This is a genomic window from Mannheimia haemolytica (assembly GCA_900638155.1).
In the GTDB taxonomy this organism is placed as follows: Bacteria; Pseudomonadota; Gammaproteobacteria; order Enterobacterales; family Pasteurellaceae; genus Mannheimia; species Mannheimia glucosida.
Window position 1 is genome coordinate 1,960,833 of record LR134495.1, and the last position, 57,671, is coordinate 2,018,503.

Consider the following 57,671-nt stretch of genomic DNA (forward strand, 5'->3'; position numbering starts at 1 on the left):
GAAGATAGACCTCTTGCTCCGGTTGAATCGCTAATTCATTAAAAGACCAAAGGCTGATCGTACTCCAAATTTGCTGATTTTCGACTTGAATTGCCAGATCAACCCGATCTAAATGCGTTTCTATTTTCCGAACATTGCCTTTTAACACATTACGAATTGAGCTTTGAGTCGGTTTTTGTAAGCTGATTGAAACCTCTTTGCTGGCAATAGTTACCCTTAGCTTCTCGCCTATTTGATGGCGGGGGAGTTGGTTCACCCATAATCGCTGTGCGTTCAAGCTCAAGCCAAGCATATTATAGTGGGGAAGTGTTTCTTCCACCGGTAATTCAAGCAGGCTAATTCGCTGATGATTTGGCTGCCAAGCGGAAAATGCCGAGCTGTGCCAAACCGCTGAAAGGGTATCAAATGCGGTTACTTTGCCGTTTTCCAACAGCACAAGATGATCTGCCAATCGAACTACTTCCTCTAAACTGTGGCTGACATACAGAATCGGTATTTCAAGCCGAGCGGATAATTTATCTAAATAGTCCAGTAGCTCTTGCTTACGAGGGAGATCGAGGGCAGATAATGGTTCGTCCATCAGCAAAATATTCGGTGAGCTTAATAACGCCCGCCCAATCGCCACACGTTGTTTTTCGCCACCGGAAAGGCTTGCCGGATAGCGATTAAGCAAAGGGGCAATGCCTAACAGTTCCACAATTTGCAAAAAATCCGCAGAATCCGACCGCTTGTAGCCATATTTTAAGTTTTTTTCCACCGAATAATGAGGGAAAAGGCGATGCTCTTGAAACACATAGCCAATGTTGCGTTTTTCAGGTGGTAAATTGATGCCGTTTTGGCTGTCAAACAGCACCTGACCGTTTAATTCGATAAAGCCGGCTTGAGCGGTTGAAAGCCCCGCAATTAAATTAATCAGGCTGGATTTACCGGCACCGGAACGCCCGAAAATAGCGGTGATTCCTTTATTCGGCAAATCGAGATTGACATTGAGCGTCAGATTGCCGAGTTGCTGAAGAAGTTTAAGTTTGAGCATAGCGTTTTTGCCTTTCTGCCAGCCATTCCGAACAGAACAGGGCAATGAGTGAAATCAGAATCGCCACCAAGCACAAACGGGCGGCAGCCATTTCGCCATCGGGGGTTTCAATAAAGGTGAAAAGGGCGGCAGGAATGGTTTGGGTTTGGTTGGGAATGTTGGAGACAAAAGTGATGGTTGCCCCAAACTCCCCCAAAGAGCGGGCAAAACCCAGCACGCCACCGGCAATAATGCCAGAAAAAGAGAGCGGTAAAGTGAGAGTGAAAAACACTTTTAACGGTGTTGCCCCAAGCGTTCTGGCGGCTTGCTCCAATTTAGGATCGACGGCTTCAAAAGCTAAACGGATAGAACGCACCATTAGCGGAAACGCCATCACCATCGAGGCAAGCACCGCCCCTTTCCACGAAAAACTCAAGCTGAAATGAAACCATTCCCACAAATATTGCCCGATTACCCCTCGTTTTGCCATCGAAATGAGCAATAAATAGCCAATGACAACCGGTGGTAACACCAGTGGGAGATGCACAATACCATTGAGCAGATTTTTGCCCCAAAACTGTTTGCGGGCAAGCAGCCATGCCACCCACACGGCAAGCGGTAATGCAAGCACTACGGCAATGGAGGCAACTTTTAGGCTGAGAAAAATCGCATTGAGTTCTTGTGGGGTGAAGTCAAACATAACCTATTAATATAAGCTCTCTCCCATTTATGGGAGAGAGTAAGTTTAATTTACAGGATAAAACCCAGCCGCCTCAAATTTCGCTTTTGCTTTCGGGGTTTTGAGGAAATCTAAAAATGTGACGGCATAGGCTTTTTCACTGACTACCGCAGCAGGGTAAATAATTTCGCCATAGCTTTCCGGCGGGAAAACAGCAACCACTTTGACTTTATTCGACACTTTGGCATCGGTGGAATAGACAATCCCAAGCGGAGATTCTCCTCGCTCGACAAAAGAAAGGGCATCTCGAACATTTTTTGCTCTTGCTAAACGAGGTTCAACGCTTTCCCATAATTGGTAATGGCTAAGGGCTTTTTTAGCGTATTTACCCGCAGGAACGTGGTCCGGGTCTCCCACTGATAAATAGCTGTTTGCTAATTCTTTGGCAAAATCGACCGCTTGTATGGCTTTCGGCTCAATATTACTCTCGGTTGGTGCGATTAGCACTAACTCGTTTCGGACTAAATTACGGCGATGCTTTACCTTCTCAGGTTGTTTTTCGGCAACATAATCCATCCACTTTTGGTCGGCGGAAATAAAAATATCTGCCGGTGCATCTTGCTCAATTTGCTTTGCCAATACAGATGATGAGGCGAAGGAGAACGTGATTTTATCCTCCGGATAGGCTTTTTCAAAATCCTGCTGAATATCTTGTAATACATTCGTCATTGAGGCGGCCGCAAACACGGTAATTTCTTGTGAAAAGGCTGTGCCTGATAACGTTAATGCCAATGTAAACGCTAGTTTTTTCAATGCTTTCATCATAATCTCGCAGTTAGTTAAGAACGAAGACCAACTCCTCGTTGAATTAAGGAATAGGCAATCATATACAAGCCGATACACAGTAAAGTAAGCACTGCAAAAGTATAGCCTAACGGCACATCGCTGATACCGAGAAAGCCATATCTTAAGCCGTTAATCATATACACGATCGGGTTGAATTTAGACACCGTTTGCCAAAATTCAGGCAGTAATGAAATGGAGTAAAATACACCACCCAAGTAAGTTAAGGGGGTAAGCACAAAGGTTGGAATCAGTCCCACATCATCAAAGGAACGGGCAAATACCGCATTAATCACGCCACCTAATGCAAAGGCGATAATTGTTAGCAGCAAAGTTAAAACGATAATGGCAACCGAGTGAATCTCAAACGAGACAAACACCATCGCCACGCACATCACCAAAGTAGCAGCTAAACCTGCACGCAAAATACTGCCGGTGACATAACCCCAAATAATATTATGGGTAGAGAGTGGCGAAATCAGCATCTCTTCAAAATCTCGGGTAAATTTACTCAAGAAAAACGAAGAGGCGGTATTCACATAAGAGGCGGTGATGGCGGTCATCATAATTAAGCCGGGTGCAATAAATTGGGTGTAGCCCACGCCATTCATTTCCCCGATTCGCCCACCAATCAGTGTGCCGAAGATTAAAAAATAGAGCGTGGTGGTAATCACCGGTGGCACTAAAGTTTGTCGCCAAATCCGCAAAATGCGGCGGCACTCTTTGTAAGCTAAGGTATAAAATCCGATTAAATTCATTTTACTGAGCCATATTGATAAATAGTTCTTCCAAACGGTTTGATTTGTTTCGCATACTTAGCACCTCAGCCCCTTGGGCGGAAATCTGCGAAAACAGATTGGTTAGCCCTTGCTGACGTTTTACATTCACTTCAAGGGTGTTTTCATCAAGCCATTTATGCGGGTAATTCTGAATCACAAGCGGTTGATTTTGCTCAGAATTTTGCAAATCTAACACAAACACTTCACTTTCTAATTTGGCAAGCAAGGCTTTCATTGAAGTGTTTTCAATCAATTCACCGTGTTGAATAATGCCAATGTGACGGCATAGGGTTTCCGCCTCTTCTAAATAGTGAGTGGTGAGAATAATGGTTGTGCCTTGATTATTCAGATCTCTTAAAAAATCCCAAAGTGAGCGGCGAAGTTCAATATCTACACCGGCAGTCGGTTCGTCTAAGATCAACAATTTCGGGTTGTGCATTAAGGCTCGGGCAATCATCACCCGACGTTTCATTCCACCTGAAAGCTCACGGGTGAGGTGGGTGCGTTTTTCCCATAGGTCGAGCAATTTGAGCCATTTTTCGGCACGTACTAAGGCTTCACTACGAGGAATACCGTAAAACCCGGCTTGTTGCACCAGCACATCAATCACTTTTTCAAACTGATTGAAATTAAACTCTTGTGGCACTAAGCCGATTTGATGCTTTAATTCAACTTTTTGGGTGTCTAAATCGTAGCCAAACACTTTTACGCTGCCGCTGGTTTTATTGACCAACGAGCTGATAATGCCAATGGTGGTAGATTTACCCGCCCCGTTATGCCCAAGCAGGGCATAGAAATCACCTTGTTCCACCACAAGGTTAATACCTTTAACGGCTTTTACACCTGTTGGGTAGGTTTTTACCAAATCAATTAATTCTAATGCTTTCATTTGTTTTACTCAGTTTCCGCCACCGCTCGAATAGTCGATTCATCAATTTGTGCATCAAAAGCGTTGCGAAGTAACATTAATTTTTCATCGTTAAGCAGAGCTGATTTTGCGGCTTCAGTTAATTGCTTGAAAATGGCTCGCCGAATTTCAAGCGGAGTTTGCTGTTCGCTATTATCACCAATGGTTAATTCGTATGAATAGCCTTTTTCGGCAAGCGCAGCTTCTAAATTTTTACGTGATTCCGGATTATCTAAGTGAGCCATATTCGGCTTTAACACCAATGCGAGGTGCTGTTCATTTTGTTCCGCTAAATAGCTATTTAAGGCGATCTGACGGGAAAATCCGCCTAAATTGAGGGAGTTGGCGATGTCACACCATTTATCCTGCTTACAAGATAAATGAATGGTTTTTGCCACTAATTCAGGGGTGCGTTCTTGTAAAATTGCTTGTTTAATATCAGATGGCTTGGCACTGTCTGCTTGATTTTCTAATTCAGGATTAAGCCACGTCCAGCGATAATCTTCATCTTTCACACTTTTAGGGGCGGATTCGGTTTTCTTTGAAACTTGCTGTACGGCTTTATGCTGATTTTCCGCCAAACTGATAAACCGCTCCTGCAATGAAGCGGTCTGATTTGCCGATTTTTTTGCAATAACTTGAGGGGCTTTTAGCTCAGGCTTTTTTTTTTCAGTTTGAGCTAAATTTGCCTGCTGTGCTTGTAGCTTTTTGCGGGCTTCGAGGGCTGCCATTGCCGGTGAAAGTGTAGTTGGAGCAGACGGCGAAATAGCCTTATCTACTGGCTTTGGCGGTTGAGCAACGGTTTCAACCGCTGCGGTAGTATTGGCAACAGTAACCGCTTTTTGCTGATTTTGCTCAAAATTTTCTCTTAGCTGGCTAATTTGATTTTGTGGTTTTGCTGTTGTAACCGCTGGAACTGAATGGTTTAGCTGGGTAACCCTTTCTACCACAACTGTTGCTATTTTTTCCGCCTGTTTAGGGTGGAAAGCCAACGCACGCAAAATAGCCATTTCAACACCGGCACGTTGCTCCGGTGCAAAAGGTAGCTCTTTTTTACTATTGAGGATTAATTGATAGAAAAATTGCACATCTTCCGGCGGAATCTGTTTTGCTAGAAAATGCACTAATGTTTCTTCGGTTGTAGGCGTTTTCACTAATTGCAACATGGCAATTTTGTGTAACACTTCTGCCACATCGCTTAATAATTGTTGCCAATCAACACCTTTCGCGGCAATTTGCTCAATGATCGTCATTGCTTTTTCGCCGTCGGCTTGGGCTATTGCTTGCACTAATTCTAGCGGTTGATTATCGTCAATCAACCCCAGCATTTGGCTGACTACCGCAAGCGTAATATTGGCATTGCTCATTGCAATGGCTTGATCGGTGAGGCTGAGAGAGTCTCGGATACTACCTTGTGCTGCTTTTGCTAACTTTTCTAGTGCCAGAGGCTCAAACGGAATGTCCTCCGCATTTAGGATAAATTCAAGATGACGGGCAATTTGCGATTGTTCTAATGCCCGCAGATGAAATTGCATACAGCGGGAGAGGATCGTAATCGGCAGTTTTTGCGGATCGGTGGTTGCCAGCAAGAATTTGACATATTCAGGCGGCTCTTCAAGGGTTTTCAGTAAGGCGTTGAAACTATGACGAGAGAGCATATGCACCTCGTCAATCAAATAAACCTTAAAACGTCCGACAGTGGGTTTGTATTGAACGTTATCAAGTAGCTCACGAGTGTCTTCCACTTTAGTACGAGAAGCAGCATCAATTTCAATGAGATCGATAAAATGCCCTTCTTCAATCGCTTTACAATTCGCACATTCTCCGCAAGGTTCAGCGGTGATCCCGTTTACACAGTTTAAGCCTTTGGCAAATAAACGGGCAATAGAGGTTTTCCCCACACCACGAGTGCCTGAAAACAGGTAAGCGTGGTGCAGTCGATCTTCTCTTAAACTGTTTTCAAGAGCAGATAAAACGTGTTGCTGACCAACCACTTCCGAGAAGCGTTGCGGTCTCCATTTACGGGCTAAAACTTGATAACTCATTGATTTTCTTTTTAATTGGGAAATGACAAGCGGTCATTTTCCGAAAAATTTTGCAAAATTCTAGCAAAAAATCACCGCTTGTAGGATTAATGCCCCTCAAAACTTACCAGAGTAAAAGAGCGAATCCCTTCTTTTTCTAAACGTTCTTTACCGCCTAACGCAGGTAGCCAAATTACAAAGGCAGCGTGTTCTACTTTACCACCTAAGCGACGAATTAATTTTGCAGTGGCATCAATAGTGCCGCCGGTTGCGAGTAAATCGTCGATGACCAATACATTATCATCAGCACTCACTGCATCTTTATGAATTTCCAGCGTATCTTCACCATATTCAAGGGTGTAAGATTGCGAAATCACTTCACGTGGTAATTTTTTCGGCTTGCGAACCAACACAAACGGCACGCCTAACGCTAATGCAACAGGGGCACCAAAAATAAACCCGCGAGATTCTGTGCCGACAATTTTAGTAATACCTTTGTCTTTAAATTCTGCAACGATGGCATCAATAGTGGCTTGGAATGCAGTTGGCACTTCTAAAAGTGAAGTGATATCACGGAAGATAATCCCTGCTTTCGGGTAATCAGGAATGGATTTGATAGAAGATTTAATTAAATCTAATTGGTTCATTGTTTGACCTATGTATAATAAAAAAATAACTGGAAAACTCTATAGAAAAACAGCAGAAATTTCAAGGAGAAATTGATAACCTTACGTTTGATAGTACAGCTTACTTTTCAGTTTCCTTTTCCCTATATTATCGATAAATATCTTCCCCGTTTCGTCTGGTTTTAAGCAAACGTAAAATCCAAACATACTGCTCGGGGTTTTTCTCCACAAAATATTCAATTACTCGGTTCATTTCTCGGGCGGATTGAATTGGGTCTCCTGAAAATTCAAGCGGTGGCAAAATTTCCATTTCATATTTTGCTTTTTCGGCATTATAAATCGAGAACATCGGGATCACTTCCGCATTCGCTACTCTTGCCATTTTATTTAAGCCGGGCAGAGTCGCTTTTTCGGTGGCAAAAAAGTCGGCATACACACTTAGCTCTTCGCCAAAATCTTCATCGGGCAGAAAATAACCGACATCACCTTTACGCACATCGGCTAAAAACGCCTTGATCCCATTTTGACGAGTATGCATTCGCCCACCTAAACGCTCACGGGTAATATTCCACAGCCAATCCACTAATGCGTTGCGGTGTGGGTTGTACATTGACGTCATCGGATAACCGAGCGAGAACATCGCCACCCCCGCCATATCAATCGACCAAGTATGTGGCACTAACATAATCACGTTTTTACCACTCTCTTTGGCTTTCACCACATTTTCAAAGCCGGTAAATTCACACCGTTTTTGTAAATAAGAGACCGGACGAATTGCCGTTTCGCCAATCGCCAACATCGTTTGTGCCACCGTGATAAACATTTTCTCTACCACCGCTTCACGCTTTTCCTCACTCCAATCAGGAAAGCAGTAACGCAAATTCACTTTAGCACGATGGTAACCTTTTTTATTTTTCTGCTTGAGATAGCGATACGCCATCTTGCCCACAAAAGCGGATAATTTATCCCTAATTCGCACCGGCACATAGGCTAAAATCACTAATCCTAAAACGCCTAACCACACGCCCCAATATTTCGGGTGTAGAAAAGACCATAGGAATTTGTGCGTATAGCCGTCTTGGGCGGTAATTCGTGTCATATTATCTTTTTACTCCATACGCCTCGCACGAGCCGTGCAAGGCTAGATAATCCAAGTCCCTTCGGGACTTTAGAGCCACAAAGTGGCTCGGTTAAATAACCCCATACGGCTCGTATGGGGTAAATCAAGCTATTTTTTATCAATAATATTCTTCACCGCCAATATCACCCCAAGCCCGATAAAAGCTCCCGGGGGTAAAATTGCCAGTAGCAAACCTGAATCAATATGCAATACATTAATGCGTAGGGCTTTTGCCCAATCACCGAAGAGTAGATCTAAGCCTGAAAACAGCGTGCCGTTGCCAATAATTTCACGCAACGCTCCTAGCACCACTAGGCTAAAGGTCATTCCCAGCCCCATTGAAAAGCCGTCAAACGCTGAGAATTTTACCTCATTTTTTGAGGCATAGGCTTCTGCTCGCCCAATGACAATACAGTTGGTTACAATCAGCGGAATAAAAATCCCGAGCGATTGGTAAACAGGGAACGCAAAAGCATTCATTAAAAGCTGTACTGCCGTTACCACCGTTGCAATTACCATCACATAAATCGGAATCCGAATATCGTGTGGGGTGATTTTCCGAAACAGGGAAACCGTGATATTGGTGCAAATTAGCACAAACATTGTTGCCAAACCTAACCCAAGTGCATTGGTTACACTATTTGACACCGCCAGTAGTGGGCAAAGCCCTAATAACTGCACCAAAGCACCATTGTTTTTCCACACGCCGTCAGCGAAAATTGTTTTCCAAACGCTGGATTGTTTCGGGGCAACGTCAATATTCGTCACAGGGATTTGCTGTTCTCTTTCCATTTCTCCCCCTATTTGCACGCTTTAAATTGATTAAACATTGTCGGGTTTTGAGCCAGCTCTGTCACCACCCATTTTGCACTTTGGCGGATATGATTGACCACCGCACGAGGCGTAATAGTTGCACCGGTAAATTGGTCGAACTTGCCGCCATCTTTTTTTACATTCCAATCCGATTCGTTTTCTAAACTAAAAAGTTGATTGGTAAAAGATAAGATCCAATCCGAAACTCGGGTCTCAATTTTATCACCTAGCCCCGGGGTTTCTTTATGCTCAAGGGTGCGAACACCTAAAATGTTGCCGTTCGGCTCAATCCCCATCAATAGCACAATATCGCCGGAATAGCCGTCTGGAGCCGTGCCTTGAACCAGGTAAGCGGTCAGATTTTCCGATTTTTTTGCAACATAAATACGGTTCAAATAAGGGGCATTTTCGAGCTGAACCAGTTTGCAAGTTGCCAACACATCATTATCAAAATGGCTTTTCGGCACAACCTCTTCCAATAATTTGCGTTGTTGCATTGCGGTCACATCATCAATCTTGCCTTTGGTAAGCAGGTACACACCGGTTGAAACGGAGGTGCAAAGCAGGGCAATAAAGCCCAAAATCAAGGCGTAATTTAAGGTAATTTTTGAGGTATTCATTATCTCTTATCCAATTTTGTGCCGTATAATCTCGGCTGCGTATAATGGTCGATTAACGGCACGCAAATATTTGCCAATAACACTGAAAATGCAATAGCATCAGGGTAATTGCCGTAGTAGCGGATTAGATAAACCAATAATCCCACTAAACCACCGAAAATAAGCTTTCCTCTTGGGGTAATGGAGGCTGTTACCGGGTCGGTCGCAATAAAAAATGCCCCAAACATCATCGCACCACTAAAGAAGTGGCTCACAAAATGCAAATGCGATTGTTGGCTAAACAGCTCGGTGAATCCGCTAAAAAAGGCAAAAGTAGCCAGCATTGCTGCCGGAATTTGCCAATGGATAATCCGTTTATAAATCAACACCAAACCGCCGAATAAGAACGCAAGGTTCAGTTGTAGCCAACCGGTAGCAAACAGCCCGTTGAAAATCGGCGTACTCATTACCGCGTCAAAACCTGATTTTGCAAGACTGCTTTTCATACTATCAAGCGGGGTAGCTTGCGCAATGCCATCAACACTATTAACTAGCTGATGAATACTAAAACCATCGCTAGTTACCCCGTAAAAAATCAACGAAATCGCATCACGAAATGTCGGTGGTTCACTTAATAACTCAATCGGCACTATCCACGCCGTCATTTGCACCGGGAAAGAAACCAACAACAACGCATAGCCAACCATTGCCGGGTTAAATAAATTCTGCCCCAAACCACCATAACTGTGTTTTGCCAATAATAACGCCACGATTACGCCAATCAGCATCAGCCAATAAGGAGCATAAGGCGGAATCGACATCGCCAAAATCAAGGCAGTTAAAATGCCCGACAAGTCTGCCAAATAGAAAGCGGTCGTTTTTTTGCGTAATTTTGCAATACCGATTTCAATCACAATCGCAAGGCTGATAGCGAGTAAAGTTTGAATCAGCACACCATAGCCGAAATAATAAAGTTGAACCCCAAAAGCAGGTAACATCATCGCAATCACCCACAACATAAAATTCGCAGTGAGATTGCTCGAATGAGTGTGGGGGGAACTTACCATTTTAAACATCTATAAAACCTTTCTAGTAAAAAATTGCAAAAAAATGACCGCTTGTTAAAGCTTCGGCAAATTCAAATTAAAGCGTATTGCCAGCAGGCGGATAATAATTACGGTGAACACGGTGGCAAGGTAAACCCAATCGCTTTCGAGCCCAACTGAGTTTGCAGCCACAAAAATCACACCGCCGATAAGGCTGGCGGTCACATACACCTCTTTTTGCAAAATGATCGGCACTTCGTTGCGTAAAATATCACGAATCAAACCACCAAAACAGCCGGTCACACCGCCCAGAGCCACGCAGATCAGTGGGTGCAAGCCGAAATCCAAGCCTTTTTGCACGCCAATCACGGTAAATACGCCAAGCCCGATTGCATCAAACACCAACAAGCCGGTTTGCCAACTTTTGCGGGAAATTTGGTTGCGGAAAATAGCGGTAATCACCACCGCAAAGGTAATCATCAGCACATAGATCGGTTGTTTCATCCAAAATACGGGCGTGGAACCAATCATCATATCCCGTAGCGTACCGCCCCCGACCCCGGTCACAAACGCTAAAATAAACATACCGAAAATGTCCATTTTGTGCTGGCGGGCAGCAATTGCCCCCGAAATCGCAAACACGATAGTGCCGATCAAGTCCTGAATAAACAGGAAAGACCACGGCAATGCCGGAATTAGCTCGCTAAACATTGTTGCTTTTCTCCTGCTGAGCGGTTTTTTTCTCTTTAGCTCTAGCGATGGCGGCTGCAACAGCGGCTTTGCGTGGGTCTTCGCTTTCCGTTTTCGGCGAATGGTTATTCACCCCTACGTTGTCATTGCCTGAATTTGCAAAATTTTCTGATTTTTCGACCGCTTGCTGTGCCTGTTTTTTGGCTTTGGCTCGGGCGAGAGCGGCTGCAACGGCAGCTTTGCGTGGGTCTTCCTGTTCGGTATTGCCCCCTGCATTATCTGAATTTGCAGAATTTTCTGTTTTTTCTACCGCTTGTGCCTGTTTTTTCGCTTTGGCTCGGGCGAGGGCGGCTGCAACGGCTGCTTTGCGTGGGTCTTCTGCTGTAGAATTGCTATTCGCCGCTACATTGTCTGAATTTGCAGAATTTTCTGCATTTTCGACCGCTTGTTCTGCCTGTTTGGCAAGCCGTCTGGCTCGGCGTTGTGCCATTAATTCACTATTATCCGGCTCTCCGTTAGCTTTTGCTTGGGTCGGCACGGTTTGAGGGGCTTGCTCTGTGTTTTGGTCTTCTGCTTTTTTCGCTTTCAGGCGTTCAAGGGCAGCTTTGACAGGGTCAACACCTCCGGCATTTGCCACTTCTGCACGGCGTTTCTCCGCCGCTTGGCTAATACGGGCTGTTCTAGCATCTCGTTCTTTTTGTAAACGGGCTTCTCTCGCCTCGAAACGGATTTTTGCCTCTTCAGCTTTGCGGGCTTTTTCCTCAATTTCCTCGATTTTTGCTTTTTCTTGGCGGAAATATTGGATTAACGGAATATAGCTTGGGCAGACGTAAGCACAAACGCCACACTCAATGCAGGCATCTAAATGGTATTCTTTGGATTTATCGTGATCTTCTGCACGGGCAAACCAATAAAGTTGCTGTGGCAATAACCCCACCGGGCAAGCATCGGAACAGCTCGAACAGCGGATACAACTACGCTCCGGTTCAGGTGGTGCATATTCAAAATGATCAGGGGCAATCAAGCAGTTCGCAGTTTTGGTAATCGGGGCTTGCAATGCCGGCAGAATAAAGCCCATCATCGGTCCGCCTAAAAACACCGGAAAGCGTTTATCGGCTTGATAATCTACCTGCTCCAGCAAGTGCTGAATTGGCGTGCCTAATCTTGCCCACACGTTCCCCTTGTTGCGAATTTTATCGCCTGTCAGCGTCACAACCCGTTCAATCAAAGGTTCATCATCAATAACTGCCCGTTTTACCGCAAACGCCGTGCCGACATTGTGCATCACAATGCCCATTTCAATGGTGCGTTTGCCAGCCGGAATCTCAAGTCCGGTCAACACTTGAATCAGCTGATCAGAAGCTCCGGAGGGATATTTAGTCGGGATCGCCCGCACAAACATATCGTTCGAGCCTTTTAAAGCGGTTTCTAAGGCTTGAATAGCGTGTGGTTTGTTATCTTCAATCGCAATCACCACTTCTTCCGGGCGAAGCACATAACGCAGAATGCGAATGCCTTCGATCAGATCTGCAGTGAAATCTTGCATTAGGCGATCATCACAGGTGATATAAGGCTCACACTCTGCCCCGTTAATCACCAGTAATTTACAGCGTTTATCCGCCAAGCTTAATTTGGTCGCAGTTGGGAACACCGCTCCGCCCAAGCCGGCAATGCCGTATTGGTAAACTTTTTGGATAATTTGATCGCTTGTTAGGCTTAAGAAATCTTCAATCGGCTGGCGTTCCACCCACTCATCTTTGCCATCGGTTTCAATGATCACCGTCATTTCCGGCAAACCGGAGGCGTGCGCAGAAACATAAGGCTCGATCCCAATTACCTGCCCTGAAGTCGGGCTATGCACCGGTAATTGGCGGAAGTGATCGCCTTTAGTAAGCGGTTGCCCTTTCAGCACCACATCGCCCACTTTGACTAATAATTCCCCTGCCCAGCCGGAATGTTGAACCAGTGGCACATAGAAAAATTTCGGTAAATTTAAGGTGCGAATCGGCTTGTTGTTCGATTGGGATTTGTTTTCCATCGGGTGAATACCACCCGGGAAATCCCATAATTTTCCGGTTTCTTTATTTTGGCGGATTCGCTCAATCACTAAATTAGGATTGCTCATTTTTGCCTCCGCCTGTGACTAATTTTTTCTGCAATTCCGTGGTATTCACAATCGGAATAATTAAATCTTGGTCGAATTTCCAGTTCCAAGATTGGGTTGTCGGTTTAATTGGTCGCATTTCAATGCAGTTGGTCGGGCAAGGGGCGACACAGAGTTCACAGCCGGTGCAAAGATCCGGAATAATGGTGTGCATTGCTTTATTCGTGCCGATAATCGCATCAACCGGGCAAGCCTGAATGCACTTAGTACAACCAATGCAGAGATCTTCAATCACAAAAGCCACTTTCACCTCAGGCTCTGCCATTCCTTCCATCGGCGGCACTTCTACTCCTAGAAGTTCAGCAAGATTAACCACCAAAGGTTGCCCACCCGGCACACATTTTGTGATGACATCGCCGTTCGCAATGGCTTCGGCATAAGGCTTACAGCCCGGGTAGCCACATTGACCGCATTGGCTTTGTGGTAAGAGAGCATCAATTTGCTCGACAATCGGGTCAGATTCAACTTTCAGTTTAATCGAGGAATAGCCCAAAACCGCCCCGAAAATCAGTGCGATCACAGCAATAGCGATAAGAATATAAGTGATAATTGGCAAATCAAGCATTAGAGTTTCACCAATCCTGTAAAGCCCATAAAGGCAAGCGACATCAAGCCTGCGGTAATCAGTGCAATTGATGCCCCTTGGAACGGACGAGGCACATCAGCAGCAGCCAAACGCTCACGCAGAGCCGCAAATAAAACTAACACCAGCGAGAAACCGGCAGCAGCTCCAAAACCATAAAGAACAGATTCCACCAAATTATTGGCTAAATTCACATTTAATAATGCCACCCCCAATACAGCACAGTTGGTGGTAATCAGCGGTAAATAGATCCCAAGCAAGCGATAAAGTGTCGGGCTGGTTTTATGCACGATCATTTCCGTTAATTGCACGATCACTGCAATCACTAAAATAAACACCAAGGTCCGCAAAAATTGGGCGTTTAACGGTTCAAGCAGATAGGTTTCCATCAAGTAAGCAGAGAGCGAGGCAACCGTCAGCACAAAGGTTGTCGCCAACCCCATACCAATGGCAGTTTCCACCTTTTTCGACACTCCCATAAACGGACAAAGCCCTAGAAATTTTACTAGAACAAAGTTGTTGATAAGAGCGGTACTGATGATTAACAGAATATAATCGACCATAAATTCCACAAAATTTAAACAACAAGCGGTCAAAAATCGCCAAAAATTTGCAAATTGTTCTGCAAAAACGACCGCTTGTCAGAATATAAAAATCCAAAATAGCGGTATATTATCCTCTGTTTTGGCGTTCTTCACAATAAAAAATCAAGGCGTCTCAACCAGAGCCAAAACCACCCTATATTTTGGCTGTAAATTCAAGTAAAATAAGGCGAATTTTTTTGTGAGGAATACAACCAATGTCAACTCAATTTGTATATACGATGCACCGTGTCGGCAAAGTCGTGCCGCCGAAGCGTCACATTCTGAAAGATATTTCCCTGAGCTTTTTCCCGGGGGCAAAAATCGGGGTTCTCGGCTTAAACGGGGCGGGTAAATCAACGCTTTTACGCATTATGGCAGGCGTAGATAAAGAGTTCGAGGGTGAGGCTCGTCCACAACCGGGCATTAAAATCGGCTATCTACCACAAGAACCGAAACTTGACCCACAGCAAACCGTGCGTGAAGCGGTGGAAGAGGCAGTAGCGGAAGTGAAAAATGCCTTAACCCAGCTTGATGAAGTCTATGCGATGTATGCCGATGAGAATGCCGATTTCGACAAATTAGCGGCAAAACAGGCAGAATTAGAGGCGATTATTCAAGCCCACGATGGTCATAACCTGCAAAACCAGTTAGAGCGTGCTGCCGATGCGTTACGTCTGCCGGATTGGGATGCAAAAATCGAGCATTTATCAGGGGGCGAACGCCGCCGTGTGGCACTTTGCCGTCTATTGCTGGAAAAACCGGATATGTTACTGTTAGACGAACCAACCAACCACTTAGATGCGGAATCTGTGGCGTGGTTGGAGCGTTTCCTCCACGACTACGAAGGCACTGTAGTGGCAATTACCCACGACCGTTACTTCTTAGACAACGTTGCCGGCTGGATCTTGGAACTTGACCGTGGTGAAGGTATTCCTTGGGAAGGCAACTACTCTTCTTGGTTGGAACAGAAAGAAAAACGCTTGGCACAAGAGCAAGCGGCGGAATCGGCTCGTCAAAAATCGATTGAGAAAGAGTTGGAATGGGTACGCCAAAATCCAAAAGGTCGCCAAGCGAAAAGTAAGGCTCGTATGGCACGCTTTGAAGAGCTTAACTCAGGCGAATATCAAAAACGTAACGAGACTAACGAACTCTTTATTCCACCGGGTCCACGCCTAGGTGATAAAGTGATCGAGGTGCAAAACCTGACTAAATCTTACGGCGATCGCACCTTAATTGATGACTTATCATTCAGCATTCCGAAAGGAGCGATTGTGGGGATTATCGGCCCGAACGGTGCGGGTAAATCTACTCTGTTCCGTATGCTTTCAGGGCAAGAACAGCCGGACAGCGGTTCGGTAACAATGGGCGAAACGGTGGTGCTTGCAAGTGTAGATCAGTTCCGTGATGCGATGGACGATAAAAAAACTGTGTGGGAAGAAGTCTCAAACGGGCAGGATATTCTCAACATCGGTAATTTTGAAATCCCAAGCCGTGCTTATGTAGGGCGTTTCAACTTCAAAGGCGTAGATCAGCAAAAACGTGTTGGCGAGCTTTCAGGTGGTGAACGTGGTCGTTTACACTTAGCCAAACTTTTACAACGTGGCGGTAACGTGCTGTTACTGGACGAGCCGACCAACGACTTAGACGTGGAAACCCTGCGTGCCTTGGAAAATGCGATCTTAGAATTCCCAGGCTGTGCAATGGTCATTTCGCACGACCGCTGGTTCTTAGACCGTATCGCCACCCATATTTTAGACTACGGCGATGAAGGCAAAGTGACGTTCTACGAGGGCAACTTCTCCGATTATGAAGAGTGGAAGAAGAAAACTTTCGGTGAAGCCGCTACCCAACCGCACAGAGTGAAATATAAACGAATTGCGAAGTAACAATGTAGGGGCGAAATATGTTTCGCCCCTAATCAAATGCAGAATTAAGGGATAAAAATATTTCACTCCTACAATTTTAAATTGAATATGACAGAAGAAAAAATTATCCGCCAAGTAGTGCTGGATACTGAAACCACAGGAATGAATATGGCAGGTGGCCCGCCACAGATTGGGCATAATATTATTGAGATCGGTGCGGTTGAAGTCATTAACCGCCGTTTAACCGGCAGAACTTATCACGTTTATATCAAGCCACCGCGTGAGGTGGATGAAGAGGCGATTGCAGTTCACGGCATCACCAATGAATTTTTGCAAGATAAACCTGTTTTTGCTGAAATTGCCGAGGAGTTTTTGGATTTCATCAAAGGTGCGGAATTAATTATTCATAATGCCCCCTTCGATGTGGCGTTTATGGATCAAGAATTTTCTTATCTGCCTAATCCACCGGCAAAAACCGCAGAAATGTGTACCGTAACCGATAGCCTGCAAATGGCACGAAGAATGTACCCCGGCAAACGGAATAATTTAGATGCACTTTGCGACAGGCTCGGCATTGATAATAGCAAGCGTGTGCTACATGGAGCTTTACTGGATGCGGAGATCTTAGCCGATGTATTCCTAATGATGACCGGCGGTCAGATTTCATTATTAGGCGAAGAAGAAACTGAAGTAGTAAGTGAAGTTGTTGATATTGAAGAAGAATTTTCTGCGATTGTGTTAAATGCCGATGAGGCAATTATTCTTAAAGCAAACGATGAAGAGGAAGAGTCGCATTTAGCACTTCTGAAACTGATTGAGAAAAAATCCAAAGGAAATTGCCTATGGACAAAAGCATTAACCGACACAGCAGAAATATCTCACTGATTCTAACCAATAAATAAAGCAAACAAAAAACCCAGCTTTCGCTGGGTTTTCTATTTCTACTGATTATTCAGCAACAACGTTTACTGCTACAGTTGCATTCACTTCAGGGTGTAAGTGAATTTTAACTTGGTGTTCGCCAGTCGTACGAAGTGGACCTTCACCTAAACGAACCTCAGATTTAGCAACTTCAACACCTGCTGCAGTTAATGCTTCAGCGATGTCTTTAGCTGATACAGAACCGAATAAACGACCATCATCACCTGCAGTTGCAGATACTGATACTGCTGCTAATGCTGCAATTTTCGCTGCACGTTCTTGTGCAGTTGCTAATGCTGCTGCAGCTTTTGCTTCTAATTCTGCACGACGTGCTTCAAAGTGAGCAATGTTTGCCGCAGTTGCCATAACCGCTTTACCTTGTGGGATTAAGAAGTTACGAGCAAAACCAGATTTAACGGTTACTTGGTCGCCCACAGAACCTAAGTGAGCAACTTTGTCTAATAAAATAACTTGCATTGTACTCTCTCCTGATTATTGGTGGTTATCAGTATATGGAAGTAACGCAAGGTAGCGAGCGCGTTTGATTGCACGAGCTAATTGACGTTGATACTTCGCACGAGTACCAGTAATACGGCTAGGAACAATCTTGCCGCTTTCAGAAATGTAGTTCTTTAATGTAGCGATATCTTTGTAATCGATTTCAACAACATTTTCCGCTGTGAAACGGCAGAACTTACGACGACGGAAATAACGTGCCATTTGGCTTCTCCTGATCTATAAATTCAATTTGTTCGGTGTGTAAGACTAACTGATTTAAACCGTTAAAGTCTTTGTGAGTATGGATAAAACCTTTAATTCTCACACTCTCACCGAGCTTAATTTGTTGGGTTAAATAACTAAATTGATTACCTGCCAAAACCACTTGGATTTTGCACCACGCTTGGCGTTCTAAATTCACTTCGGTTTGGATTGAACGATGTTCTAACCAAAAACTGTAATGAGGGACTCCAAGAGGGCTTAGGCTTTGTTTAACCAAGCTGGAAACCGTTCCGCTTAAGATTAAACAATTATCAATCGGCGAATTACTCGCCAGCTTCCTCTGATTCAACTTCAGCTACCGCTTCAGCAACTTTGCTTTCTTTCGCTTTCACCATTGGTGACGCTTCAGTTACTGCCGCTTTAGTGTGAACGATTAAGTTACGAAGAACTGCATCGTTATAACGGAAGTTAGTTTCTAACTCGTCGATTACACTTTGAGGTGCTTCTACATTCATTAACACATAGTGTGCTTTGTGAAGTTTGTTGATTGGGTATGCTAATTGACGACGACCCCAATCTTCTAAGCGATGAACTTGACCGCCAGCTTCTTTTACAGACGCTGTGTAACGCTCAATCATTGCTGGTACTTGTTCGCTTTGGTCCGGGTGAACCATAAAAACGATTTCGTAGTGACGCATTGACTATCCTTACGGGTTAGCAGCCTCCAACTTTAGCCAGTCACCAACTTGTGGAAGCAAGGATTAAAAAACGAATGTGACTGAACGGCAGGATTATACTGAAAAAAGCCTATTTTGCAAGCAACAATTTCGTATTTTGCAAAAAATCCGAGAAAAACGACCGCTTGTCAGCAGATAAACAAATCAAGTACAATACGCAAACGTTTGCTTTATCATTTTTGCAAGGAATCCCAATGAATATTTTAATTATCGGCAACGGTGGGCGTGAACACGCTCTTGCTTGGAAAGTTCGTCAATCGCCGCTCGCAGACAAAGTCTTTGTCGCCCCCGGCAATGCCGGCACAGCGATGGAAAACGGCATTGAAAATGTAGCTATTTCCGCCACTGACGTGCCTGCCTTAGTTACATTCGCTAAACAAAATAGCGTAGGTTTGACGATTGTCGGCCCTGAAGCACCGTTAGTAGTTGGCGTGGTTGATGCTTTTCGAGCCCACGGTTTAACCATTTTCGGCCCGACCCAAGCCGCTGCTCAATTAGAAGGTTCTAAAGCATTTACCAAAGATTTCTTGGCTCGCCATCAGATTCCAACCGCAGAATACCAAAACTTCACCGAAATTGAACCGGCACTTGCCTACTTAAAACAAAAAGGTGCACCGATTGTAATCAAAGCAGACGGTTTAGCCGCAGGCAAAGGCGTAATTGTTGCAATGACTTTACAAGAGGCGGAAGATGCAGTGCGTGATATGCTGTCAGGCAACGCCTTTGGTGAAGCCGGCAGCCGTGTGGTGATCGAGGAATTTTTAGACGGAGAAGAGGCCAGTTTTATTGTGATGGTGGACGGCAAAAATGTCGAACCAATGGCAACCTCACAAGACCACAAACGTGTTGGCGAGGGCGATAGCGGCTTAAATACCGGCGGAATGGGGGCTTACTCCCCTGCTCCGGTGGTAACAAAGGCAATCCACCAACGTGTAATGGACGAAATTATTTACCCGACCGTGCAAGGAATGGCAAGCGAAAATACCCCTTACACCGGTTTTCTCTATGCCGGCTTAATGATTATGCCAAACGGTCAGCCGAAAGTGATTGAATTTAACTGCCGTTTTGGAGACCCTGAAACTCAGCCGATTATGATGCGTTTGGAATCAGACCTCGTTGAATTGTGCTTAAAAGCGTGCGAAGGCAAATTGGATAGCGTGCAATCAAAATGGTGTGAACAAGCCGCATTAGGCATTGTTTTAGCTGCCGCAGGCTACCCGGGCGATTACCGTAAAGGCGATGAAATCATAGGCATTCCGACCTCTACCTCCAATCAAAAAGTTTTCTTAGCAGGGGTTGAGCAAAAAGAAGGAAAACTGCTCACCAACGGTGGACGTGTACTTTGTGCCACCGCACTTGGCAACAGTGTATTTGAAGCTCAACAACAAGCCTTACAACTTGCCGAACAAATTCAATGGCAAGGCAAATTCTATCGCCGAGATATTGGCTACCGAGCAGTGGCAAGAAAACAAGCGAAATAATTTATAAACTCTTAAAACAAGGAAAAATTTATTATGAGTACAACACTTAATGAAATTAATATCACTGAACTCGATGCAGGCCCCGAAATTAAATCACTATCATTAAACGATGCAGTAAACTCTTTTCTAAATGACTCTGCGTGCCCTATATGTGGAAAAAACTGTCAATATTGGCAAAGACTAAAAAGATCTTTAAATAGAAAAGAAAATCAAGGTAAGGGAGATAAAGTTCTTGTGAAGAATCCATCTCCAATTTCTATTGAGAAAAATTTAATTAACGCTTATAAAGAATACAGAAAATTTGAAGAGGATTTAAAGGACAAAATCCACTCTCAAGAAAGTATATATGATCTAAAACTAGCTAAAGAATTATTTCATTCTTATACAAATTTAGCTAGTCATTTAAGTTTAGAGCAAGATAAAAATCATTTTAATGATAAAGCATTATTAAAGAATTATCCTGATAGTTTAAAAAGTGCTTTAGTACTTGCCGAATGGACTAAAGAATATCATGGCAAATATGATAACTTTATTAATGACATCAAATCAGATAATTGGACAAGTGCAGCAATTAACTTTCATTTAGGTATGGAGAAAGTACCATTAAATGATCTTATTTATAAAGAAATATATAACTACTGGGATAAAACATCATTGAAAGATGAATCAGAGAGGATTATATCAGCCAGTATTGAATTCAGTAACTATTTTGCTAATAAGTACTCTGAAAACATTGAAGAAGGTATTAAAAATGCAGAAAAAGAATTTAAAAAGAATTATAATAAAAGTCTAAGATATGATGCTAAAAAAGCACAGCAGAGGGTGCAAAAATATGTCGAAAAAGTCAACCAAAAGAATCCTCAGGCACTAAAAGATCTCGATAACATATCCAACTTAAAAAAAATTAATGAGAATTTAAAAAAAGCAGCAAAATTTACTGGTATTATTAGCAGTATTAAGGATTATTACGATCTAGCAGAAGGGTTTAGAAATGGCATAAAGTCTAATGATTGGGAACCTTTTTTAAAGACATCTGCTCAGATAGGTGCTTCAGCTTTAATGAGTATGTTAGTAGCCTCAATGATAACAGGCCCAACGACAATTGGGAGTATTATTATTAGTGCTGCATTTATTTCTATAGGGGGATATATTATTTCACTAGCTTCCCGTTAGATAGTCTTTGTTATACTCAATAGCCTACTATACTACCTATAGGCTATTGAACTATCATACATCAGCTCTATTAACCAAAAAAACAAAAAAAAATATTGCAAATAAAAATAAAATTATTGAGATAGGTCCAGAGTACATAATTAACTCATACTTTTTTTTAAGTTTAATCCTAAGAGCCTGAGCTACAAAAGGATATAAAAATAAATTAACCAGCAAATATAATAGAGTTATAAAATAAATGAAAAATGTATTTGAATTCCAGGCCTCAAAGCTACGCAAATCAGAAAAAAGCACAGCACAGGATATTAATAAAAACAAAAATGGTATATTTAATAATAAAACATAACCCTTTAGAGTTAAATTAAATTTTTTTAACATCATATCACAAAGACAAACCTGTTGCCTACTCTTCTTACTCATATTAATCTTCACAAGATCGTTATTTTAACAAATACAGTAAAGGAAAAAAGTCATAATGTCAAACAAACAAAATACAGCTCACTATTTTTACTCCCCAAATATTAAAGAGTATGCCAGCCCCTCTGCTTTTGAGAAAATAGAGCGGCTTTTAAATACCGATAACGATTTGCAAAAAAATAATCAAATTCTACCGCTTGTTAAAGTGATTACTCAGCCAAATGCCGAGCAACAAGCGGTCGAAATTTCGCTGAATTTTACAAATGTAGCAAAGTGGCAAATTGTGCTTGAAAATGGTGAGGTTCGGAACGGTGAAATTAAGGCAGAGCAATCAGTTCTAACCCTGCCTGCCGATTTGCCTTTAGGCTATCATCAGCTTTCTATTTCAACTGAAAATGATGAAGAATCTTGCTCGCTGATTGTAACACCGCCGAAAGCTTTCCAGCCTAAGCCATTGGAAGAAAGGAAAAAGCTCTGGGGTGCATTTTTACAGCTTTATACTTTGCGTTCCGATAACAACTGGGGAATTGGCGATTTTGGCGATCTCAAACAATTCCTTGCCAACATTTCTGATTATGGTGCAGATTTTGTGGGCTTAAACCCTATTCACGCCCTTTTTCCGGCAGATCCTGATGCGGCAAGCCCTTACAGCCCGTCCTCTCGACTTTGGCAAAATATTATTTATATTGATGTTTGTGCAGTAGAAGCCTTTCAACAATCTGAACAGGCTCAACAATGGTTTAACAGTGAAGAAACTCAACGGCAGCTTGCTGAATTGCGAGCGAAAGATTATGTCGATTACAGCCAAGTAGCGCAACTGAAATTAAAGGCTCTGCAGTTTGCTTTTGAGCATTTTTCACAGCCATCTCAACAACAATCGCAAACCGAGTTCAATGCCTTTATTGAGCAAGCGGGCGAGCCATTAAAAATCCAAGCGACGTTTGATGCCTTGCACCAATGGATTTCATCTGAATTTGGCGAAAAAGGCGGCTGGACAAACTGGGCGGAGGAATACCAAAGTTACCATTCGCCTAAAGTAGCAGAATTTCAAACCTCACAGGCAACGCAGATACGTTTTTATATGTGGTTGCAATTTGTGGCAAACCAGCAATTAGCAGAATGCAACCAATTTGCTCAATCACTTTCAATGCCGATTGGTTTTTACCGCGATTTAGCCGTTGGTGTTACCCAAAGCGGAGCAGAAACGTGGGCGGATAAAGCCTTATTTGTGCAAGAGGCGTCAATCGGTGCACCACCTGATATGCTCGCCCCGAACGGACAAAGTTGGGGGCTTTCGCCAATGCACCCGCATATTCTACAAAGCCGAGGTTATCAGCCGTTTATTGATTTAGTGCGAGCCAATATGCAACATTGTGGAGCGTTACGCATCGATCATATTCTCGGCTTTGCCCGTATGTGGTGGGTGGCGAACGGTGAATCGGCAAAAGAAGGGATTTATGTCTGTTATCCGCTCGAAGATTTGCTTTCTATTTTGGCATTAGAAAGCCAACGTCACCAATGTTTAGTGATTGCAGAGGCACTTGGCATTGTGCCTGAAGGCATTTTGGACTCTCTCGAGCAAAAGGGCATTTTTGCCTACAATGTTTTTTATTTTGAAAAGGCAGAAAACGCGTTTAAACCGCTGGAAAATTATCCTTACCAAGCGATGACAACTCTAAGCACCCACGATTTACCGACCATTCAAGGCTATTGGAAAGGCTATGATTTTGAGCTAGGCGAAAAATTTGACACTTACCCAAGCAAAGCCGTATTAAGAAAGCTAAAAGAAGAGCGTTCGTACGACCGCTTGAATATTCGCAATGCGGTAGAAAAAGTGATGGAACTCGAGCCAAATGAAGTCGGGGTCACAATGAAATTTACCCACCAATTACAACGCTATGTGGCTCACACTCACAGTGCATTGTTCGGCACACAGCCCGAAGATTGGCTCAATATGTTAGAGCCGGTGAACATTCCGGGAACCAGTAGCGAATACCCTAACTGGAGAAGAAAATTATCCGCAACTACCGAACAGATTTTTGCAAATAAAGATATTCAACAGCTGCTAAAGGATATAAACAAAATTCGTAAAGGATAATAACAAGCGGTCATTTTTAGGTAAATTTTTACCAAAAAATGACCGCTTGTGAATTAAATCTCTTGCTGATGATTCCTGTGTAGTTTGATCCAGTTGTAATAACCATAAATGGAGTTACATAAATACATCACATACATCACCAACAGTGGCAAGCTGGTTTCGCCGTTTTGGAAGTACATTGCCGTCCATAAAGAAATGGTCATAATATTCACGATAATCCACAATGCCCATTGCTCACGGTAGCGAAGTACCATCAGAATTTGTGCCACGATCGAAATAACCACTGTTGCACCATCTAATATAGCTAACGCACTGCCTAAATATTTAAGCAATTCAATATAAAGAAATGTGCCGATAATAGTGGTAATGGCGACAATCACCCACTGTTTTGCGGTTAAAGCTTTAGCAATTACCTCTTCCACACCGGCATTATTTACCGTGTTTTCGCTGGTCATATTTTTACGCCAAAAATAGAAACCGATAAATTGCACCGGCACATATACAAGTAAATTCAGCATCATTTCACCATATAACTGAAACGTATAAGAGATATAAGCATAAAGCGAAACGGAAATTAAGCCGAATAGATAGTTACTGATTTTTCCTTTACCGACAAATACCACGCATAAAATACCTGTTATTGCCGCAATGGTTGCAATCCAAGTATCAGGTTGATAAATAAAAATACCGATTTGAATCGCTAAAAAAGCAATCAACCAACTTGCCTCAAAAGTGGTCCAACCACTAAAAAACTCTTGTTTTAACTTAGTTGAAAAAGATGAACAGCCCATATTTCCTCCATATAAAGTGAAGTATTCTTTTCAAATTCTAAGTTATTTAAATTAAGAAATCAAAATACAGAGTACCTTTTGATAAATATACGAAACATTTATTATATTAATAAACCTATATTTAATTGGCATTTAACTAAATCAGTGTTTTTTAAAACTAAAAAACATACAAAAAACCAAATAAAACTCTACATTCCACCTCAATATTAGTACAAAACATAAAATTATAAAATAATACATTTATATCAAAAAATTGCTATATTTATTCCTAAAAAGCCACTATTTACACCATAAAACCTCACCTATATAATTTTTTCAGCCTATCTGCATATATTAGCTAGGCAATACTCAAATCATTAAAATTATTAAAAATAAGAACAGGAGTAGTTCTATGAATAAAATTTATCGCATTGTTTGGAACCATGCAAAACGAACTTGGATTGTTGCTTCTGAATTATCAAGAAGTGCTAATAAATCTAATGCAACAAATACATCACTAACCACTAATATTATTAAACTTAGCACACTAAGTCTTGCGCTTTCTGCAGGTTTTGCAATTGCTGCAACCTATTCACCAACCTATGGGACCATACCAGATAATAACCCACAAACATCTATCGCAATTGGTGATGGATCTAAAGTTAACTCAACACTAGTAAGTACAATAACAGGCTTAGAAGGAAATAGCGGTAAAGTTTCTACCGCATTAGGGTATAACACAACCGCGACAGCCGATTTTTCAACTGCATTAGGAGGCTTTGCTAACGCTAGTTTTGCTTCAACAGCTGTTGGTGGACAAGCCACTGCCGATAAACGTTCCGTAGCAGTAGGGTACAATGCAACCGCAATGGGCTTACGTGAAGTTTTTATTGGCGATCATGCCGGATTAAATCACTCTAACAGCACAGAATACAATATTGGTATTGGTTATTCGGCTAGCTCTAATGTAACAGGAAACAATACGATTTCTATTGGTAATACTGCTGGAGACGGTACTAGTGGTAGCCACAATATTGCAATTGGTACTTATGCTAATGCAAAACTAGCAGGACCTACTACAAATGTAACCAGTGATAATAATATCGCTATCGGTAATTCCGCTCTTGCAAATGGTGTTAATAATTACAAAACTACAGCAGCAACAGGAGAAACGGTAATAGGAAAAGCAACTGCTGTAGGTAGTCATGCCAATGCAACCGGCATTGTTAGCTCCGCCTATGGTGCTGAAGCTAACGCAACAGCTATTCACTCCACAGCAATTGGTTATGAAGCAAAGACTTCAGGCCATGGTGCAACCTCATTAGGTTATTATGCAAATGCAACAGCAAATTTAACGACTGCTGTTGGTACTAGTGCAAGTGCAACCAACGATTATGCTTCTGCATTTGGCCGTGAAGCCAATGCAAGTGGAGGTTCAGCAACCGCTTTAGGCAATCGAGCTACTGCATCAGGCGCGGCTTCTGTTGCACTAGGGGTAAGCGCTAAAGCAACAAATCAACGCACAATTGCAATTGGAGAATCATCAAATGCTTCCGGCTTTAATGCAACCGCTATAGGTCGAAATGCCACTGCTGAACATACTGATTCGATAGCGCTAGGTAGCAACTCAGTTACAGCTATAGCCATACCAACTACAAATGCAACTGTAAATGGTATTACATATAGTGACTTTGCCGGAACAAATCCAATTGCTACAGTAAGTATTGGGGCGGAAGGCAAAGAGAGAACTATCACCAATGTTGCTGCAGGACGTATATCTTTAAGCTCTACAGATGCCATAAACGGTTCACAATTATATTTAACACAACAAGCTATAGGTAATGTTGCTGCAACAACCGCAAATATCTTAGGTGGTGGGGCAGCTGTTACTGAAAATGGAAATATCACTTTCCCAACCTACGCTTTAGTGAATGGCACACCAGATGCAGATAAAGAAGGCAAACAAGGGAAATACACTACTGTTTCTGCAGCACTAAGCGCATTAAACACAGCGGTGATCAGCCCGTTAACCTTTGCCGGTGATACAGGGACTAATTTTGAGCGCCATCTAGGTTCAACAGTCAAGTTCGAAGGCGGATCTACAGGCATATTAACCGAGAATAATATTGGTGTTGTAGCTGATGGCAATAGTACTTTAACCATAAAATTAGCAGAAAAAGTTAACTTAGGCGCTAATGGTTCATTAACAACAGGTGATACCGTTGTTAACAATACAGGTATCACCATCGCTAACGGCGTTGCAGACAAACCGGTAAGTCTTACTAAATCTGGCTTAGATAATGGCGGTAATAAAATCGCCAATGTTGCCGCAGGCGATGTAGATACTGATGCGGTCAATGTCAGTCAACTCAAACAAGCTATCAGCAAATTTGCAACTCATTATGTTAGTATTTCAGATGATGGCATTCAACGTGCTAACTATGATAATTCAGGCTCTAGCGGTGTTAATTCAATGGCTATCGGCGTTGCAACAAGTGCTAATGGTGAGCTGGCAACCGCATTAGGCTCTGAAGCAGAAGCAAACGGTGAACGTACAACTGCAGTTGGTCCTCGCGCAACAGCTGATGGTATGAATGCAACTTCTATAGGCTACAATGCGAATGCAAATGCAACAAATGCCCTAGCGGTTGGTTCTGCAGCCAATGCAAATGCTGATACCTCAACAGCTATTGGTACAGCTTCAACAGCGACAGCTACCCGTGCAACTGCATTAGGCTCTAAATCTGAAGCTACCGGTGAAAATTCAACCGCTGTAGGTTATGAAGCAAGTTCAATCGGTGCAGGTTCTCTTGCTGCAGGCTATAACGCAAATGCTTCGGGTACACAGTCAACCGCTTTAGGTAACTCTGCTAATGCAGGTGGAATATGGTCAACTTCTGTGGGTAGAAATGCCAATGCTACAGGTAGCTCTGCGATTGCTTTAGGTAATAGTGCAAATGCAGCCGGTGTAGCTTCTATTGCATTAGGTGTTTCATCACAAGCAACAACAACTGCTGCAGTGGCTCTTGGCCAAAATGCAAAAGCAACACACCAAGGTTCTGTTGCATTAGGTACTAACTCTGAAACAGTAGCCACAGTTGCAACAAAAAGTGCAACGCTAAATGGCAATACATACACATTTGCAGGTACTACGCCAAGCTCAACTGTAAGTATTGGTTCTGTAGGCAATGAACGTACTTTAACGAATGTTGCAGCTGGTCGTATTTCGGACTCATCAACGGATGCCATCAACGGTTCACAACTTTATGCTGCTTACACCGAAATTGATGGTTTAAATACGAAAGTGGATGAGTTAAGTAATGGCGCACTTACTTTTGTAGATGATGCTGGTACTGAAATTGTTCGTAAATTAGGTGCTTCTCTGAATGTTAAAGGTGGAGCCGATGCAACCATATTGACTGATAATAATATCGGTGTAGTGGCAACAGATGCTAACACATTAACAGTTAAATTAACGAAAGACATTGATTTAACTCCTGCCGGCTCCGTAGCTGTTGGTAATTCAAAACTAAATAACAACGGCTTAACCATTAATAATGGCCCAAGTGTCACAATGACAGGTGTCGATGCTGGCAAATTAAAAATAACTAATGTAGCTGATGGTGATATTTCACCTATCTCAGCAGATGCAGTTAATGGCAGCCAACTTTACGATACGGCAAATACTATTGCTACCGCTTTAGGTGGTAATTCAAGTGTAAATGCAAATGGTGCTGTTTCAGCCCCAAGCTATACTGTGGTTGATGGCGTTCCTACAAATGAGGTTAGTAAAACGGTCAATAATGTAGGCTCTGCAATTACTGCGTTAAATGATGCAGTAACCAGCCCACTAACATTTGCAGGTGATACCGGCACGCCATCTCAACGTAAATTAGGTTCTACTGTTACAGTAAAAGGTGGGATATCTAACGAATCACAACTAACTGATAATAATATCGGGGTTATTTCAAATGGTAATGGTTCATTAACGGTTAAATTAGCTAAAGATATTAAAGTTAATTCTGTCACAGCTCAAACAGTAACAGCTAACATTGCTGTAGCCGATACTGTTAAGACTGGTGATACAACCATTGATACTAATGGATTAACTATTGTAGGGGGACCGAGTATAACTAAAACAGGTATTAATGCAGCAGGAACAAAAGTGACTAACGTAAAAGCAGGAACTGAAGATACTGATGCAGTTAACTTTAGCCAATTAAAAGCAACAGAAAAAAATATCAATAATAAGATCAATAATATTGATTCAAAAGTAAACAAAGTTGATAAACGTTTACGCGCTGGTATTGCTGGTGCAACTGCAACCGCAGGTTTACCGCAAGCATATCTACCAGGTAAAAGTATGTTAGCAACGGCTGGAGGTACATACCGTAATGAAGCTGCAATCGCAGTAGGTTATTCTCGGATTTCAGATAACGGGAAGGTTATCTATAAATTAACTGGGAACAGCAATACCAGAGGCGACTTTGGTGGTAGTATTGGCATGGGTTATCAATGGTAATTTTCCAATAGAAAATTGATTTATTGCTGAATAAAAAAGGTTTACAGAGTTTCTGATCTGTAAACCTTTTTTCTATAATTATCTATCAATTATGGATTAAAAGGGAAGAAAATCGGAATTAATACTATCCCTAAAATCCAGTAGATTACATTTAGCGGTAAACCAATTTTAATGAAATCGGTAAATTTATAACCACCTGCACCATATACCATCGTGTTGGTTTGGTAACCCACGGGGGTCATAAAGCTGGTTGCAGCCGCAAACATTACGGCAATAATGAATGGGGAAGCATCTACCTCTAACATTTTAGCGGTAGAAACCGCAATAGGCGTAAGCAACACGGCAGTCCCTGCATTACTCATAAATTCGGTTAACACCATTGTCAGTAAATATAATACAGCTAACACCACTAAAGGCCCGAACTCCCCTACTTTACCAAGCGTGTTATCAACAATAAATTGCGCCGCCCCACTATTTGCCATCGCTTCACCTAATGGCAGTAATCCAGCTAAGACTAAGATGATTTTCCAGTCAATAGATTGATAGGCTTCTTCAGCCGTTAAACAACCGGCAACACACATCGCAACTGCACCAATCAAGGCGCTCACTGAAATTGAAATCCAGCCTAATGCTGCTGTTGCCACCACCGAAACCATTACCCCTAAAGCAAATTTGCTTTTCCACGACTCCTCAGTTTTGACTAAATCAGAGGATAACACAATAAAGTCTTTATCTTGGCGTAACGTATCCATATCCTCTTTTGGTAATGTGAGTAATAAAATATCCCCCATTTTAAAAGCAGTGGTGCGTAAACGCTCACGAATTACTTTACTTTGGCGTTGAATGCCTAACACCGTTGCATTTTTATTCCAACGCTGTTGTAAAATAGGAATAGTCCCTCCTATCCAACGAGAGATCGGAGAAATCATCACTTCAGCCACCATCAAGTCTTCATCCAGATTATCTTCATCATTCTCACGGCGTCCATACACAACGTGGTGCAATCCATATTTTTCTCGCACTTTTGCTAAATTTTCCGATTCACCCCGCAACAATAAAATATCGTGTTTTTGTAATACTTGATGACTCGGTGTCGATAATCTTTCCCCATCACGCAGAACACCGATAGTAAATAGATTAAATTCTTCATTTAATCCTGATTCAAAGGTACTTTTGCCAATTAATACAGAGTCTTTATTTACTTTAAGTTCAGAAACATATTTTCCAAACCCCTCACCATCTTCAAGTTGCAAATGTGATTCGGGTAATAAGAAACGGCTGGTCACTAATAAATAGGCAACCCCAACCACTAAAAAAATAATCCCCAAGGGGGCAAATTCAAACATACCAAAACCGGAATGCCCTTGCTTTTGAGCGATTGCATTAACTAATAAATTAGTGGAGGTACCGATCAGTGTACAAACACCTGCCATTTGAGAAGAAAATGATAATGGAATAAGGGCTTTGGAAGGAGCCATTTTTATATTCTGTGCTGCGGCAATCACAATCGGAATTAATACTGCAACCACTGCCGTATTATTCACAAAAGGAGAAACAGCAGCATTTACGCCACAGAGTACAAGCAAGAATAACCAAGGGGATTTTACCTTAGCAAGTAAACTGCCTACGCTATCTAAAGCCCCACTATTTTGTAAACCAGCAGCTAATACAAACATTGCGGTTACGGTTACAGTAGCTGAGTTTGAAAATCCACTTAGGGCGGATTTGGTATCAACTTGCCCCAATAATACTAATGAACACAGTACCAAAATAGCGACAGCATCCATTCGCATTTTTTCAGTTGCAAATAAAAATACGGCAATCCCAGTAACTGCCAATGTTGCAACAATATCCCAAGACATAAATACTCCTTTTTCGAAAGAAAATAGCTGCATTAGCAGAACCAATGCAGCCCAAAAGATGGTGTTTAGCCACGATATTTTTGATGTTGTTTTACCGCTTTACGAATTTGGCGGATATTGGTTCGGCGGCGGTTTGCCCCTACTTCCACTTTCGTTTCGGTTTCAGGCGGTAACCCTACCAGCTCACGCAAGTAATTAACTTGTTCTAAGCCCATTTCTTCCCAGCCGCCACGCGGTAAAGCTTTATCTAATTTGATATTGCCGTAACGGATACGAATCAAACGGCTGACTTCTACCCCTTGAGATTCCCACAAGCGGCGAACCTCACGGTTACGCCCTTCGGTTAAAGTTACATCAAACCATTGGTTCAAGCCTGTGCCACCCACAACCTTAATTTGTTTAAAGTTTGCCGGCCCGTCTTCCAACTGAACCCCTTTGCGTAAGCGTTGTAACATCGCATCGTCAATGTTGCCGAACACACGCACCGAATATTCACGTTCGACTTCACGGCTTGGGTGCATTAAACGGTTGGCTAATTCACCATCGGTAGTGAACAATAATAAGCCTGAGGTGTTAATATCTAACCGCCCGACTGCAATCCAACGTGCACCACTTAAACGAGGTAAGCGGTCAAATACGGTGGCACGTCCTTCCGGATCGGAACGGGTGCAAAGCTCCCCTTCCGGTTTGTAATACATCAATACACGGCAGATCTCTTTTTGTGCCGGCATTAAATTAACCAAATGCCCGTCAATGCGAATTTTAGTCGATGAGCTCACTTGCACACGATCACCAAGGGTAGCTATTTTACCGTCCACGCTCACACGTCCGGCAGCGATAATCTCTTCTAATTCACGGCGAGAACCTTGCCCTGCTCGTGCTAAGATTTTTTGTAGCTTTTCGCCGACTACTTTGGCTTTTTTCTCTTGAGATGCCACTCCACTAGCGGTCGTTTTTTCCACTTTTTTTGCAATTCTCTGCGTTAATGGCTTAGAAGTTGGACGCGATAGCTTTTCTGAGGTTTTGCCAAATTTGCGTTCAGATTTTTGCTCTTCTTTTTTAAATGAGGGACGGCTTTCACCACGTTTATCTGAACGGAAAGTCGCAGTTGATTTTTTTTGAAAAGTTGTCATAAAGTTCCTTTTGTCGCTTTCACAAGCGTCTGAGTATTTTGCTCTCTCCCCTTGTGGGAGAGAGACCGAAAAAGACTTCGTTCAGAAGGATTTTTCAGAGAGGGGAAAGTTTCATTTGCAACATTTTTACAAAAAATAACCGCTTCCCTTCTCCCTGCTTTTTTTCTGAACGAAGAAAAATCTGTCCCTCTTCCACAAGGGGAGAGGGTAACTATATTAATTAAACGGTGTTGGATCGCCCGATCCTTCTCGAATAATAACCGGCACGTCATCGGTTAAGTCAACTACCGTTGTAGGCTGCTGCCCTAAATAACCACCGTGGATAATTAAATCCACCCGATTTTGCAAATGATCCCGAATTTCATCAGGGTCTGACTCGGTCATTTCCGTCTCCGGCAACATTAAAGAGCAGGAAAGAATCGGCTCACCTAAGGCAGAAATTAACGCCAAGGCAATCGCATTATCCGGCACACGAATCCCCACTGTTTTACGTTTTGTCATCAGCCTGCGAGGAAGTTCCTTGGTTGCCGGCAGAATAAAAGTATAAGGATTCGGGGTATTATTCTTAATTAAGCGATAGGCTTGATTATTGACCAACGCGTAGATAGAAAGCTCGGATAAATCACTACAAACTAAGGTAAAATTGTGATTTTCCGGCAATTTACGAATTGCTACAATTCTATCCATTGCGTGCTTATCGCCCATTGCACAACCGAGAGCATAGCCTGAATCGGTAGGGTAAACAATTACGCCACCGTTTCGAATAATCTCTACCGCTTGGTTAATTAAGCGTTGCTGTGGGTTATCGGGGTGGATATAAAAAAATTGTGTCATAGTCTCAAGCCTTCGACTTTCTAAAAATTGGGCTAATTATACACCAAGTTCGCCCAAGCTCGCATAATTATCTGGAATATATAATTATCTAGAATAATTGCTTGACTTCTTTTTAATGTACTAGTTTAATAGTACGAAAAATTGAATAGGAATTTGCTATGCCTCAATTAACGATTACTCAAACAGAACTACCCTATTTTGCCGATACAACTCGTGTTTATTACGCATTATGCGGCGAATGCCCACATACGCTATTATTAGACTCAGCGGAAATTCAAAGTAAAAACAGTGTAAAAAGTTTGCTGTTTGCAAAATCGGCAGTGCATATTTTCTGTGAAGATCAAACCGTGACTTTCCACGCTTTAACCCCAAACGGGGATGCGGTTTTACCTTTGATTGCAAACGCATTGAGCCTGTTAAACCCTGCTCCGACTTGCAAATTTTTAGACAAAAACGACCGCTTGCAAGCGATTTTCCCAGCCATCAGCAACCAGTTAGATGAAGACAGCAAGCTCAAAACCACCACCGTGTTTGACGGGCTAAGAACGGTGAGCCAACTGTTTGCCGATTCCGCATCGCCTATCTATTTGGGCGGATTATTTAGCTACGATTTGGTGGCAAATTTTATTCCAATGGAAAATATCAGCCTGCAAGATGATGGCTTAAGCTGCCCGGATTACAGTTTCTATTTAGCAGAGCAACTGGTTACAATCGATCACCAAACAGAAACTGCGGTGCTAAACACTTTCTGTTTTGAGCAGAATGAGCAAGCAAGTTTGAACCAACAAGCGGTCGAATTTACGCAAAAACTTGCAAATCTCTCACATATTGAGCTACCTCTAGCAAGCCAAACCGCAACAAGTGAGGCGACCGCCAACATTGAAGATGAGGATTTCAAAGCGATTATCCGCAAGCTCAAACACCATATTAATATCGGTGATGTGTTCCAAATTGTGCCGTCTCGCCGTTTCAGCTTGCCTTGCCCGAACACTCTTGCCAGCTATAAACAGCTCAAAATCAATAATCCAAGCCCGTATATGTTCTATATGCAGGGGGAAAATTTCACTCTGTTTGGGGCGTCGCCTGAAAGTGCGTTGAAATATTCGCAAGCCAACCGCCAGTTGGAAATCTACCCGATTGCCGGCTCTCGCCCTCGTGGCTTTGATGAACAAGGCAATATCGATCCTGAATTGGATTCCCGTTTGGAATTAGAACTGCGTTTAGACCAAAAAGAGCTTGCCGAACATTTAATGTTGGTCGATCTTGCCCGTAATGATGTGGCTCGTGTGAGCGAATCCGGCACTCGCCGTGTGGTCGATTTAATGCAAATTGACCGCTATTCGCAAATTATGCATTTGGTTTCCCGTGTGATCGGCACACTTCGAGCCGATCTTGACGCTCTGCACGCTTATCAAGCCTGTATGAATATGGGTACATTAACAGGTGCACCGAAAATTAAAGCAATGCAGCTGATCTACCAAGTCGAGCAACAAAAACGCCATAGCTACGGCGGTGCAGTGGGCTATTTAACCTCAGACGGCAATTTAGATACCTGTATCGTGATCCGCTCCGCCTTTGTGCAAAACGGCATTGCCTATGTGCAAGCCGGTTGTGGTGAGGTGCTGGATTCCGACCCACAATTAGAGGCTGATGAAACACGCCATAAAGCACGGGCGGTGTTAAAAGCGATTGGGCAGGTGAATGCAAAAGCATAAGGACAAACTATGGCAAATATTCTTTTTATTGATAATTTCGACTCTTTTACCTATAACTTGGTCGATCAATTTCGTGAATTAGGGCATCAGGTAACGATTTTCCGCAATGATTATCCGCTTGAGGATTTTTTAGCCAAAGCTGAAACCACCGAAAATTGTTTGGTTGCCCTTTCCCCCGGCCCGGGTAATCCGGCTGAAGCTGGGAATATGCTGGAAATTATTCGTCGTCTGAAAAACAAAATACCGATGATTGGCATTTGTTTAGGACATCAAGCTCTAATTGAGGCCTTTGGCGGCAAAGTAGTGCATACCGGCGCGGTGTTACACGGCAAAGTTTCTCGTATTGAACACGATAATCAAGCAATGTTTGCAGGCATTAACAATCCAATGCCTGTTGCCCGTTACCACTCATTAATGGGCGATGAATTACCGGCAGAATTTATCGTCAATGCAAAATTTGAACATATTGTGATGGCAATTCGCCACAAAACCTTACCGATTTGCGGTTTCCAGTTCCACCCGGAATCCATTTTAACCGTGCAAGGCACAAAATTACTTAAACAGTCGGTGGAATGGTTATTAGGAGCAAAAAATGATTAGTGTATATGGATTAAAACAAACCTTAGCAGACCGCAGAGCCCTCATTGCAGACGTGATTTTTGACTGTATGCAAATGAGCCTTGGCGTGCCGAAACAACGCCACGCCTTGCGTTTTGACTTATTGGATGCGGAAAATTTCTATCCCCCAATTAACCGTAGCCAAGATTTTATTGTGATTGAAATTAACCTGATGCAAGGGCGGAGCGAACAGCTCAAAAAACGCTTAATTAAAGGGCTGTTTAGTGCCTTACACACCAAAGTCGGCATTGTACCGATGGACGTTGAAATCACCATTAAAGAACAGCCAGAGCATTGCTGGGGCTTTCGTGGAATGACCGGCAACGAGGCAACCGATTTGGAATATCAGGTACATCGCTAATTAAAAAGGAAGAGACTATGCAAGCACTATTCGATAAATTATTTGCAAACCAAGCCCTAACCCAAACGGAATCTCACCGTTTTTTTAGTGAAGTGATAAAAGGCAATATGTCGAATGAACAACTGGCTGCCGCCCTGATTGCCCTAAAACTGCGTGGCGAAACGGTGGCAGAAATTGCAGGAGCAGCCAACGCTGCACTAGAAAATGCCAATCCGTTCCCAACGCCTGATTACCCTTTTGCGGATATTGTCGGCACAGGTGGCGATGGGCATAATACCATCAACATTTCTACCACAAGTGCGATAGTTGCCGCCACAATGGGCTATAAAATTGCCAAACACGGCAACCGCAGTGTATCAAGCAAAACCGGCTCGAGCGATGTATTAACCCATCTAGGCATTAATGTCGCCGTTTCGCCTGAAACCGCACGCCAAGCCCTCGATGTCACTGGCATTTGCTTTTTGTTTGCCCCCACTTACCACAGCGGATTCAAATATGCCGCTCCGGTTCGCCAAGCGCTAAAAACCCGCACGATTTTCAATATTTTAGGGCCTTTAGTAAACCCGGCTCACGCTAAACGCCAATTACTCGGTGTGTATTCTCCTGAGTTAGTGAAAGTCTATGCCGAAACCGTAAAAGCCTTAGGTTACGAACACACTATTGTGGTACACGGAGCCGGCTTAGATGAAGTTGCGGTTCACGGCGAAACGCAGGTTGCGGAAATCAAAAACGGGCAGATTGAATACTACACCTTAACGCCGGAAGATTTCGGCATTGAACGCCATTCGTTAGAAGATCTCAAAGGCGGTGAACCTGCAGAAAATGCCGAAAAAGTAACCTCTATTTTACAAGGAAAAGGTAAACTGGCTCATATTGATGCGGTGGCAGCAAATGTCGCATTATTAATGAAAACCTTTGGAGAAGATGATTTAAAAGCCAATGTGCAAAAAGTAAAAGAAACGCTTGAGAGTGGAAAAGCGTTAGAAACTTTGCGAAAATTATCGACTTACTAATCATATCGTAGTGGCGGGTTTTAACCCGCCTTATTTTATATTTGTTTAAAGGCTATTAAGTGAAAAAAAGCATTTACGACACCCCGATTTTCTTTGAGCGTTACCAACAACTTCGTCAAAATCCAATCAGTATGAATGAAGTGGTGGAAAAGCCGACAATGTTCTCTCTGCTACCAGACTTAAACGGCAAAAAAGTGTTGGATTTAGGTTGTGGCACAGGGGTTCATTTAGCCCATTATTTAACGCTCGGTGCAGAAAAAGTGGTCGGGTTGGATTTATCTGAATTAATGTTGCAGCAAGCGGAAACCACACTCTCTATTAATTGGCAAAAAGACGAAAAATTCTCACTCTACTGCTTGCCGATGGAACGTTTAGATGAAATTCAAGAGAGCGATTTTGATGTTGTGACCAGCTCTTTTGCCTTTCACTATATTGAGGATTTTGCCTCACTCCTTGCAAAAATTTCGCAAAAAATGACTGCTTGTGGCACGCTGATTTTCTCGCAAGAACACCCGATTGTCACATGTTACCGAGAAGGCTATCGTTGGGAGAAAAACCAAGAAAAACAACAAGTTGCTTACCGCTTGAACTATTATCGGGAAGAGGGCGAACGGGACAGAAGTTGGTTTCAACAACCCTTTAAAACCTACCACCGCACAATAGCAACCATTGTGAATAACCTCATTCAAGGCGGATTTGAGGTTGTGCAAATGGAAGAACCAATGCTGGCAGACCAACCCCAGTGGCACAATGAATTTAAAGATTTACAGCACCGCCCGCCGTTGCTGTTTATCAAGGCGATCAAGCAGAAATAAAGTGGTTATTTTACAACCAATCAAACGCTATTTTGCAAAAACTATTTGCTCAATGTTAAGGAAACCACTATTATTTTAACACCAGTACGGAGCGGTAGTTCAGCTGGTTAGAATACCTGCCTGTCACGCAGGGGGTCGCGGGTTCGAGTCCCGTCCGTTCCGCCAACAAATTTAAGCCTCTGAGAAATCAGAGGCTTTTTTGCTTTTAAAAATACTATTCTAGCCCCCTCTTTAGAAAAGAGGGGCTGGGGGAGATTTGATACGATGTCCAAATTTCGTATGAGCGTAAAATAATTTCTGCCAAATCTCCCCTAACCCCTCTTTGCTAAAGAGGGGAAATTAAGAGTATTTATTAACATTACTTCCAAATTAACTGCTTAATTTGCCCCAACCCATTTAACCTTGTGCTGGTTAAATTTTGTGAAATTTTTAGCTCATCAAAAATCGTTTTTAAGTCAAAGGCTTTCAGCTCTTCTGACGTTTTTTCGGTTAAAGCTACGCTCACTACAAATAAAATCCCCTGCATTAAACGGGCATCGCTATATGCCACTACTTTTCGTGGCTCAGCTTGAAATTCAAACCATAAACGGCTTTCACAGCCCTCAATTTCCGCTATTTGTGCCAACTCTTGCTCACTTGGTTTTGGTAACAAGCGACTTAGCTGAATTAACAAGCGGTATCTTTCTTCCCACGATTTACAACGTTCAAATTTTTGGTAAATTTCTGTTAATGTCATAATTTCCTCATCATTTGCAAAAGATTTTAACAATCTGACCGCTTGTTGTTAATGATTTTCTGAAAATTTGCTAGAATAGCGAGATTTTGTATTACGACAGAGGAAAACAAAATGGCATTAGTCCCAATGGTGGTGGAACAGACCTCAAAAGGCGAACGTTCTTACGACATTTATTCACGTTTATTAAAAGAGCGTATTATTTTTTTAAACGGTCAGGTGGAAGACAATATGGCAAACCTGATTGTGGCACAACTTCTGTTTTTAGAAGCCGAAGATCCGGAAAAAGACATCTATTTATACATTAACTCACCGGGCGGTGTAGTAACGGCAGGCTTGGCAATTTACGATACAATGAATTTCATCAAGCCGGATGTAGCAACCCTTTGCACCGGGCAAGCAGCTTCAATGGGTGCATTTTTGCTTTCAGCCGGGGCAAAAGGCAAGCGTTTTGCACTCCCGCACGCACGCATTATGATTCACCAGCCTTTAGGTGGAGCGAGAGGTCAAGCAACCGATATTCAAATTCAAGCGGAAGAAATTTTACGCTTGAAAGCTACCCTTACCCGCCGTATGGCAGAACACAGCGGTCAGAGCTATGAAAAAGTGTTAGCCGATACCGAGCGTGATAATTTTATGTCTGCGGAAGAAGCCGCTGAGTATGGCTTAATCGACAAAGTATTAACTTCTCGCAGTGAGGTGGCGTAATGGCATTTGAAAAAGAACCCCACTGTAGTTTTTGCGGTAAAAAACGAACCGAAGTCGATCAATTAGTCGAAGGCACGGAAGGCTATATTTGTAATGAATGTATCGAGGAATCCTACGCCTTATTACACGGTGAGGAAGAGCCGTTAATTGATGAAAACCAAGATGATGAAGGCAGCTTTTTCACCAATGTACCGACACCACACGAATTACACGCTCATTTAGACGATTATGTCATCGGTCAGAAACACGCTAAAAAAGTGCTTTCGGTCGCCGTTTACAATCATTACAAACGCTTAAGAAGTGCATTGTCAAACCATCAAGCCACTAACGGTGTAGAGCTAGGCAAAAGTAACATTTTATTAATCGGGCCGACCGGTAGCGGTAAAACCTTGTTGGCGGAAACCCTTGCCCGCCGTTTAAACGTGCCTTTTGCAGTGGCTGATGCTACTACCCTTACCCAAGCAGGCTATGTGGGAGAAGATGTCGAAAATGTGATTCAAAAATTATTGATGAAATGCGATTTTGAAGCAGAACAAGCGGAACGAGGCATTGTTTTTATTGATGAAATCGACAAAATCACCCGTAAATCGGAAAGTGCCTCCATTACCCGTGATGTATCGGGTGAAGGCGTTCAACAGGCATTATTGAAACTATTAGAAGGCACGGTGGCGAACATTAACCCACAAGGCGGTCGCAAACACCCGAAAGGCGAAACCATTCCGGTGGACACCTCTAAAATTCTCTTTATTTGCGGCGGTGCTTTTGCCGGTTTAGATAAAATCGTGGAAGCCCGTACCAACACTCAAGGTGGTATCGGTTTTGCTGCAGCATTGAAAAAAGATAAAGATCGCCAAGATTTAACCGAGCTATTCAAACAAGTTGAACCGGAAGATTTAGTCAAATTCGGCTTAATTCCTGAATTAATCGGGCGTTTACCGGTAGTGACTCCGCTGCAAGAGTTGGACGAAGAAGCTCTGATTCAAATCTTAACCGAGCCGAAAAATGCAATCATCAAGCAATATCAAGCCTTATTCGAAATGGAAGGCGTTGAATTGCACTTCACCAAAGACGCATTAATTTCAATTGCCCAAAAAGCGATTAGCCGCAAAACCGGGGCACGCGGGTTACGTTCTATTGTCGAAAACTTACTCCTTGACACAATGTACGATCTCCCAACCCTCAATGCGAAAAAAGTGACCATCGGCAAAGGTTGTGTTGAAAACGGCGATAAGCCGAAGGTGGAGTGACCCACCTCATTATTTATTAAAAGGTGCGTAAAAAAACGCACCTTTTTGATAACTTAGTGAATTTATCGCTCAAATTAATGAGCGATAAAATGAGCGATAAAATGGGCGATAAAATGAAAATCTGGCAAACAAAATCCCTTATCACTTGGCTGCTTTCGCCGCTTTCGTTGCTATTTTGGCTGATTAGTCAAGCTCGCAAGCGGTTGTATTCTCTGAATATTTTGCAATCGTACCGCTCGCCTGTGCCTGTGTTGGTAGTCGGTAATATTTCAGTTGGGGGCAACGGAAAAACGCCAGTGGTGGTTTGGCTGGTAGAGCAATTGCAACAGCGTGGCGTGAAAGTAGGTGTGATTTCCCGAGGCTATGGCGGTAAAGCGAAAACTTTTCCACAATTAGTCACTCAAACCAGCTCGGCGGAAATGGTCGGCGATGAACCTGTGTTGATTGTTCAGCGAACCAATGTGCCTTTGGCTATTTCGCCAAACCGCCAACAAAGCATTGAATTACTATTAAGTCAGTTTGAGCCGGACATCATCATCACCGATGATGGCTTGCAACACTATGCCCTACAGCGAGATATGGAATGGGTGGTGGTTGATGGCGTAAGACGTTTCGGTAACGGCTTTGTGCTGCCGGCAGGCGGATTGCGTGAATTACCAAGCCGTTTAGATTCTGTACAAGCGGTTATTTGCAACGGCGGCACACCGCAAGCTAACGAGCATTTAATGACGCTTGAACCGTCTGATGCAATTAATTTAGTCACCAATCAACGCAAGCCATTAAGCGAATTTACCCAACCCTGTGTGGCGATTGCCGGTATCGGTCACCCACCACGCTTTTTTACGATGTTAGAAAAATTAGGCATTCCGCTTGCCAAAACTCAAGGCTTTGCCGATCATCAAGCCTTTGATAAGGCTCAGCTGGCTCAATTTGCTGATAGCCAAACGCCGTTATTAATGACCGAGAAAGATGCGGTAAAATGCCACGATTTTGCACAGCCAAATTGGTGGTATGTACCGGTTTCTGCAACATTTTCAGAAAAATCGACCGCTTGTTTATTAGCCCCGATTCTACAAAAACTAGGAAAAGAAGATGAACGAAACACTACTCAATAACCTCGTCTGCCCTGTCTCTAATGAAAAATTAGAATGGGACAAAGAGAACAACCGATTAATTAACCCTAAGCTCAAAATTGCTTATCCGATTAAAAACGGCATTCCAGAATTACTGCCGGAAGCCGGAGTGGCATTATAAACTGAATAAATATTAGCAAGCCTGATTAAATCGGGTAAAATAGCAACAATAACCTTGGTTCGTATTAATTTTATAGAGGAACATAAAATGGCAATTTTAGTTACAGGTGGTGCAGGCTACATCGGTTCACATACATTAGTTGAATTATTAAACGAAAATCGTGAAATCGTGGTGTTAGATAATCTTTCTAATTCCTCTGAAGTATCACTTGAGCGTGTGAAGCAGATCACCGGCAAAAGCGTAAAATTCTACCAAGGCGATATTTTAGATCGTGATATTTTACGCAAGATTTTTGCAGAAAATCAGATTGAATCAGTAATTCACTTTGCCGGCTTAAAAGCGGTAGGCGAAAGTGTCAGAGAGCCGCTACGTTACTATCAAAACAATGTAACCGGCTCGATTGTGTTAGTAGAAGAGATGCTAAAAGCCAATGTGAATACTATTGTGTTTAGTTCATCGGCGACCGTTTATGGTGATCCGCAGATTATCCCGATTGTGGAATCTTGCCCTGTCGGTGGTACAACCAACCCTTACGGCACATCTAAATATATGGTTGAACGTATTCTTGAAGATACCGTTAAAGCCTTCCCACAATTAAGTGCGGTGGTATTGCGTTACTTCAACCCGGTGGGGGCTCACGAAAGCGGTTTAATTGGTGAAGATCCGAACGGTATCCCAAATAACTTAATGCCGTTTATCAGCCAAGTGGCAGTAGGCAAATTGCCTCAATTATCAGTGTTTGGTGGCGATTATAATACTCACGATGGCACAGGCGTGCGTGATTATATCCACGTGGTAGATTTAGCTATCGGACACTTAAAAGCCTTAGACAAGCACCAAAATGATGCCGGTTTCCACGTTTACAATTTAGGCACAGGGACAGGTTATTCGGTGTTAGATATGGTAAAAGCCTTTGAAGTCGCAAACGGTATTACCATTCCATACAAAGTGGTAGATCGCCGCCCGGGCGATATTGCCGTTTGCTACTCCGCTCCACAAAAAGCGTTAGAGCAACTTGGTTGGAAAACTGAGCGTGGGCTAGAACAAATGATGAAAGACACTTGGAATTGGCAAAAAAATAACCCGAACGGTTATAAAGGCTAAAGCATAAAGGGAGATAGCATCTCCCTTTATCATTTGAATCTTTTTTAGGTAACGCTAATGAAAAAATCTATTCTGTTAATCTTAAGCTTGTTCTCCGCTTCACTGTTTGCTGATGTTCAGCTTTCCCCACTCCCACTTACCCAAATTGGTAAAGTAAGCCAATTTGACCTTTCAGAACAAGGCGAATTAGTGGTGATTAACCAGCAAAAACAATTATGGAGTGTCACGCAACAAGCTCAAAAACTGGCAGATGGTGTATCCACCGAGATTGAACCTAAAGCTCAATACCAACGAATTGCGTTAGCAGATCAAAACGGGCATTTTATGCTGTGGACGGCTGATAAAATCTATACCTCCAACATTCCCCTTGCCCCGAAAGCTACAATGACCGCCCTTAATTTTGCCACCATTGCCGTAACCAAACAAAACGGACAATTTAAGTTAGCCAGAATTGAAACGCAAGGAAGCCAAGCCACTATCACGGCCACCGCAGAAACCGAGGTGTTACCTGATGCTCACCCTCTGCAAATTGATTTTGATGCCGAAACGTCTAAACAAGGGCATATTGCTGTATTGGCAAAGCCTGATGATACTACCTATCAACACGGTGTGTTAGGCGATGATGTAGAAGCAGGCGAAATTCAATTCCTAGAACGCCATACGATGAAACCCTTAGCAGAAAAACTTACCCAACAAGGGCGAATTTTTGAGGCAAATCGTTTGGCAACTTTAACGGAAAATGGAAAAACCAAACTTATTTCTGTTATCTCTGGCGATGGTAATGGAGCCAGCACTGTTGTGATTGGCGTTAAAGACAGAAAATTATCAATAGAAGCCGAAAGTGAGCCACTGCCGACTAACCGTTGGCAATCGCCATTTAGCTTTAACCAAAAGCTCTATGCAATCCAAATGCCCCATTTAAAAGGCAATTTGGTTGAATACAGCCTCAAAGGAAACCTTTTAACCGAACGTTTTATCACCTCCGGCTTAAGCAACCACCGCTATGGCGATTATGAAACCAATTTAGCCGCTGCAACAGACCATTTTGCGATTATACCGAAAGCCGGCTACCAACAAGTTGTTGTGCTGGATAAAACAGGTCAAATTAGCGAATTACCAACTACTCTACCGGCTGAAATCAAGCAAACTAAAGCCTATGCTAACAAAGCCTATTTATTATTAAAAAATGGGGAAATTTGGGTGGCTGAAGAGAAATAAAACTATAAGGCGGTACAGCTCATTTAGCTATACCGCCTTAATGTTCGATTATGCAGTCGTTAAATCAGGTCTTACCCCTAAAGTGTGGCACATTGCATAAGTGAGTTCACTGCGATTTAAGGTATAGAAGTGGAAATCATTCACCCCTTCACGAGAAAGCACTTTCACCATATCCATTGCAATACTTGCTGCAACTAAGTTTCTGGTGGTTTGATCATCATCTAACCCTTCGTACATTTTGCCCATCCAAGTCGGGATCTTAACATTAGTCACTGCTGCCATCTTTTGCAGCTGCTTAAAGTTTGTTACCGGCAAAATACCCGGCACAATTTCACAATCAATGCCAATCGAAACACAACGGTCACGAAAACGTAAATAGCTCTCTACATCAAAAAAGAATTGCGTAATAACGTGGTTTGCACCCGCATCGATTTTACGTTTCAAGTTAAGTAAATCTGCCTGTGCTGATTTTGCTTCAGGGTGAACTTCAGGGTAGGCAGCCACAGAAATATCAAAATCTGCTACCGATTTTAATAAAGCCACTAAATCTGAGGCGTAAAATAGTGCTTTATCATAACCTTTCGGTATATCGCCACGCAAAGCAACAATTCGGCGAATACCACTATCCCAATAATCTTTGGCAATTACCTTTAATTCTTCCGGTGTTGCATCAATGCCTGTTAAGTGCGGAGCTGATATGATTCCTGTTTTTTCTTGGATCGATTTCACAATACTGTGTGTACGATCTCGCTCACCAGAATTTGCCCCATAAGTTACCGAAACAAATTTCGGTTTTAACGGACTTAGGCGATCAATAGAATCCCACAGTATTGTTTCCATTTTTTCATTCTTAGGCGGGAAAAACTCAAAAGAGACATTAATTTTTCGATCAATATCAGCAATATGCTGATTAAGGGCATCAATTTGGGTTGCATAATTCATAGATAAATTCCTGTTTTTATAATTTAGAAGATTGCTTAAATTCTAACAAACAAAGCTAAAAAAACAACAAAATTAAGGCATTCTATTATGTTAATCCTTCAAATAAATATTAAAAATTTTCATATTTTCGCCTATTATATATTTATTTTATTATTGTATAATTCCTCTAAAAAATAATTCCTAAGGAGATAATAATGAAAAAAAATCTAATTACTACCGCCATTTCTATTGCACTAGCAAGTACAGCTTTTGCACAAAATGAGATGACTCAGCTTGACTCCGTAACAGTCTATTCCGCCTATGCAACCCCGATCAACCAAGACAAAACCGCTTCCAGCGTGACGGTTCTTACTGAAAAAGATTTTTCCGAACGCAATGCCACTTATGTGAGTGATGTGTTAAAGACCGTACCGGGCGTGGCGATTGGGCAACAAGGTGGGCGTGGTACTCTTACTAGCTTATTTTTACGAGGGGCAGAATCTCGCCATACTGCGGTTGTGATTGACGGTGTAAAAGTCAATCCGATTAATATTGGAAATTTCGATTTTGGTGGCTTACCGATTAGCAATATCGAACGTATCGAAATGTTGCGTGGCGAGCAATCCGCCCTTTGGGGAAGCAGTGCTATGGGCGGTGTAGTTTATATCACCACCAAAAGGGGTTTATACAAAGAGAAACCATTCAATGCGGAGGTCGATCTTGGTTTAGGCTCAAATAATACCCGTGATGCCAGCACAACACTTTCCGGATTTCACAACGGTTTCTACTATGCCTTACACGGTGATAGCCATCGTACCAAGGGTATTTCTGCACTGAGCAAAAACACTTTCAGCTATACCACAGAAACAGGCTCAGAAGTGAAAACCGGTGGTGCAAGCGAACGAGATGGCTTTCATCGTGATAACGGATCTTTACGTTTAGGCTATGACGTAGGTAACAAAGGTGTTGAAGTTCTTGCAGCTCAATCTTCCCAAACCGTTCATATTGATGGTTATAATTCAGACATTAGCGGTGAATATTCCCGTACTCGCAATCAAACTTTTAAATTAGGCGGTTATTGGGGAAATGAACAAGAGCTGCTGAAACACCAAGCAAATATCAGCCAATTCAATAGTAAAGCAACGCATTTCGGTTCAAATGCTCGCTACAGCAACGAAAAACAACTTAATGCGAATTATCAATTAGATGTAAACTTTGACCGTGATGGCGAAGTGACACAAGCGGTCAGTTTACTGACAGATTATGCAAAAACACGCTATACCTCTGATAAATATTTGCGTGAAAAAACCTTATCCGAAAAAAGTGCGGCACTAGAATATCGCTTATTTACCGAACAAGATCACAGTTTCTCTATTAGTGGTCGTTATACCGATAATTCACAGTTTAAAGATGCTGTCACTGGGCGTATTTCTGGAGCTTACCGTTTATCACCAAATTTCCGCTTACACGCAAGCCTTGGTAAAGCCATTAAAAATCCAAGCATCACCGATTTATATGGTTGGGACGCAAGCTATGTTGGCAACCCAAATCTCAAAGCAGAAAAAAGCCGTGGTGGCGATCTTGGCTTGCTAATTGAAAGTACGGATAAAAAACACAGCTTGGATGTAACCTACTTTGCTCGAGTAGTAAACGATTTGTTCAGTTCCAAAGGCAATAATTGCCAAATGGTCAGCTCTCCTTGGGGAGATTATCTGCAATGTGCAAATTACCAATCTATCAACTTGGAAGATAAATCTCGTATCAAAGGGGTAGAATTGGCATATCAAGGTAAATGGAGTGAAAAACTCACCAGCTTTGCAAACTACACCTTTACTCGAACCAAAGATAGCGCACAAAAAGAGCTGCTACGCCGACCAAAACACGTTGCAAATGCAGGATTGAACTACCAGATCACTGAGTCATTCGGTTCATCTGCCTCACTCTCTTATGTGGGGAAACGCGTTGATAGCTCATTCCCATCTCGAGTAAAAATGCCTTCATATACCTTGGTGAATTTAGGGGTTAATTATCAGCTCAATAAACAGTTAAACGTTTATGTTAATTTAAATAATCTGTTTAATAAAAAATACGAAAATGTATTGGGCTACGGACAAGATGGGCGCAACATTTACGTTGGCTTAAAAGGTTCATTCTAATCGTAGGGTGCGTTTGCAAACGCACCTTTACCACTTTATTTGATCGTATGGTGCGTTGGCAAACGCACCCTACATTTATGTATAAGATCCTATTTTTATTCTCACTCGTTATTTCTCAAACCGCACAAGCCGAACAATTCGTTTCGCTCAATTTGTGTAGCGACCGCCTGTTGCTGGAACTTGCCGAACCGCATCAAATTCGGGCGATGTCGCCCTATTCCCAAAAGCCGTTGATGATGTTAGATAAACTGAACACGGACAAGCCCACCGTTGAAGCTGAACTCACTGCACTGTTGCCCTATGCAGACAGCACCATTTTGCTGAATGAAACTTTCTACCCACAACTCACTGCACGTCTGAAACAGCTTGGCTTTAAGTTAGTCGCATTAAACGACAGCCCACAAACGCCCGAACAGCTTTTCGCCCTGATTTTACAACTGGGCGAGCTAACCCAAAATCAAGCCAAAGCGGAAAAGCTGGTGGAACGTCTGCGTTTGCAAAAAATTCCGCCAAAACAACCGCTTGCTGAAACTTTAATTCTAAGCGAAACGGGTATGATCGAACCGCATTTTCCGCAATATCAAACGTTGTTGGATCTTCTCGGTCTATCGCCATTAAAAAGCGACCTCACGCCACAGAATTTCTCGCTGGAAAAACTACTGTTAGCCCAACCCAAACAGTTATTGTTCCTCACCGATAACCAAAGCTACAACAACCAAGCCGAACTGCTCAAACACCCTGCATTACAAAAAATATGGCAAAAAATGAGCCAAAATCCACCGCTTGTCCTGTCGATGAAATACACCTATTGTTTCGACCACGGGGTTTGGCAGGGGGTGAAATTGGTAGAGCAACAATTAAGGCACACGGCTACGCCTTAACGACCGACAATTCCAAATTTAGTGCGCTAATAATTTTGCGGATCGTCTCAAAACGGGGCTTACTGCTGGAAAGGCTTTGATACAAACTTTCACGCCCGATCCCTGCTTTTTTCGCTAACTCATTCATTCCTTTCGCTCGTGCCACGGTATTCAATGCTTGAATAAACTCCTCGTCCGTGCCGTCTTTCAATGTTTCCGCCAAATAAAGGGCGATTAGCTCGTCATTGGTGAGGTATTCGGCGGCATCAAAAGGTTGAATGCCAAATTTTTCACGAGTGGCTTGTGGAATCGGGTCATCGTATAATTCGTTCATTCTTTTTCTCCTGTTCTGCCATATGCTGTTTAATTTCTGCCCATAGCATTTTAGCTTTATCAATATCAGCTTGTTGTGTTCCTTTATGTCCGCCATTTAGTAGTATATAAATAATGCTACCTTTTTGCGCATAGTAAAGGCGATAACCTTTGCTGACGTTTAGCCTCATTTCGGAAATTCCTTCTGCGATATATTTGGTATCGCCAAAATTTCCGCTTTCGGCACGTTCAATACGTCTTGCAATGGTCACCACAGCAAGTGGATCTTTTAAATTTTCAAGCCATTGGTCGAAAATTTCAGTGCGTTCAATATGGTACATTCTACCTCCAATCTGTAATGTTTTAAATACAAAACTTAGGCTGATTGAAGGAATATAGCAAAGCCTGTCGTGGGTTACATTCGGCAAACGCTAGTTTTTCGATGGTGATCGCAAAAATAGCGTTTTCAGCTTGACTTTGGCGCTATGGTATAATCTGCACGTTTGATGAGAGAAAAAAGAATGAAGAAATTAAACATTGTGCTTGGAAGTTTGTTGTTGCTGATTGTTACCAGCGCAGCCTTTTACCAACTGAGCGATTTTGCCTTGCTAAAAAATGCCGAAGGCGTGCTAAGCGATCTGCGCTGGCTGGTGCTGGGTGAAATTCGACTGCCCCGTATCGGCTTGGCGGTGCTGACGGGCGCCAGCCTTGCGCTTGCCGGCAATGCGATGCAGGGCGTGTTTCAAAATCCGCTTGCCAGCCCCGGTTTGCTTGGGAGCAGTTCGGGGGCAACGGCGGTGAGCGTGTTTCTGCTCTACTATTTTTCAGCCCCGATGGGCTGGCTACTGTTTGGCGGGGTGGCAGGGGCGTTGGGGGCGTTTTTGCTGGTGTGGCTGATTAGCTTTCGCTACGGCACAACAATGATGATTTTAAGTGGCGTGGCGGTAAACGTGTTGCTCGGGGCGGGGGTGACTTTACTGCTTTCCAATGCCGAAAGCCCGTGGGCGTTGGCGGAACTCTACCGCTGGTTACAAGGCTCATTAGTCTGGGCAACCGCAGAGGCAGTATATTGGGCGTTACCCTTGATCTTGCTCGGCATTGTCTGCCTCTATCGGGAACGGCGTTATCTCGACCTGCTCACCTTCGGCGAAGAGACCGCTGCAACAATGGGCATCAACCTGCAACGCAGTTTTTTTACCGTTAGCGTTGGCGTGGCGTTGTTGGTCGGGGCAACTATTCCACAAACCGGCACTATCGGCTTTATCGGCTTGATCGCTCCTCATCTTGCCCGTATTTGGCTGAAAAAACCGCCGTCTCAGCTTTACCTCACCTCCGCGTTAATTGGGGCGTTGTTACTGCTGATTGCAGATCTGGCGGTGCAATATGTGCCGTTTTTTGCCCGAATTTACATCGGCACGCTGACGGCGATTTTGGGCGTACCTTTTCTGATTTGGATTTTACTCACCCAGCAACGGAGATTGGCACAATGATAAAAATTGAAAACCTCACCCTTGCCCACGGTATTCAACGCCTCTCTTGCCATCTGCCAAAAGGCAAATTGATCGGCATTATGGGCGCAAACGGGGCAGGGAAATCCTCGTTGCTCAAAGCGATTGCCGGTATTTTGCGCCCGACAAGCGGTGAAATTTGGCTGGAAAATTGCAAACTGCACGCCCTTTCCGCCGTTGAACGGAGCCGACAATTTGCCTACCTCGCCCAACAGCTCAACGTGGCGTGGCAACTTTCGGTGTATGATGTGATTGCACTCGGCTTGACCGCACCGCTTCCGCCTGAACAAGAGCGTCAAAAGGTGCGTTCGGTTGCCGAACAGTTGGCGATTTCTCACCTGTTGGATAACACTTATCAACAGCTTTCCGGCGGTGAACAGACCCGAGTGCAACTCGCCCGTTGCTTGATGAAACAAGCCCCGATCTTGCTTGCCGATGAACCGATTGCCGCCCTCGACCCCTACTACCAAATCGACATTATGCAGCAGCTCAAAGCCCTCACGCCAGCGCAGACCTGCGTGGTAGTCATTCATCACTTGCCCCTTGCCTACCGGTTTTGTGATGAAATCATTCTGCTTAAAAACGGCAATTTACTCGCCAGTGGCAACACACAAGCGGTCTTAAATGCCGAAAATATTGCAACAGCGTTTGGGGTAAAAGCTGAAATGGATTGGGGGAAAAGGGAAATGTGGGGGATTGAGAAATTGGAAGTATAGTTCCAGTTTTGGTGATTTATTGTTAAATTGGAAGTGTACTTCCAATTTTAGGGAAATTTACTTGGCAGAGATTCTTTCAGTTTCATTAAAATTAAATCCCATTCCGACACAACATTTACCTCAACAGATTGTTTAACCGATTTTGAGTGAGGTGGAGAGGGAGTTGGTTGTAGTAAATGGATAGAGGGGAACAAGCGGTCAGTTTTGCGGGGAAATTTGCAAAGTTTTGGGAGTAGAGAATTTGTTTATCATTAAATTGACATTTACAAACAGCTTTATCTAAACTTGTAATCAGGCTCAAACTGGAATAGAACTTTTGGAGACAAAAATGAATACTCAATTAAATAGTCTAGAGCAATACTTTGAACAAGCTTGTGGACAACATCCACAACTACAATATCTTCGGTCACAATGGGGCTTTGATAAAGAGCTAATTAGTAAAGCTCTCCAAAATGTAGGACATATTTTCCCACACTATAGTCGTCATGATGTATCACACTCAAAGCAGATTATTATCAATATTGAACGATTATTAGGAGATAAAATTCAATATTTGACAGCCACAGATATGTGGCTGATACTTGAGGCAGCATATTCACATGATATAGGAATGGTCATCACTCAAAAACAAATTGAAGATATGAATTCCACTGCATTCAATGATTTTGTTCAGAAATTAGCGTTAGATGAAAAAAATGAATTATCTTCTTTTGCAAAAAAATGGGTAAAAGATGAAGCAGTTTTACCACAAAAAGCAAAAGCACATGACTTTTTTCATCAATATATCCAGCTATTAGCAGAATGGTATCGTCGTAAACACCCTATAAATTCAGCAAATATTGTTATAAATCCACGGGAAGAAATAGGATTAGACTCCTCAAGAAATGAGCTTATTCCAAAACGTTTGTTTAATATTTTATCTAAAATTTGTAAAGCTCACGGAGATAGCTTTGAGCAAATGATAAAGGAGCTTCCTAAAGCAGAGGCTGGATTAGGAACGGAAGATTGCCACCCATTATATGTTGCATGTCTGCTTAGAATGGGGGATTTACTTGATATTGATGATAACCGATTCTGCCCAGTTATGATGGCAATGTGCAGTCATAATTTACCTTCATTAAGCCAAGCCCATAGAGATAAACATCTTTCAGTTCAACACTTCCGTTTAGATTCGGAACGAATTGAAGTTGAATGTGCCTGCCCAAATCCAGAATCCTATGAAGCAGCATTTGATTGGTTCGAATGGTTGAAAATCGAATACCATAATCAGACTCAGCATTGGGATCAAATTGTACCTAGCAAACAACTCGGTAGACTCCCAACCTTGATGAATCCAAAGGTAACTATTCAACAACCATATATTATTATTGATGAAGGAAAAAAACCATTTTTTCAGATCAATAAAGAAAGTATGCTACATCTTATAAGAGGAACTGGGTTATATAGTTCCCGATTTGATAGTATACGTGAGATTTTACAAAATGCCGTTGATTCTACATTATACCGAATCTGGATTGATCATAAAAATAGATACGATTTTTATGAGTTGTCTCCTATTGATAAAAGATATTTAGAACTGGTAAATAAATATAAAGTAGATGTTTCTTTTGAACCCGAAGATATAAATGGTGATATATGGGTTTTAAATGTTAGAGATAATGGAATTGGAATAAGTTTAAATGACCTTCGGTATATGCTAAATGTTGGTAGCACAAAGTATAATGATGAAAAGCAGAAAAGACTAAGTGAAATGCCAATGTGGTTTAGACCTTCTGGGGCTTTTGGTATCGGTTTACAAAGTGCATTCTTACTTGCAGATGAGTTTTATATTACTAGTTATTCTATTATAGATAAAAAATATTTGAAAATTCATTTTCATAAACATAAAGGGGTTACTATTGAAGAACTTAATCATAGTGATGATATTCATTATGGCTGTAATTTTAATGTTAAGATTAAGGTCGAAAAGAACCCTCAAAGATATACTTACTCTCTTGAAAATGATATGTGGAAAGAGATTGCTAATGGGTTAAAAGAATATGATATAACTAGCTCTGGTTTTAGATTAGATTTCATAGAAGTTAACACAATTATTGGAAAAATAATGGAGTTTAATATTAATTCCCCAGTAAAAGTTAATGTAAAAAAGTATGGATTAAACATTACACACAATAAAGATGATTTCTATTTTTATGAAAATATAATCTTATCTAATTTATCATTTGGAGATTTTAACGGAAGAGTAAACTCTTTTTTTAGAGGGCAGAGATTTTCTGATTTATCATTATCTGTTCCAGGACTACATTGTAATGTAGATGTTTACTCGGAAACTTCAGATAAATTCCTTACTTATAATCGTGAAAAAATCTTACCAGAGGTAAGAGAGGTTATACGTGAAAAGGTATATAATGTTATTTGCAAATATATATCTGACAAAATTGACTGTATCCCTGAGCCCGAGAAGCCATTTGCAGCGTTAAGTTATTTTTTATTATCTAAAAAAGCAGAAAATAAATTTTCTGAACTTATTGGAAGAATAAAAATTAATAAATCATCTACTCTGGAAAAACTTATAAATGATATAGTTGTTCATAAGAAAAAAATAGTTTTTATTGATCGAGATTATGACAAAAAATTTCAAAATAAACAAACAATTAAGAATGCTACTAAAAAATTCATATTAAGTTACCTTTTATGGTATATCACAAAAAAGGATATGTTTTATAGTATTCATAAAGAAATACATAAGAAAGATTCTTATGGTAATCATGTTGAAAAATTTATATATACATTTGAAGATGATGATGCTTTTCCAATATCTAATGATTACTTTTTAACTATTATTAGAAATAAGATTTCACATAATGATAGAGGTTGCAGGCTATTTTTTCCAGCATGGGGGAAATTTAGAGAGCTATCTATAAGAGATGATAGATTTTCTTATGGTGATTTTTTTCATTATATTTCATATTCTACAGATTATATGATATTACCAATAGATTTCAGGTTTGAGATGAATGAACAAAGATTCTTTGATGATTCTGAAAATCTAGTCACTTGGATATATAACAACAAGAAACAGGAAAATGTTAGTTTCGAAAAAATAAAGGAGTTACTTCAGGAGTTAATTATAGAACTGAAGGAAATATTATCTATTAGTGCCTATAAGTAATAAAATAAATGGCGGGTTAAAACCCGCCACTACATTAAATATTTTCAGCCTGCGACTTCACATCCTGTTTCATCGCCACACTTAACCACTTCCTAGCCGTAACCTCGTCCCAGCCTTTGCGTTTGGCGTAATCCAACACTTGGTCTTCGTCAATTTTCCCTAACGTGAAGTAGTTGCTAGCAGGGTGGGTGAAGTACCAGCCGCAGACGGAGGCAGCAGGCCACATCGCATAGCTTTCGGTGAGTTTCATACCGATCCGTTGCTCGACTTCGAGTAAATCCCAGATGATCTGTTTTTCGGTATGCTCAGGGCAGCTTGGGTAGCCCGGGGCTGGGCGGATTCCTCGGTAGTTTTCACGGATCAAGCGGTCATTATCGAAGGTTTCTTCGCTATATCCCCATACTTTGGTACGCAGTTCAAAATGTAGGTATTCCGCCATTGCCTCTGCCAAACGGTCGCCAACGGCTTGGAGCAGAATGGCGTTGTAGTCATCGCCTGCTGCTTTGTAGCCTTCGACTAAATCGTGTTCTTCAATGCCGGCACAAACGGCGAACATACCAAACCAGTCTTGCTGTCCGCTTTCTCGGTCGGCGATGAAGTCGCTTAAACAGAGGTTGTACGGGCTTTTGCTGTTTTTGCCTCGTTCGGATTGTTGGCGGAGGTGGTAGGATTTGCCGATACAAGCGGTGCGATCTTCATTTAAAATTGCAATATCATCGCCCTCACGCACTGCAGGGAAAATGCCCATAATCCCACTTGGGTTGAGCTTGCCGTTTTGCTCAAATTCGTCCAGTACCCGTTGGGCATCGTTATAGACACGGCGTGCCTCTTCACCGCCTTCCGGATAATCAAAGGCATCAGGATAACCGCCCATCAAGCCCCAGAGCATAAAGAATGGCGACCAGTCGATAAATTTGCGCAGGGTGGCAATCGGCACATTTTTGTATTCGATAATGCCGGTCTGTTTTGGCGTTGGCGGCACATAATCCGCCCATTCGCCACTAAATCCGTCAAAACGATTGGCTCGAGCCTCCTCAATGGATAAACCGTTGCGAAGTGGCTTGCGAACGGCAAATTTACGCTGAATTTCTTCGTATTCGGCTTTGGTTTTTTCCCAAAATTCCGCTTTTGCCTCAGGGTTCATCAAGGTCGCACAGACGGTGACGCAACGTGAAGCGTTAGCAGTATAGACTACGGGATAGTCATATTTCGGATAGAGTTTGATCGCCGTATGCTCTTTTGAGGTGGTTGCTCCGCCAATCAGTACAGGAATATCGAGCTTCAAGCGGTTCATTTCACCTAAAAAATACTCCATTTCGTCCAGCGATGGGGTAATTAGTCCGCTTAACCCAATGAGATCGGCTTTTTCTCGAATAGCGGTTTCGATAATGACATCGGCAGGCACCATCACACCTAAGTCGATCACTTCAAAGTTGTTACATTGCAACACCACGCTAACGATGTTTTTGCCGATGTCGTGTACATCACCTTTCACGGTGGCGATCACCATTTTGCCGTTGCTCGATCCTTTCTGCTTGGTGGCGTTGATGTACGGCTCTAAATAGGCAACGGACTGTTTCATTACCCGAGCCGATTTCACCACTTGCGGCAGGAACATTTTACCGTCCCCGAACAGGTCGCCCACCACGTCCATCCCCGCCATGAGCGGCCCTTCAATCACTTCCAGCGGCGAGGCAAATTGCTGGCGAGCCTCTTCGGTATCTTCAATAATGTAGGTGGTAATGCCTTTTACGAGGGCGTGTTTTAAACGCTCTGCCACAGGTAAGTTTCGCCATTCGGCGGCACTTTCATCGGCACTTTCTACTTTTACGCCTCGATATTTTTCGGAAATTTCCAACAGGCGGTCAGTGGCGTCATTACGGCGGTTCAGCACCGCATCTTCAATCGCCTCTCGCAGTTCAGGGTCGAGGTCATCATAAATCGCCAACTGCCCTGCGTTCACGATCCCCATATCCATTCCGGCTTTGATCGCATAGTAGAGGAACACCGCGTGAATAGCTTCCCGCACCACATTGTTGCCACGGAAAGAGAAGGAGACATTCGACACCCCGCCGGAAATTTTGGCGTGTGGCAAGTCTCGTTTAATCCGCTCACAGGCTTGGATAAAATCCACGCCGTAGTTATTGTGTTCTTCAATACCGGTGGCAATCGCAAAAATGTTCGGGTCGAAAATAATATCTTCTGGTGGGAAATCGAGCTGATCGACCAAAATCCGATAGGCTCGGGTACAGATTTCTACCTTGCGTTCTTCGGTATCCGCTTGCCCGACTTCATCAAACGCCATCACCACCACCGCAGCCCCATATCGGCGGCAGAGTTTGGCTTGGTGAATAAATTTCTCTTCGCCCTCTTTCAAGGAAATTGAGTTCACAATCGGCTTGCCTTGTACGGTTTGCAAGCCCGCCTCAATCACCTCCCATTTCGAGGAGTCAATCATAATCGGCACTTTTGCCGCCTCAGGTTCGGTAGCAAGAATGTTGAGGAAACGGGTCATACATTTTTTGGAATCGAGCAACGCCTCGTCCATATTCACGTCAATCACCTGCGCCCCGTTTTCCACTTGGCTGATGGCAATTTCAATCGCTTCCGCAAATTTTTCTTCTTTAATCAGCTTCTTAAATTTTGCCGAACCGGTGACGTTATTGCGTTCGCCCACATTCACAAACAGCGAATTATCGTCAATCGTCAGCGGTTCTAAGCCCGACAAACGCATAGCGGTTGGAATTTCAGGTAATTTACGGGGAGCAACGCCTTTGGTTGCTTCGGCAAAGGCTTGGATATGCTCCGGCGTGGTGCCACAACAGCCGCCGACAATGTTCAGCCAGCCGAGTTCCGCCCACTCTTTGATGTACGTTGCCATCTCTTCCGCCCCTAAATCGTACCCACCAAAGGCGTTTGGCAAGCCGGCATTCGGGTGAACCGAAACAAAAGTCTCGCTGATTTTCGACATCATCTCCACATAAGGGCGGAGTTCCTTCGGCCCGAGCGCACAGTTCAAGCCGAACGTCAGCGGTTTGGCGTGGCGGAGCGAGTTATAAAACGCCTCAGTGGTCTGCCCCGATAGCGTTCGCCCTGAGGCATCGGTAATCGTGCCGGAGATCATAATCGGCAACTTCACGCCCAGCTCATCAAATACCGTTTCAATCGCAAACACGGCAGCTTTGGCGTTCAGGGTATCGAAAATGGTCTCGATCATAATCAGATCCGCTCCACCTTCAATCAAACCACGGGTTGCCTCGGCATAGGCTTCCACCAGTTGTATAAAGGTAATATTACGGAAACCGGGGTCGTTTACATCAGGGGAAATCGAACAAGTACGGTTGGTCGGCCCCAGAATACCGGCAACAAAACGAGGTTTTTCAGGGGTGGAGAATTTATCGGCGGCAAGACGGGCAAGTTTTGCCCCCACAAGATTCAGCTCATAAGCAATACTTTCAAGTTCATAATCTGCTTGAGCAATGGTCGTCGCACTAAAGGTATTAGTTTCGATAATATCCGCACCGGCGGCTAAATATTTCTCGTGAATAGCAGAAATCAGGAGTGGCTGGGTGAGTGTGAGTAGGTCGTTATTGCCTTTAAGATCGATGGTACTGTTTTTAAAACGTTCACCTCGGAAATCAGGTTCGGTTAGTTTATATTTTTGGATCATCGTTCCCATCGCACCGTCTAAGATAAGAATGCGTTCGGTAAGGGCATTTTGAAGTAATTCGGTTCTATGCTGCGTGTTCATACTCTGCTTCCAGTTTTTTAGTTTGATTAAAAGGAATAATAGAAATATGTCGCAAGGCTGTCAAACCTTATCTGTGAAGAAATTGAAAGGGTTAGAGTCGCCTTTAAAATTATGCTATATTGGCTCAGTTCTCCCCTTTTTATTTTGTAAAATTTAGGAAAAATATGACCGCTTGTCACGCCCCCAAACACTCTATCTGGCAGCAGATTTTTACTAAAAATATGCTGCTTTGTTTTTACACCGGTTTTTGTTCCGGCTTGCCGTTGTTTGTGTTAATTCAGCTAATGCCGGCTTGGCTAACCAGTGCCAATTTAGACATTAAAACTATTGCTGCCTTTACCCTGACCTCGTTGCCCTACACGTGGAAATTCCTGTGGGCTGCATTGTTGGATCGCTACTTCCCCCCTTTTTTAGGCAGACGCAGAAGCTGGATTTTTATTTCACAAATCGGGCTATTGGTGATTTTAGCCGGCTTCGGCTTGTTCGA

The 57,671-nt window shown here is 42.7% G+C and carries 51 protein-coding genes and 1 tRNA gene (2 of these 52 cut by a window edge); 24 read left to right on the forward strand and 28 right to left on the reverse strand.

The features are described 5' to 3' along the window. From modC to rsxA, 15 genes are all read right to left on the reverse strand, one after another. Window positions 1-1,033 carry the 5' portion of a molybdenum ABC transporter ATP-binding protein ModC gene (gene modC, locus EL242_RS09615; RefSeq protein WP_006249094.1) on the reverse strand. The gene continues 23 nt to the left of window position 1, outside the view, so only the first 1,033 of its 1,056 coding nucleotides appear in the window; it begins with the start codon at window positions 1,031-1,033; its stop codon lies beyond the left edge, outside the window. After that, a complete protein-coding gene (gene modB, locus EL242_RS09620; RefSeq protein WP_126302409.1) occupies window positions 1,020-1,712 on the reverse strand; it encodes a molybdate ABC transporter permease subunit in 693 nt (230 codons plus the stop codon). The genes modC and modB overlap by 14 nt, the downstream gene beginning before the upstream one ends. Before the next feature lie 45 nt (window positions 1,713-1,757). Then, the gene (gene modA, locus EL242_RS09625) at window positions 1,758-2,513 is read right to left on the reverse strand and encodes a molybdate ABC transporter substrate-binding protein (RefSeq protein WP_126302749.1); all 756 of its coding nucleotides are present in this window, start codon (window positions 2,511-2,513) and stop codon (window positions 1,758-1,760) included. A gap of 17 nt (window positions 2,514-2,530) precedes the next feature. Beyond that, window positions 2,531-3,292: an ABC transporter permease gene (locus tag EL242_RS09630; RefSeq protein ID WP_126302410.1), complete on the reverse strand. Its 762-nt coding sequence runs from the start codon at window positions 3,290-3,292 to the stop codon at window positions 2,531-2,533. A 1-nt stretch (window position 3,293) separates the two neighbouring features. Then, window positions 3,294-4,202 carry an ABC transporter ATP-binding protein gene (locus tag EL242_RS09635; RefSeq protein ID WP_006249090.1) on the reverse strand — a complete coding sequence of 303 codons (909 nt, stop codon included), beginning with the start codon at window positions 4,200-4,202 and terminating at the stop codon, window positions 3,294-3,296. A 5-nt stretch (window positions 4,203-4,207) separates the two neighbouring features. After that, a complete protein-coding gene (gene dnaX, locus EL242_RS09640) occupies window positions 4,208-6,265 on the reverse strand; it encodes a DNA polymerase III subunit gamma/tau (RefSeq protein WP_126302411.1) in 2,058 nt (685 codons plus the stop codon). Between the two features lie 86 nt (window positions 6,266-6,351). Continuing rightward, a complete protein-coding gene (gene apt / locus EL242_RS09645) occupies window positions 6,352-6,891 on the reverse strand; it encodes an adenine phosphoribosyltransferase (protein WP_021280312.1) in 540 nt (179 codons plus the stop codon). Between the two features lie 127 nt (window positions 6,892-7,018). Next, window positions 7,019-7,969 carry a lauroyl-Kdo(2)-lipid IV(A) myristoyltransferase gene (lpxM, locus tag EL242_RS09650; protein WP_126302412.1) on the reverse strand — a complete coding sequence of 317 codons (951 nt, stop codon included), beginning with the start codon at window positions 7,967-7,969 and terminating at the stop codon, window positions 7,019-7,021. 129 nt (window positions 7,970-8,098) lie between these two features. Next, complete coding sequence (locus EL242_RS09655) at window positions 8,099-8,782, reverse strand: electron transport complex subunit E (RefSeq protein ID WP_126302413.1); 684 nt, start codon at window positions 8,780-8,782, stop codon at window positions 8,099-8,101. Window positions 8,783-8,790: 8 nt separating this feature from the next. Beyond that, window positions 8,791-9,423, reverse strand: a complete 633-nt coding sequence (gene rsxG, locus EL242_RS09660) for an electron transport complex subunit RsxG (RefSeq protein ID WP_126302414.1) — start codon at window positions 9,421-9,423, stop codon at window positions 8,791-8,793. After that, a complete protein-coding gene (gene rsxD / locus EL242_RS09665) occupies window positions 9,423-10,478 on the reverse strand; it encodes an electron transport complex subunit RsxD (RefSeq protein WP_126302415.1) in 1,056 nt (351 codons plus the stop codon). Before rsxD ends, rsxG begins: the two co-directional genes overlap by 1 nt. Window positions 10,479-10,523: 45 nt before the next feature. Continuing rightward, window positions 10,524-11,159, reverse strand: a complete 636-nt coding sequence (locus EL242_RS09670) for a trimeric intracellular cation channel family protein (protein ID WP_126302416.1) — start codon at window positions 11,157-11,159, stop codon at window positions 10,524-10,526. After that, window positions 11,152-13,263 (reverse strand): electron transport complex subunit RsxC, encoded by a 2,112-nt coding sequence (gene rsxC, locus EL242_RS09675; protein WP_126302417.1) that lies wholly within the window; start codon window positions 13,261-13,263, stop codon window positions 11,152-11,154. Before rsxC ends, EL242_RS09670 begins: the two co-directional genes overlap by 8 nt. Beyond that, window positions 13,250-13,867: an electron transport complex subunit RsxB gene (rsxB, locus tag EL242_RS09680; protein WP_126302418.1), complete on the reverse strand. Its 618-nt coding sequence runs from the start codon at window positions 13,865-13,867 to the stop codon at window positions 13,250-13,252. The genes rsxC and rsxB overlap by 14 nt, the downstream gene beginning before the upstream one ends. Next, window positions 13,867-14,448 carry an electron transport complex subunit RsxA gene (gene rsxA, locus EL242_RS09685; protein ID WP_126302419.1) on the reverse strand — a complete coding sequence of 194 codons (582 nt, stop codon included), beginning with the start codon at window positions 14,446-14,448 and terminating at the stop codon, window positions 13,867-13,869. The genes rsxB and rsxA overlap by 1 nt, the downstream gene beginning before the upstream one ends. Window positions 14,449-14,684: 236 nt before the next feature. Here rsxA and ettA point away from each other — a divergent pair, with 236 nt between their 5' ends. Next, complete coding sequence (gene ettA / locus EL242_RS09690) at window positions 14,685-16,355, forward strand: energy-dependent translational throttle protein EttA (protein ID WP_126302420.1); 1,671 nt, start codon at window positions 14,685-14,687, stop codon at window positions 16,353-16,355. Between the two features lie 87 nt (window positions 16,356-16,442). Continuing rightward, window positions 16,443-17,219, forward strand: a complete 777-nt coding sequence (gene dnaQ, locus EL242_RS09695) for a DNA polymerase III subunit epsilon (protein ID WP_126302421.1) — start codon at window positions 16,443-16,445, stop codon at window positions 17,217-17,219. 63 nt (window positions 17,220-17,282) lie between these two features. Here the strand turns inward: dnaQ and rplI are convergent, their stop codons facing one another. Genes rplI through rpsF form a run of 4 tightly spaced genes read right to left on the reverse strand, consistent with a single transcriptional unit; the run spans window position 17,283 to window position 18,673 of the window. Then, complete coding sequence (gene rplI, locus EL242_RS09700) at window positions 17,283-17,732, reverse strand: 50S ribosomal protein L9 (protein WP_126302422.1); 450 nt, start codon at window positions 17,730-17,732, stop codon at window positions 17,283-17,285. 15 nt (window positions 17,733-17,747) lie between these two features. Then, entirely contained in the window at window positions 17,748-17,975 is a 228-nt protein-coding gene (gene rpsR / locus EL242_RS09705) for a 30S ribosomal protein S18 (protein ID WP_005598105.1), read from the reverse strand. After that, window positions 17,950-18,324: a primosomal replication protein N gene (gene priB / locus EL242_RS09710; RefSeq protein ID WP_126302423.1), complete on the reverse strand. Its 375-nt coding sequence runs from the start codon at window positions 18,322-18,324 to the stop codon at window positions 17,950-17,952. Before priB ends, rpsR begins: the two co-directional genes overlap by 26 nt. Further along, the gene (gene rpsF / locus EL242_RS09715) at window positions 18,299-18,673 is read right to left on the reverse strand and encodes a 30S ribosomal protein S6 (protein WP_005598107.1); all 375 of its coding nucleotides are present in this window, start codon (window positions 18,671-18,673) and stop codon (window positions 18,299-18,301) included. Before rpsF ends, priB begins: the two co-directional genes overlap by 26 nt. Before the next feature lie 233 nt (window positions 18,674-18,906). Here rpsF and purD point away from each other — a divergent pair, with 233 nt between their 5' ends. The 3 genes from purD (at window position 18,907) to malQ (ending at window position 23,881) form a co-directional block, all read left to right on the forward strand. Continuing rightward, entirely contained in the window at window positions 18,907-20,193 is a 1,287-nt protein-coding gene (gene purD / locus EL242_RS09720; protein ID WP_006249069.1) for a phosphoribosylamine--glycine ligase, read from the forward strand. 33 nt (window positions 20,194-20,226) lie between these two features. Next, on the forward strand, window positions 20,227-21,366 hold the full coding sequence (locus EL242_RS09725; protein ID WP_006251901.1) for a hypothetical protein: 1,140 nt from the start codon (window positions 20,227-20,229) through the stop codon (window positions 21,364-21,366). 475 nt (window positions 21,367-21,841) lie between these two features. Further along, entirely contained in the window at window positions 21,842-23,881 is a 2,040-nt protein-coding gene (gene malQ, locus EL242_RS09730) for a 4-alpha-glucanotransferase (RefSeq protein WP_126302424.1), read from the forward strand. Between the two features lie 53 nt (window positions 23,882-23,934). On the opposite strand, the gene pnuC is transcribed toward malQ, so the two are convergent. Further along, window positions 23,935-24,672, reverse strand: a complete 738-nt coding sequence (pnuC, locus tag EL242_RS09735; protein WP_126302425.1) for a nicotinamide riboside transporter PnuC — start codon at window positions 24,670-24,672, stop codon at window positions 23,935-23,937. Window positions 24,673-25,063: 391 nt separating this feature from the next. Here pnuC and EL242_RS09740 point away from each other — a divergent pair, with 391 nt between their 5' ends. After that, entirely contained in the window at window positions 25,064-29,173 is a 4,110-nt protein-coding gene (locus EL242_RS09740; protein WP_126302426.1) for a YadA-like family protein, read from the forward strand. A gap of 89 nt (window positions 29,174-29,262) precedes the next feature. On the opposite strand, the gene EL242_RS09745 is transcribed toward EL242_RS09740, so the two are convergent. The 3 genes from EL242_RS09745 to EL242_RS09755 all read right to left on the reverse strand — a co-directional run bounded on the left by EL242_RS09745 (window position 29,263) and on the right by EL242_RS09755 (window position 33,002). Continuing rightward, window positions 29,263-31,035 carry an SLC13 family permease gene (locus EL242_RS09745; protein ID WP_126302427.1) on the reverse strand — a complete coding sequence of 591 codons (1,773 nt, stop codon included), beginning with the start codon at window positions 31,033-31,035 and terminating at the stop codon, window positions 29,263-29,265. Between the two features lie 65 nt (window positions 31,036-31,100). Beyond that, complete coding sequence (gene rluB / locus EL242_RS09750; protein WP_126302428.1) at window positions 31,101-32,168, reverse strand: 23S rRNA pseudouridine(2605) synthase RluB; 1,068 nt, start codon at window positions 32,166-32,168, stop codon at window positions 31,101-31,103. Between the two features lie 216 nt (window positions 32,169-32,384). Continuing rightward, window positions 32,385-33,002, reverse strand: coding sequence for an L-threonylcarbamoyladenylate synthase (locus EL242_RS09755; RefSeq protein WP_006251892.1), 618 nt, complete (start codon window positions 33,000-33,002; stop codon window positions 32,385-32,387). A gap of 158 nt (window positions 33,003-33,160) precedes the next feature. Here EL242_RS09755 and EL242_RS09760 point away from each other — a divergent pair, with 158 nt between their 5' ends. From EL242_RS09760 to EL242_RS09785, 6 genes are all read left to right on the forward strand, one after another. Beyond that, the gene (locus EL242_RS09760) at window positions 33,161-34,717 is read left to right on the forward strand and encodes an anthranilate synthase component 1 (RefSeq protein ID WP_126302429.1); all 1,557 of its coding nucleotides are present in this window, start codon (window positions 33,161-33,163) and stop codon (window positions 34,715-34,717) included. Window positions 34,718-34,726: 9 nt separating this feature from the next. Continuing rightward, on the forward strand, window positions 34,727-35,317 hold the full coding sequence (locus EL242_RS09765) for an aminodeoxychorismate/anthranilate synthase component II (protein ID WP_126302430.1): 591 nt from the start codon (window positions 34,727-34,729) through the stop codon (window positions 35,315-35,317). After that, window positions 35,310-35,696 (forward strand): tautomerase family protein, encoded by a 387-nt coding sequence (locus tag EL242_RS09770; protein WP_006251889.1) that lies wholly within the window; start codon window positions 35,310-35,312, stop codon window positions 35,694-35,696. Before EL242_RS09765 ends, EL242_RS09770 begins: the two co-directional genes overlap by 8 nt. Window positions 35,697-35,713: 17 nt before the next feature. Continuing rightward, a complete protein-coding gene (gene trpD / locus EL242_RS09775; RefSeq protein WP_126302431.1) occupies window positions 35,714-36,709 on the forward strand; it encodes an anthranilate phosphoribosyltransferase in 996 nt (331 codons plus the stop codon). Between the two features lie 59 nt (window positions 36,710-36,768). Beyond that, window positions 36,769-37,524 (forward strand): class I SAM-dependent DNA methyltransferase, encoded by a 756-nt coding sequence (locus EL242_RS09780; protein WP_126302432.1) that lies wholly within the window; start codon window positions 36,769-36,771, stop codon window positions 37,522-37,524. A gap of 88 nt (window positions 37,525-37,612) precedes the next feature. After that, window positions 37,613-37,689 (forward strand) — tRNA-Asp (locus EL242_RS09785). 193 nt (window positions 37,690-37,882) lie between these two features. On the opposite strand, the gene EL242_RS09790 is transcribed toward EL242_RS09785, so the two are convergent. Further along, window positions 37,883-38,260 carry a SufE family protein gene (locus tag EL242_RS09790; protein WP_126302433.1) on the reverse strand — a complete coding sequence of 126 codons (378 nt, stop codon included), beginning with the start codon at window positions 38,258-38,260 and terminating at the stop codon, window positions 37,883-37,885. A 111-nt stretch (window positions 38,261-38,371) separates the two neighbouring features. On the opposite strand from EL242_RS09790, the gene clpP reads away from it, so the two are divergent. The 6 genes from clpP to EL242_RS09820 all read left to right on the forward strand — a co-directional run bounded on the left by clpP (window position 38,372) and on the right by EL242_RS09820 (window position 43,788). Next, a complete protein-coding gene (gene clpP, locus EL242_RS09795) occupies window positions 38,372-38,965 on the forward strand; it encodes an ATP-dependent Clp endopeptidase proteolytic subunit ClpP (RefSeq protein ID WP_006249054.1) in 594 nt (197 codons plus the stop codon). After that, complete coding sequence (gene clpX / locus EL242_RS09800) at window positions 38,965-40,212, forward strand: ATP-dependent protease ATP-binding subunit ClpX (RefSeq protein WP_126302434.1); 1,248 nt, start codon at window positions 38,965-38,967, stop codon at window positions 40,210-40,212. The genes clpP and clpX overlap by 1 nt, the downstream gene beginning before the upstream one ends. 113 nt (window positions 40,213-40,325) lie before the next feature. Further along, a complete protein-coding gene (gene lpxK / locus EL242_RS09805) occupies window positions 40,326-41,327 on the forward strand; it encodes a tetraacyldisaccharide 4'-kinase (RefSeq protein WP_126302750.1) in 1,002 nt (333 codons plus the stop codon). Further along, window positions 41,305-41,466, forward strand: a complete 162-nt coding sequence (locus EL242_RS09810; protein ID WP_126302435.1) for a Trm112 family protein — start codon at window positions 41,305-41,307, stop codon at window positions 41,464-41,466. The genes lpxK and EL242_RS09810 overlap by 23 nt, the downstream gene beginning before the upstream one ends. 87 nt (window positions 41,467-41,553) lie before the next feature. Continuing rightward, on the forward strand, window positions 41,554-42,570 hold the full coding sequence (gene galE, locus EL242_RS09815) for a UDP-glucose 4-epimerase GalE (RefSeq protein ID WP_126302436.1): 1,017 nt from the start codon (window positions 41,554-41,556) through the stop codon (window positions 42,568-42,570). A 57-nt stretch (window positions 42,571-42,627) separates the two neighbouring features. Further along, a complete protein-coding gene (locus EL242_RS09820) occupies window positions 42,628-43,788 on the forward strand; it encodes a hypothetical protein (RefSeq protein WP_126302437.1) in 1,161 nt (386 codons plus the stop codon). A 48-nt stretch (window positions 43,789-43,836) separates the two neighbouring features. Here EL242_RS09820 and metF read toward each other — a convergent pair whose 3' ends face one another. Next, complete coding sequence (metF, locus tag EL242_RS09825) at window positions 43,837-44,730, reverse strand: methylenetetrahydrofolate reductase (protein ID WP_126302438.1); 894 nt, start codon at window positions 44,728-44,730, stop codon at window positions 43,837-43,839. Window positions 44,731-44,993: 263 nt separating this feature from the next. Here metF and EL242_RS09830 point away from each other — a divergent pair, with 263 nt between their 5' ends. Continuing rightward, the gene (locus EL242_RS09830) at window positions 44,994-46,865 is read left to right on the forward strand and encodes a TonB-dependent receptor domain-containing protein (protein WP_413463078.1); all 1,872 of its coding nucleotides are present in this window, start codon (window positions 44,994-44,996) and stop codon (window positions 46,863-46,865) included. Window positions 46,866-46,942: 77 nt separating this feature from the next. Beyond that, complete coding sequence (locus tag EL242_RS09835; protein WP_126302440.1) at window positions 46,943-47,746, forward strand: helical backbone metal receptor; 804 nt, start codon at window positions 46,943-46,945, stop codon at window positions 47,744-47,746. Here EL242_RS09835 and EL242_RS09840 read toward each other — a convergent pair. Together EL242_RS09840 and EL242_RS09845 are read right to left on the reverse strand one after the other, a co-directional pair. Further along, a complete protein-coding gene (locus EL242_RS09840) occupies window positions 47,736-48,059 on the reverse strand; it encodes an addiction module antidote protein (protein ID WP_126302441.1) in 324 nt (107 codons plus the stop codon). The genes EL242_RS09835 and EL242_RS09840 overlap by 11 nt on opposite strands. Further along, window positions 48,040-48,378, reverse strand: coding sequence for a type II toxin-antitoxin system RelE/ParE family toxin (locus tag EL242_RS09845; RefSeq protein WP_126302442.1), 339 nt, complete (start codon window positions 48,376-48,378; stop codon window positions 48,040-48,042). The genes EL242_RS09840 and EL242_RS09845 overlap by 20 nt, the downstream gene beginning before the upstream one ends. A gap of 180 nt (window positions 48,379-48,558) precedes the next feature. Between EL242_RS09845 and EL242_RS09850 the strand changes: the two genes are divergently transcribed. The 3 genes from EL242_RS09850 (at window position 48,559) to EL242_RS09860 (ending at window position 53,433) form a co-directional block, all read left to right on the forward strand. Further along, the gene (locus tag EL242_RS09850) at window positions 48,559-49,527 is read left to right on the forward strand and encodes a FecCD family ABC transporter permease (protein ID WP_126302443.1); all 969 of its coding nucleotides are present in this window, start codon (window positions 48,559-48,561) and stop codon (window positions 49,525-49,527) included. After that, window positions 49,524-50,261 carry an ABC transporter ATP-binding protein gene (locus EL242_RS09855; protein WP_126302444.1) on the forward strand — a complete coding sequence of 246 codons (738 nt, stop codon included), beginning with the start codon at window positions 49,524-49,526 and terminating at the stop codon, window positions 50,259-50,261. The genes EL242_RS09850 and EL242_RS09855 overlap by 4 nt, the downstream gene beginning before the upstream one ends. Window positions 50,262-50,589: 328 nt before the next feature. Continuing rightward, window positions 50,590-53,433, forward strand: a complete 2,844-nt coding sequence (locus tag EL242_RS09860) for an ATP-binding protein (protein WP_126302445.1) — start codon at window positions 50,590-50,592, stop codon at window positions 53,431-53,433. Window positions 53,434-53,467: 34 nt separating this feature from the next. Here the strand turns inward: EL242_RS09860 and metH are convergent, their stop codons facing one another. After that, the gene (metH, locus tag EL242_RS09865) at window positions 53,468-57,184 is read right to left on the reverse strand and encodes a methionine synthase (RefSeq protein WP_126302446.1); all 3,717 of its coding nucleotides are present in this window, start codon (window positions 57,182-57,184) and stop codon (window positions 53,468-53,470) included. Between the two features lie 164 nt (window positions 57,185-57,348). On the opposite strand from metH, the gene EL242_RS09870 reads away from it, so the two are divergent. Further along, window positions 57,349-57,671, forward strand: the beginning of a protein-coding gene (locus EL242_RS09870; protein WP_126302447.1) for an AmpG family muropeptide MFS transporter. 958 nt of this gene lie beyond the right edge of the window; only the first 323 of its 1,281 coding nucleotides appear in the window; it begins with the start codon at window positions 57,349-57,351; its stop codon lies beyond the right edge, outside the window.

Coding starts and splice junctions, on each gene's coding strand:
- rsxB (WP_126302418.1), bottom strand. CDS start 13,867: ATGCTTGATTTGCCAATTATCACTTATATTCTTATCGCTATTGCTGTG.
- EL242_RS09835 (WP_126302440.1), top strand. CDS start 46,943: ATGTATAAGATCCTATTTTTATTCTCACTCGTTATTTCTCAAACCGCA.
- apt (WP_021280312.1), bottom strand. CDS start 6,891: ATGAACCAATTAGATTTAATTAAATCTTCTATCAAATCCATTCCTGAT.
- pnuC (WP_126302425.1), bottom strand. CDS start 24,672: ATGGGCTGTTCATCTTTTTCAACTAAGTTAAAACAAGAGTTTTTTAGT.
- ettA (WP_126302420.1), top strand. CDS start 14,685: ATGTCAACTCAATTTGTATATACGATGCACCGTGTCGGCAAAGTCGTG.
- dnaQ (WP_126302421.1), top strand. CDS start 16,443: ATGACAGAAGAAAAAATTATCCGCCAAGTAGTGCTGGATACTGAAACC.
- EL242_RS09810 (WP_126302435.1), top strand. CDS start 41,305: ATGAACGAAACACTACTCAATAACCTCGTCTGCCCTGTCTCTAATGAA.
- modB (WP_126302409.1), bottom strand. CDS start 1,712: ATGTTTGACTTCACCCCACAAGAACTCAATGCGATTTTTCTCAGCCTA.
- rluB (WP_126302428.1), bottom strand. CDS start 32,168: ATGACAACTTTTCAAAAAAAATCAACTGCGACTTTCCGTTCAGATAAA.
- lpxK (WP_126302750.1), top strand. CDS start 40,326: ATGAAAATCTGGCAAACAAAATCCCTTATCACTTGGCTGCTTTCGCCG.
- rsxG (WP_126302414.1), bottom strand. CDS start 9,423: ATGAATACCTCAAAAATTACCTTAAATTACGCCTTGATTTTGGGCTTT.
- EL242_RS09840 (WP_126302441.1), bottom strand. CDS start 48,059: ATGAACGAATTATACGATGACCCGATTCCACAAGCCACTCGTGAAAAA.
- EL242_RS09755 (WP_006251892.1), bottom strand. CDS start 33,002: ATGACACAATTTTTTTATATCCACCCCGATAACCCACAGCAACGCTTA.
- EL242_RS09830 (WP_413463078.1), top strand. CDS start 44,994: ATGACTCAGCTTGACTCCGTAACAGTCTATTCCGCCTATGCAACCCCG.
- lpxM (WP_126302412.1), bottom strand. CDS start 7,969: ATGACACGAATTACCGCCCAAGACGGCTATACGCACAAATTCCTATGG.
- clpP (WP_006249054.1), top strand. CDS start 38,372: ATGGCATTAGTCCCAATGGTGGTGGAACAGACCTCAAAAGGCGAACGT.
- metH (WP_126302446.1), bottom strand. CDS start 57,184: ATGAACACGCAGCATAGAACCGAATTACTTCAAAATGCCCTTACCGAA.
- rplI (WP_126302422.1), bottom strand. CDS start 17,732: ATGCAAGTTATTTTATTAGACAAAGTTGCTCACTTAGGTTCTGTGGGC.
- EL242_RS09845 (WP_126302442.1), bottom strand. CDS start 48,378: ATGTACCATATTGAACGCACTGAAATTTTCGACCAATGGCTTGAAAAT.
- EL242_RS09740 (WP_126302426.1), top strand. CDS start 25,064: ATGAATAAAATTTATCGCATTGTTTGGAACCATGCAAAACGAACTTGG.
- EL242_RS09655 (WP_126302413.1), bottom strand. CDS start 8,782: ATGGAAAGAGAACAGCAAATCCCTGTGACGAATATTGACGTTGCCCCG.
- modA (WP_126302749.1), bottom strand. CDS start 2,513: ATGAAAGCATTGAAAAAACTAGCGTTTACATTGGCATTAACGTTATCA.
- rsxD (WP_126302415.1), bottom strand. CDS start 10,478: ATGTTTAAAATGGTAAGTTCCCCCCACACTCATTCGAGCAATCTCACT.
- clpX (WP_126302434.1), top strand. CDS start 38,965: ATGGCATTTGAAAAAGAACCCCACTGTAGTTTTTGCGGTAAAAAACGA.
- trpD (WP_126302431.1), top strand. CDS start 35,714: ATGCAAGCACTATTCGATAAATTATTTGCAAACCAAGCCCTAACCCAA.
- EL242_RS09770 (WP_006251889.1), top strand. CDS start 35,310: ATGATTAGTGTATATGGATTAAAACAAACCTTAGCAGACCGCAGAGCC.
- rsxA (WP_126302419.1), bottom strand. CDS start 14,448: ATGGTCGATTATATTCTGTTAATCATCAGTACCGCTCTTATCAACAAC.
- galE (WP_126302436.1), top strand. CDS start 41,554: ATGGCAATTTTAGTTACAGGTGGTGCAGGCTACATCGGTTCACATACA.
- EL242_RS09745 (WP_126302427.1), bottom strand. CDS start 31,035: ATGTCTTGGGATATTGTTGCAACATTGGCAGTTACTGGGATTGCCGTA.
- EL242_RS09765 (WP_126302430.1), top strand. CDS start 34,727: ATGGCAAATATTCTTTTTATTGATAATTTCGACTCTTTTACCTATAAC.
- rsxC (WP_126302417.1), bottom strand. CDS start 13,263: ATGAGCAATCCTAATTTAGTGATTGAGCGAATCCGCCAAAATAAAGAA.
- EL242_RS09860 (WP_126302445.1), top strand. CDS start 50,590: ATGAATACTCAATTAAATAGTCTAGAGCAATACTTTGAACAAGCTTGT.
- EL242_RS09790 (WP_126302433.1), bottom strand. CDS start 38,260: ATGACATTAACAGAAATTTACCAAAAATTTGAACGTTGTAAATCGTGG.
- rpsF (WP_005598107.1), bottom strand. CDS start 18,673: ATGCGTCACTACGAAATCGTTTTTATGGTTCACCCGGACCAAAGCGAA.
- rpsR (WP_005598105.1), bottom strand. CDS start 17,975: ATGGCACGTTATTTCCGTCGTCGTAAGTTCTGCCGTTTCACAGCGGAA.
- EL242_RS09670 (WP_126302416.1), bottom strand. CDS start 11,159: ATGTTTAGCGAGCTAATTCCGGCATTGCCGTGGTCTTTCCTGTTTATT.
- metF (WP_126302438.1), bottom strand. CDS start 44,730: ATGAATTATGCAACCCAAATTGATGCCCTTAATCAGCATATTGCTGAT.
- dnaX (WP_126302411.1), bottom strand. CDS start 6,265: ATGAGTTATCAAGTTTTAGCCCGTAAATGGAGACCGCAACGCTTCTCG.
- purD (WP_006249069.1), top strand. CDS start 18,907: ATGAATATTTTAATTATCGGCAACGGTGGGCGTGAACACGCTCTTGCT.
- EL242_RS09635 (WP_006249090.1), bottom strand. CDS start 4,202: ATGAAAGCATTAGAATTAATTGATTTGGTAAAAACCTACCCAACAGGT.
- EL242_RS09850 (WP_126302443.1), top strand. CDS start 48,559: ATGAAGAAATTAAACATTGTGCTTGGAAGTTTGTTGTTGCTGATTGTT.
- EL242_RS09630 (WP_126302410.1), bottom strand. CDS start 3,292: ATGAATTTAATCGGATTTTATACCTTAGCTTACAAAGAGTGCCGCCGC.
- EL242_RS09760 (WP_126302429.1), top strand. CDS start 33,161: ATGCCTCAATTAACGATTACTCAAACAGAACTACCCTATTTTGCCGAT.
- EL242_RS09855 (WP_126302444.1), top strand. CDS start 49,524: ATGATAAAAATTGAAAACCTCACCCTTGCCCACGGTATTCAACGCCTC.
- EL242_RS09725 (WP_006251901.1), top strand. CDS start 20,227: ATGAGTACAACACTTAATGAAATTAATATCACTGAACTCGATGCAGGC.
- EL242_RS09820 (WP_126302437.1), top strand. CDS start 42,628: ATGAAAAAATCTATTCTGTTAATCTTAAGCTTGTTCTCCGCTTCACTG.
- malQ (WP_126302424.1), top strand. CDS start 21,842: ATGTCAAACAAACAAAATACAGCTCACTATTTTTACTCCCCAAATATT.